This is a genomic window from Thermonema lapsum (genome assembly GCF_011761635.1).
In the GTDB taxonomy this organism is placed as follows: domain Bacteria; phylum Bacteroidota; class Bacteroidia; order Cytophagales; family Thermonemataceae; genus Thermonema; species Thermonema lapsum.
Map to the genome: position 1 here is coordinate 1 of NZ_JAASRN010000004.1, position 57,671 is coordinate 57,671.

General features: G+C 47.0%; 45 protein-coding genes and 2 rRNA genes (1 of these 47 running past the window's edge). 28 read left to right on the forward strand and 19 right to left on the reverse strand.

Annotation, left to right across the window (positions count from 1 at the left end; translation table 11 throughout):
* A 23S ribosomal RNA gene (locus FHS56_RS10430) occupies window positions 1-193 on the forward strand; the annotation flags it as partial.
* Window positions 194-265: 72 nt separating this feature from the next.
* A 5S ribosomal RNA gene (gene rrf, locus FHS56_RS10435) occupies window positions 266-377 on the forward strand.
* Window positions 378-1,044: 667 nt separating this feature from the next.
* Here rrf and FHS56_RS10445 read toward each other — a convergent pair.
* Complete coding sequence (locus tag FHS56_RS10445) at window positions 1,045-2,550, reverse strand: GH3 auxin-responsive promoter family protein (RefSeq protein ID WP_166920564.1); 1,506 nt, start codon at window positions 2,548-2,550, stop codon at window positions 1,045-1,047.
* A gap of 131 nt (window positions 2,551-2,681) precedes the next feature.
* Between FHS56_RS10445 and FHS56_RS10450 the strand changes: the two genes are divergently transcribed.
* Window positions 2,682-2,837, forward strand: a complete 156-nt coding sequence (locus FHS56_RS10450; protein ID WP_166920566.1) for a hypothetical protein — start codon at window positions 2,682-2,684, stop codon at window positions 2,835-2,837.
* Between the two features lie 46 nt (window positions 2,838-2,883).
* Here the strand turns inward: FHS56_RS10450 and FHS56_RS10455 are convergent, their stop codons facing one another.
* A complete protein-coding gene (locus FHS56_RS10455; RefSeq protein WP_166920568.1) occupies window positions 2,884-3,909 on the reverse strand; it encodes a glycosyltransferase in 1,026 nt (341 codons plus the stop codon).
* 90 nt (window positions 3,910-3,999) lie between these two features.
* Between FHS56_RS10455 and FHS56_RS10460 the strand changes: the two genes are divergently transcribed.
* Both FHS56_RS10460 and FHS56_RS10465 read left to right on the forward strand, forming a co-directional pair.
* Window positions 4,000-4,215, forward strand: a complete 216-nt coding sequence (locus FHS56_RS10460; protein WP_166920570.1) for a heavy-metal-associated domain-containing protein — start codon at window positions 4,000-4,002, stop codon at window positions 4,213-4,215.
* Between the two features lie 6 nt (window positions 4,216-4,221).
* Entirely contained in the window at window positions 4,222-6,390 is a 2,169-nt protein-coding gene (locus tag FHS56_RS10465) for a heavy metal translocating P-type ATPase (protein WP_166920571.1), read from the forward strand.
* A 170-nt stretch (window positions 6,391-6,560) separates the two neighbouring features.
* Here the strand turns inward: FHS56_RS10465 and FHS56_RS10470 are convergent, their stop codons facing one another.
* Window positions 6,561-7,373, reverse strand: coding sequence for an enoyl-ACP reductase FabI (locus tag FHS56_RS10470; protein ID WP_166920573.1), 813 nt, complete (start codon window positions 7,371-7,373; stop codon window positions 6,561-6,563).
* A gap of 141 nt (window positions 7,374-7,514) precedes the next feature.
* Here FHS56_RS10470 and FHS56_RS10475 point away from each other — a divergent pair, with 141 nt between their 5' ends.
* The 5 genes from FHS56_RS10475 to FHS56_RS10495 all read left to right on the forward strand — a co-directional run bounded on the left by FHS56_RS10475 (window position 7,515) and on the right by FHS56_RS10495 (window position 15,088).
* Window positions 7,515-7,967, forward strand: coding sequence for a peroxiredoxin (locus FHS56_RS10475; protein WP_166920575.1), 453 nt, complete (start codon window positions 7,515-7,517; stop codon window positions 7,965-7,967).
* Between the two features lie 615 nt (window positions 7,968-8,582).
* Window positions 8,583-8,912, forward strand: coding sequence for a hypothetical protein (locus FHS56_RS10480; protein WP_166920577.1), 330 nt, complete (start codon window positions 8,583-8,585; stop codon window positions 8,910-8,912).
* Between the two features lie 163 nt (window positions 8,913-9,075).
* Window positions 9,076-10,395, forward strand: coding sequence for a radical SAM/SPASM domain-containing protein (locus tag FHS56_RS10485; RefSeq protein WP_166920579.1), 1,320 nt, complete (start codon window positions 9,076-9,078; stop codon window positions 10,393-10,395).
* Window positions 10,367-12,595, forward strand: coding sequence for a peptidase domain-containing ABC transporter (locus FHS56_RS10490; protein ID WP_208409680.1), 2,229 nt, complete (start codon window positions 10,367-10,369; stop codon window positions 12,593-12,595). The genes FHS56_RS10485 and FHS56_RS10490 overlap by 29 nt, the downstream gene beginning before the upstream one ends.
* 99 nt (window positions 12,596-12,694) lie before the next feature.
* Window positions 12,695-15,088: an outer membrane beta-barrel family protein gene (locus tag FHS56_RS10495; protein ID WP_166920583.1), complete on the forward strand. Its 2,394-nt coding sequence runs from the start codon at window positions 12,695-12,697 to the stop codon at window positions 15,086-15,088.
* A 157-nt stretch (window positions 15,089-15,245) separates the two neighbouring features.
* Here FHS56_RS10495 and hemC read toward each other — a convergent pair whose 3' ends face one another.
* Window positions 15,246-16,166, reverse strand: a complete 921-nt coding sequence (gene hemC / locus FHS56_RS10500) for a hydroxymethylbilane synthase (RefSeq protein WP_166920585.1) — start codon at window positions 16,164-16,166, stop codon at window positions 15,246-15,248.
* A 66-nt stretch (window positions 16,167-16,232) separates the two neighbouring features.
* Window positions 16,233-17,216 carry a PorP/SprF family type IX secretion system membrane protein gene (locus FHS56_RS10505; protein ID WP_166920587.1) on the reverse strand — a complete coding sequence of 328 codons (984 nt, stop codon included), beginning with the start codon at window positions 17,214-17,216 and terminating at the stop codon, window positions 16,233-16,235.
* Between the two features lie 152 nt (window positions 17,217-17,368).
* Between FHS56_RS10505 and pyrH the strand changes: the two genes are divergently transcribed.
* Together pyrH and frr are read left to right on the forward strand one after the other, a co-directional pair.
* The gene (gene pyrH / locus FHS56_RS10510; RefSeq protein WP_166920589.1) at window positions 17,369-18,088 is read left to right on the forward strand and encodes a UMP kinase; all 720 of its coding nucleotides are present in this window, start codon (window positions 17,369-17,371) and stop codon (window positions 18,086-18,088) included.
* Between the two features lie 40 nt (window positions 18,089-18,128).
* Window positions 18,129-18,692 (forward strand): ribosome recycling factor, encoded by a 564-nt coding sequence (frr, locus tag FHS56_RS10515; RefSeq protein ID WP_166920591.1) that lies wholly within the window; start codon window positions 18,129-18,131, stop codon window positions 18,690-18,692.
* A gap of 75 nt (window positions 18,693-18,767) precedes the next feature.
* Here the strand turns inward: frr and FHS56_RS10520 are convergent, their stop codons facing one another.
* From FHS56_RS10520 to FHS56_RS10545, 6 genes are all read right to left on the reverse strand, one after another.
* Window positions 18,768-18,947 carry a hypothetical protein gene (locus FHS56_RS10520; protein ID WP_166920593.1) on the reverse strand — a complete coding sequence of 60 codons (180 nt, stop codon included), beginning with the start codon at window positions 18,945-18,947 and terminating at the stop codon, window positions 18,768-18,770.
* 91 nt (window positions 18,948-19,038) lie between these two features.
* A complete protein-coding gene (locus FHS56_RS10525; RefSeq protein WP_243844210.1) occupies window positions 19,039-20,283 on the reverse strand; it encodes a peroxiredoxin family protein in 1,245 nt (414 codons plus the stop codon).
* Window positions 20,274-22,307 (reverse strand): BatA domain-containing protein, encoded by a 2,034-nt coding sequence (locus FHS56_RS10530; protein ID WP_166920594.1) that lies wholly within the window; start codon window positions 22,305-22,307, stop codon window positions 20,274-20,276. Before FHS56_RS10530 ends, FHS56_RS10525 begins: the two co-directional genes overlap by 10 nt.
* Window positions 22,304-23,701: a LutB/LldF family L-lactate oxidation iron-sulfur protein gene (locus FHS56_RS10535; protein WP_166920596.1), complete on the reverse strand. Its 1,398-nt coding sequence runs from the start codon at window positions 23,699-23,701 to the stop codon at window positions 22,304-22,306. Before FHS56_RS10535 ends, FHS56_RS10530 begins: the two co-directional genes overlap by 4 nt.
* Before the next feature lie 197 nt (window positions 23,702-23,898).
* A complete protein-coding gene (kynU, locus tag FHS56_RS10540) occupies window positions 23,899-25,173 on the reverse strand; it encodes a kynureninase (protein WP_166920598.1) in 1,275 nt (424 codons plus the stop codon).
* Window positions 25,174-25,204: 31 nt separating this feature from the next.
* Window positions 25,205-26,344: a hypothetical protein gene (locus tag FHS56_RS10545; protein ID WP_166920600.1), complete on the reverse strand. Its 1,140-nt coding sequence runs from the start codon at window positions 26,342-26,344 to the stop codon at window positions 25,205-25,207.
* 139 nt (window positions 26,345-26,483) lie between these two features.
* Here FHS56_RS10545 and FHS56_RS10550 point away from each other — a divergent pair, with 139 nt between their 5' ends.
* The 5 genes from FHS56_RS10550 (at window position 26,484) to FHS56_RS10570 (ending at window position 33,899) form a co-directional block, all read left to right on the forward strand.
* On the forward strand, window positions 26,484-27,461 hold the full coding sequence (locus FHS56_RS10550) for a ribonucleoside-diphosphate reductase small subunit (protein WP_166920602.1): 978 nt from the start codon (window positions 26,484-26,486) through the stop codon (window positions 27,459-27,461).
* 139 nt (window positions 27,462-27,600) lie between these two features.
* The gene (locus tag FHS56_RS10555; RefSeq protein WP_166920604.1) at window positions 27,601-28,938 is read left to right on the forward strand and encodes a M16 family metallopeptidase; all 1,338 of its coding nucleotides are present in this window, start codon (window positions 27,601-27,603) and stop codon (window positions 28,936-28,938) included.
* Between the two features lie 8 nt (window positions 28,939-28,946).
* Window positions 28,947-30,998, forward strand: a complete 2,052-nt coding sequence (locus FHS56_RS10560) for a M16 family metallopeptidase (protein ID WP_166920606.1) — start codon at window positions 28,947-28,949, stop codon at window positions 30,996-30,998.
* 74 nt (window positions 30,999-31,072) lie between these two features.
* The gene (lnt, locus tag FHS56_RS10565; RefSeq protein WP_243844211.1) at window positions 31,073-32,731 is read left to right on the forward strand and encodes an apolipoprotein N-acyltransferase; all 1,659 of its coding nucleotides are present in this window, start codon (window positions 31,073-31,075) and stop codon (window positions 32,729-32,731) included.
* 49 nt (window positions 32,732-32,780) lie between these two features.
* A complete protein-coding gene (locus FHS56_RS10570; RefSeq protein ID WP_166920608.1) occupies window positions 32,781-33,899 on the forward strand; it encodes a vWA domain-containing protein in 1,119 nt (372 codons plus the stop codon).
* Between the two features lie 11 nt (window positions 33,900-33,910).
* Here FHS56_RS10570 and FHS56_RS10575 read toward each other — a convergent pair whose 3' ends face one another.
* Window positions 33,911-34,576: an arsenate-mycothiol transferase ArsC gene (locus FHS56_RS10575; RefSeq protein ID WP_243844212.1), complete on the reverse strand. Its 666-nt coding sequence runs from the start codon at window positions 34,574-34,576 to the stop codon at window positions 33,911-33,913.
* A gap of 92 nt (window positions 34,577-34,668) precedes the next feature.
* Complete coding sequence (locus FHS56_RS10580; RefSeq protein WP_166920610.1) at window positions 34,669-37,206, reverse strand: PAS domain-containing protein; 2,538 nt, start codon at window positions 37,204-37,206, stop codon at window positions 34,669-34,671.
* Between the two features lie 118 nt (window positions 37,207-37,324).
* Between FHS56_RS10580 and tpiA the strand changes: the two genes are divergently transcribed.
* From tpiA to FHS56_RS10595, 3 genes are read left to right on the forward strand one after another with little or no spacing between them, the layout of a single operon-like run.
* Complete coding sequence (tpiA, locus tag FHS56_RS10585) at window positions 37,325-38,095, forward strand: triose-phosphate isomerase (RefSeq protein ID WP_166920612.1); 771 nt, start codon at window positions 37,325-37,327, stop codon at window positions 38,093-38,095.
* 6 nt (window positions 38,096-38,101) lie between these two features.
* Window positions 38,102-38,935 carry a 50S ribosomal protein L11 methyltransferase gene (gene prmA / locus FHS56_RS10590; protein ID WP_166920614.1) on the forward strand — a complete coding sequence of 278 codons (834 nt, stop codon included), beginning with the start codon at window positions 38,102-38,104 and terminating at the stop codon, window positions 38,933-38,935.
* A gap of 21 nt (window positions 38,936-38,956) precedes the next feature.
* Window positions 38,957-44,296: a hypothetical protein gene (locus tag FHS56_RS10595; protein ID WP_166920616.1), complete on the forward strand. Its 5,340-nt coding sequence runs from the start codon at window positions 38,957-38,959 to the stop codon at window positions 44,294-44,296.
* A 68-nt stretch (window positions 44,297-44,364) separates the two neighbouring features.
* Here the strand turns inward: FHS56_RS10595 and FHS56_RS10600 are convergent, their stop codons facing one another.
* Window positions 44,365-45,195 carry a hypothetical protein gene (locus FHS56_RS10600; RefSeq protein WP_166920618.1) on the reverse strand — a complete coding sequence of 277 codons (831 nt, stop codon included), beginning with the start codon at window positions 45,193-45,195 and terminating at the stop codon, window positions 44,365-44,367.
* 41 nt (window positions 45,196-45,236) lie between these two features.
* On the opposite strand from FHS56_RS10600, the gene FHS56_RS10605 reads away from it, so the two are divergent.
* Both FHS56_RS10605 and FHS56_RS10610 read left to right on the forward strand, forming a co-directional pair.
* Window positions 45,237-45,764, forward strand: coding sequence for a heavy-metal-associated domain-containing protein (locus FHS56_RS10605; RefSeq protein ID WP_166920620.1), 528 nt, complete (start codon window positions 45,237-45,239; stop codon window positions 45,762-45,764).
* Window positions 45,742-46,719 carry a hypothetical protein gene (locus FHS56_RS10610; protein ID WP_166920622.1) on the forward strand — a complete coding sequence of 326 codons (978 nt, stop codon included), beginning with the start codon at window positions 45,742-45,744 and terminating at the stop codon, window positions 46,717-46,719. Before FHS56_RS10605 ends, FHS56_RS10610 begins: the two co-directional genes overlap by 23 nt.
* A gap of 12 nt (window positions 46,720-46,731) precedes the next feature.
* Here the strand turns inward: FHS56_RS10610 and FHS56_RS10615 are convergent, their stop codons facing one another.
* Window positions 46,732-47,559 (reverse strand): hypothetical protein, encoded by an 828-nt coding sequence (locus FHS56_RS10615; protein ID WP_166920624.1) that lies wholly within the window; start codon window positions 47,557-47,559, stop codon window positions 46,732-46,734.
* Window positions 47,560-47,638: 79 nt separating this feature from the next.
* On the opposite strand from FHS56_RS10615, the gene gmd reads away from it, so the two are divergent.
* The 6 genes from gmd (at window position 47,639) to FHS56_RS10645 (ending at window position 54,137) form a co-directional block, all read left to right on the forward strand.
* The gene (gene gmd, locus FHS56_RS10620) at window positions 47,639-48,751 is read left to right on the forward strand and encodes a GDP-mannose 4,6-dehydratase (RefSeq protein WP_166920626.1); all 1,113 of its coding nucleotides are present in this window, start codon (window positions 47,639-47,641) and stop codon (window positions 48,749-48,751) included.
* Between the two features lie 5 nt (window positions 48,752-48,756).
* On the forward strand, window positions 48,757-49,689 hold the full coding sequence (gene fcl / locus FHS56_RS10625; protein WP_166920628.1) for a GDP-L-fucose synthase: 933 nt from the start codon (window positions 48,757-48,759) through the stop codon (window positions 49,687-49,689).
* Between the two features lie 458 nt (window positions 49,690-50,147).
* Window positions 50,148-50,951, forward strand: a complete 804-nt coding sequence (locus tag FHS56_RS10630) for an O-antigen ligase family protein (protein WP_243844213.1) — start codon at window positions 50,148-50,150, stop codon at window positions 50,949-50,951.
* On the forward strand, window positions 50,932-51,762 hold the full coding sequence (locus tag FHS56_RS10635; RefSeq protein ID WP_166920632.1) for a glycosyltransferase: 831 nt from the start codon (window positions 50,932-50,934) through the stop codon (window positions 51,760-51,762). Before FHS56_RS10630 ends, FHS56_RS10635 begins: the two co-directional genes overlap by 20 nt.
* A gap of 13 nt (window positions 51,763-51,775) precedes the next feature.
* Window positions 51,776-52,873, forward strand: coding sequence for a glycosyltransferase (locus FHS56_RS10640; protein ID WP_166920634.1), 1,098 nt, complete (start codon window positions 51,776-51,778; stop codon window positions 52,871-52,873).
* A 4-nt stretch (window positions 52,874-52,877) separates the two neighbouring features.
* Window positions 52,878-54,137: an O-antigen ligase family protein gene (locus tag FHS56_RS10645; protein ID WP_166920636.1), complete on the forward strand. Its 1,260-nt coding sequence runs from the start codon at window positions 52,878-52,880 to the stop codon at window positions 54,135-54,137.
* 3 nt (window positions 54,138-54,140) lie between these two features.
* Here the strand turns inward: FHS56_RS10645 and FHS56_RS10650 are convergent, their stop codons facing one another.
* The 4 genes from FHS56_RS10650 to FHS56_RS10665 form a co-directional block, all read right to left on the reverse strand.
* Entirely contained in the window at window positions 54,141-55,064 is a 924-nt protein-coding gene (locus tag FHS56_RS10650; protein ID WP_166920638.1) for a glycosyltransferase family 2 protein, read from the reverse strand.
* A gap of 12 nt (window positions 55,065-55,076) precedes the next feature.
* Window positions 55,077-56,195, reverse strand: coding sequence for a UDP-galactopyranose mutase (glf, locus tag FHS56_RS10655; RefSeq protein ID WP_166920640.1), 1,119 nt, complete (start codon window positions 56,193-56,195; stop codon window positions 55,077-55,079).
* 252 nt (window positions 56,196-56,447) lie between these two features.
* Window positions 56,448-56,588, reverse strand: coding sequence for a glycosyltransferase (locus FHS56_RS10660; RefSeq protein WP_166920642.1), 141 nt, complete (start codon window positions 56,586-56,588; stop codon window positions 56,448-56,450).
* Window positions 56,589-56,591: 3 nt separating this feature from the next.
* Window positions 56,592-57,671 carry the 3' portion of an oligosaccharide flippase family protein gene (locus FHS56_RS10665; protein WP_166920644.1) on the reverse strand. It continues 219 nt past the right edge of the window, so 1,080 of the gene's 1,299 nt are visible here — the last part of the coding sequence; its start codon lies off the right edge, out of view; the stop codon is at window positions 56,592-56,594.

Consider the following 57,671-nt stretch of genomic DNA (forward strand, 5'->3'; position numbering starts at 1 on the left):
TTGTGCCGCCAGGTGCACTGCTGAGTAGCTAAGTCCGGAAGAGATAAGCGCTGAAAGCATCTAAGCGCGAAACTCGCTCCAAGATGAGACCTCCCAAGAGGGGCGTTCGAGACGAGGACGTAGATAGGTGACAGGTGTAAGCGGTGAGAGCCGTTGAGCCGAGTCATACTAATACCCCGATAGGCTTCTTTGCGTGGATGTAGTCTTCGATATAGGCAGTATGTAGTATGTAAAGGCATTTATCTAAGGAGATAAAGAAGATATTGTTGGCGGCAGGAGCGGAGGTGAACACCTCTTCCCATTCCGAACAGAGAAGTTAAGCCCTCCAGCGCCGATGGTACTGGGGTCATACCCGGGAGAGTAGGTCGCCGCCACGTAAGAATTAACCCCTTCTGTTATGGAAGGGGTTTTTTGTTTATGTGGGGGTAGGGTGAAGTAAAGCAAAAGGCAGAGGTGTTTGATTTGCTTTGCTTGGGGCATTGAGGCAAGCGCCTCAATTGCCTGAACTTTGATATGGCAAAGGGAGTGGCTTGAAGCGACAAGGAGAAAAACGCGAAACAACAAAGGGATGCCCTAAAGCAGAAAAAAGGCAATGAACTTGTAAATTCAGAAGCAGGCTGTTTTTGAGCCTGTTTTCTTGCTTTTCCTTTTGGGACACCGCTTTGTGTGCTGTTTTCTTCTATTAGAAGCCTGCTTATTTCCTTCCCTCGCATAATAACTGCCTCAATGGAGTATTCTTCTTACCAGAGAAGGAGGAAAGAGCTCACTAAGAAAAGACGCAGAGCATCAATGTGCGCTCGCCGCCCTTGAATGTAGTTGCAGTTTAGAAACTCGGGCATGAACAGCAAAGGCACGATACTTTTTTGAACAATTTGCCATCTTTACTTAAGAGCTTGACTCGAAAAAGGCATGCACCAATGCCCTGAGAAACTTTGCTGCTGCCATCTTTCTGCCCGTGCTAGTGGCAAAGTTTGCCCCAGAAGATTTGTGTCACAATGGAGGCAGAGCCTTCCGGGGCATGTGCGTATGCTTCTTGGCTTTTGCTCATAGCCTTTCGGCTTCCCATTGCAGCAAGGCATCTGCAATTTTACGGTCGTTGGAAAGGCGCGGCACTTTGTTTTGCCCGCCCAGCTTGCCGATTGACTTCATGTAGTGCACAAAGGCATCAGCTTGCAGAGGGGTAACGACCGCTGGTCGTAAGATGCTGCCTTTGATGAGGTCGTCGTAATAAATGTTGAGCTGGCGTAGGGTGTCGTCTAATTTTTTGGCGAAGGCTTGCGGGTCATGGGGCGGTGTGTCGAAGGCAATCAACCATTCGTGATAGGGCAGCCCTTCGGGGGGGGTTACTTGTGGTGCTACGGTAAATTCAATCACTTTCACTTCGGGAAATGCCTCTAAGGCTGCTTTCATGGCTTTTTCTACCTCTTCGCCAATGACATGCTCGCCAAAGGCAGAGATGTAGTGCTTGATGCGCCCGCTTACCACCACTCGGTAGGGGTTGGTGGACACAAAGCGCACGGTGTCGCCAATGGAGTAGCCCCACAAGCCTGCGTTGTTGTTGACAATGAGGGCGTAGTTTTTGCCCTCTTCCACTTCGCCTATATGCAGCCGGCGTGGATTTTCGTTGAAGTATTCTTCGGCAGGGATGAACTCGTAAAAGATACCAGCATTCAACAATAACAAAAGCCCTTGGTGTTCGATTTTGTCTTGATAGGCAAAAAAGCCTTCTGAAGCAGGAAACAGCTCGATGGAATCGATAGCTTTTCCGATGCTGTCGAACAGCTTGGCGCGGTAGGGTTCAAAATTCACGCCTCCATACACAAAAAGCGAGAAGTTGGGAAATACGTCTTTGATTTTTTTGCCCGTGCGTTCTATGATGCGGTCGAAGTACATCTGCACCCAGGGGGGGATGCCCGATATGAGCGACATGTCTTCGCGCAGGGTTTCTTCTACGATGCGGTTGAGTTTTTCCTCCCAGTCTTCGATGCAGTTGGTTTCGTAAGAGGGCATTTGGTTGGTGCGCAAATAGGCAGGCACATGGTGGTTGACAATGCCCGACAGGCGACCGGTGAGGATACCCCCTTTGCGGTCGAGTACAGGGCTGCCCGAAAGGAAGATGAGTTTGCGGTCTAAGAAATCGCTGTTGCCGGTTTCATAGATGTAGTTGAGCAGGGCGTTGCGTGCCCCGTTGATGTGGTTGGAGATGGAGTCGCTCGTGATGGGTATGTATTTCACACCGGAGGTGGTGCCTGAGGTCTTGGCGAAATAAATGGGTTTGCCGCGCCACAATACGTCTGATTCGCCTTCTATGATGCGGTTCACATAGGGGCGCAAGCCCTCATAGTCGCGCACAGGTACCTGCCGTTTGAAGTCTTCGTATGAGCGAATGGCTTCGAAGCCGTGTTCTTTGCCGAAGGCGGTATGACGGGCTTGTTGCACCAGCCGTTGCATCCATTGTAGCTGGGTTTCTACCGGGCGCTGCATCCATTGTTTTTGTTGCTGCACCATCCACCATGCTAATGGCTTGCTCAAAGTAGCACGTATTCCCATAGTGTGTATTCTGTCGCTTACTTTCTTATGCAGGGCTTCAAGTTAACAAAAAGACGAAGATAAGAAAAACGGGAAGCCGTCTGTGGCTACTGTTTTGTCGCCTTAAACTACATGAAACTGTAATTGGTTGGATGAGCACCTCCTCTTGCCTCATTCAATTGAAAGACATGAAGATTTCGCTTAGTTCGATGTTTGTAGGCAATGCCTCGTTGGTTTTATTGGCAAACAAGGTGTATGAAAGAAGCGACGTTTGTGCGCCAAAAGAGATACTCAATAAGATGACTTGATGATTACACAGCCGGCACGGCATTTTTCAAAAAATAGGGCTGACACCTACTCATAAAACCGCCTCACAAAGGCATGTCTTTTAGGAAGGCGCAGCAGCTTACGGCTTATCCATGCATGCAGGAAACCACTGCCGTAGGCAGTCAGCTGGAGGAAGGCAGCCACCACCGACAGCAAAGCTACTTGCAACGAATAGTCATAGCCTATGAGGGCATCTATGAAAATTACCAAAGCCCATAAAAACAGGGGCAGCAAAGCAAGGGGCGAAACAAAAGCAAGCAGCAGAGAGGCTACCACAAACAAGACAAAGCAGGAAGGCAGCAGGTGGATAAGTTTTAAAGTGCCGGGATGCCGCTCGCTCAAATACACGCGTGCCATGCCCGAATTATAGATTTGCTTAAAGAACTGCCACAGTTTGGTTCTGCGCTTGTGGTAAACCCATGCTTCCGGGATGAGCAGGCAGCGGTAGCCGCGTGCTTTGATGCGCAAACTGAGGTCTATGTCTTCGCCAAAGCGCATATCTTCGGCAAAGCCTTGTACTTCCTTGAATACTTCGCGGCGCACGCCCATATTGAAGCTACGGGGTAAAAACTTGTTGGGATTGAAGTTCTTTCCACCACGGATGCCCCCGGTCGTCAGGCGTGAGGTCATGGCGTAATTGATGGCTTTCTGAATGGGCGTAAAAGCAGGATGGGCGGTATCGGGACCTCCAAAACAAGCCACCTTTTGTTTTTGTAGAAAAGCAGCGATATTTTGTAAATAATGCTCTGGCACAAGGCAATCCGAGTCAAGGAAAAGCACATATTGCCCACGGGCATCTTGGGCACCCCGATTACGACTTGCCGAAGGTCCTGAATTCTGTTTGTAAACATACTGAATAGGCAACTGCTCTTTGTACAGCTGCACTACCTGTCGGCAGTCCTTTTCTGAGCCGTCTTCTACCACAATCACTTCGAACGAGCGAAAAGACTGCTGGCATAGAGATGCCAACAGCTCATCTACTTCTTCGGGACGGTTATATACTGGAATGATGATAGAGAACAAAGGTACTTTCGACGCACTATGGACAGACATGACAAGTTTTTCAAAAATAAATGAACAAAACTTTATACTTGGAACGTTTCCAAATTGGAATGCAAGCTAATCAAAAAAACAAAAAGCAAGATGAAGACTTACCGTTTCAAAACCAATATCCATTGCAGCAATTGTGTGCGCAGTGTGAGTGCTTTTTTGAATGACTCCAAGATTCAACATTGGGAGGTGGACACCCACCACCCCGACAAGATATTGACCGTCAATACGGAGGTACTTTCCGCTGACGAGGTGAAAGCGCTGGTAGAAGAAGCCGGCTTCGATGCCCAAGCTCTGCAAAACGATTAGTTCGTTATGGAAGCGATACTTCAAGACAAGCAGAAAGACAAGCGAAGCCCGGAGGGCAAAGCAGTGCATCTGAAAGTGCACGGCATGAGTTGTACCAACTGCGCTTTGGGCGTGGAACGCTTTTTGACTCGTAAGGGCATAAAAGACCCGCGTGTCAATTTTGCTTCCGGAGATGTAGCTTTCACTTTGCCTGCGGGGCTGTCTTTGGAAACGGTCGTTGAGGGCATTCGTAAGCTGGGCTACGAGGTGCAGCCTGCTGACAACGCCCCGGCAAAGAAAGTTACCATATCCCCGCTGTTGTTGCAGCTACTGGTGGCGTGGGGTTTCACCCTGCCACTCGTAACCGCCATGTTTTTGCCCTATGCGTGGCTGCATGACCCCTTCGTTCAACTAGGACTTACGCTGCCGGTTTTTGCTATTGGCGTGCGCCAGTTTGGGCGCAGCGCCTGGCACTCCGTCAAGAGTGGCGTGGCTAACATGGACGTACTTATATTGACCGGTGCCACTGCTGCTTTGATTTACAGCCTTTATGGCTTGCTGACCGGCGGTGGGCATGATTACATGTTTTTCGAAACGACAGCCAGCATCATCAGCATTGTGCTTTTGGGCAACTATATGGAGCACAAAGCAGTGAAGCAGACCACTACGGCTGTAGATGAGTTGACCCGACTGCAAAAAGCCATAGCCAAACGCTTGGCGGTGAGTGAAAAGGGTAGGGAGGTGGTAGAAGAAGTGCCTGCCGATAGCTTGACAGTGGGCGATGTGGTTTTGCTGGCGGTAGGCGATGTGGTGCCTGCCGACGGCGAAATACTCGAAGGTGCTGGTTCTGTAAATGAAGCGCTGCTCTCGGGCGAAAGCCTGCCGGTAGAAAAAAGAAGAGGCGACACCCTGGTGGCAGGTACCGAAGTGGTCGATGGGGCTTTTCGTATGCAGGTGCAGAAAGTAGCGGGGCAAACCATGCTTGCCCAGATTATAGAGCTGGTGCAGCGGGCACAAGCCCGCAAGCCCGACATACAGCGCTTAGCAGACCGTGTGAGTGCTGTGTTTGTGCCAGCCGTGATAGCCATTGCACTGATAACCTTTGCAGCGAATTATTTCTTTGTAGGTGTAGGCATGAGCGAAAGCATCACCCGTGCCATTGCGGTGTTGGTGATTTCGTGCCCTTGCGCTATGGGCTTGGCAGTGCCCACCGCCGTGACGGTAGCTTTGGGCAGGGCAGCGCGCAGCGGTATTTTGTTGCGTGGTGCCGACACTCTCGAACGTATGCAAGGCATTCGTTATGTGCTTTTCGACAAAACGGGTACCCTTACCACTGGCAATTTCAAAATAAAAGAAATCAAAACGTTTGGCATCGACGGCGCCTTTGCGCAGCGTGTGTTGTTGGCTTTGGAACAGTCGTCGTCGCATCCGATTGCGCGTGCGCTTACCGAGCATTTGCAGGCAGAAGGCGTAGAGGTATTGCCCTTGCATTCGTTGCGTGAAATCAAAGGTGTAGGCATGGAGGGCACCGATGCCGAGGGCAATCGCTATCGTTTGGGCTCGTTCCGTTTGTTGCCCGAAGCGCAGCGCGCAGCGCTCAAGCAGTCCTACGACCTTTTTTTACTTTGCAACGAAGAGTTGATAGCAGCCGTTGCTATCGAAGACGAAGTGAAGCCTCATGCTACGGAACTTGTCGACTACTTGCACCGGCGGGGCATTCGCACCGTCTTGATTAGTGGCGACAAAGCCCACAAGTGTAACCAGTTGGCACAGGCAGTAGGAATCGAAGAGGTGTATGCCGAGCAAACCCCTGAACAGAAACTGCAAATAGTAGAGACACTGGCAAGCAAAGCACAGATAGCCATGGTGGGCGATGGGGTGAATGATGCCCCAGCTTTGAGCCGTGCGCATGTGGGCATCTCGCTGAGCAATGCCACACAGGCAGCCATACGGGCGGCAGAGGTGGTACTCTTGGATGGCAATCTGCGTCATCTGCAAACCGCCTTTGAAATAGGTAGGTACACCCTGCGTGTGATGAAACAAAACCTGTTTTGGGCTTTCTTTTACAATGTGCTGGCAATCCCCATAGCAGCAGCAGGCTGGTTGAGTCCTATGGTGGCTGCTTTGGCTATGGCTTGTTCTGATGTGATAGTGGTATTCAATTCGCTGCGCCTTCGTTGGATGAAAATCGAGTAATTGCTTGTCTTTTTTGTAGGCGTCGTTGGTATTCTGCTAACTAAGCTTTTGCTTTCATTTAAGACAGCCCCAAGCGACTTGATGTTATGCGAAATGGCTTTTTGTGTGAAAAGAAAAGAGCCTTGCCACAAGGGCAAGGCTTCATAGTATGCAGAGACCGCTGTTTTTAATTACTTGCTGAGTTTTTCTACCACCTGCGGCGAGATGCCCATCGAAGAGAAGCCACCGTCATGGTAGATGTTTTGCATGGTTACCTTGCGGGTGAGGTCAGAGAACAGCACAATACACATGTCGGCGCATTCTTCGGCAGTGGCGTTGCCCAGCGGCGACATCATGTCGGCGTAGTCATAGAACACATCGAAGCCCGAAATGCCGGTGCCTGCCGTGGTGCGGGTAGGCGATTGGGAGATGGTGTTTACACGCACTTTCTTGAGGCGACCGTAGCGCTCGCCATAGCTACGGGCAATTGATTCGAGCATGGCTTTGGCTTGTGCCATGTCCGAATAGTCGGGGAAGGTGCGCTGTGCGGCAATGTAAGACAGCGCCACTACAGAAGCCCCTTCATTGAGGGCGTCCAGCTTTTCGGCTACCTGTAGCATCTTGTGGAATGACATAGCCGAGATATCGAGCGTTTTCATGAACCACTCATAATTCAGGTCGCCATATTCGCGCCCTTTACGCACGTTGGGGCTCATGCCTATGGAGTGCAGCACGAAATCGATTTTGCCGCCCAGCAGTTCCATAGAGCGCTTGTAGAGGTTTTCGAGGTCTTCCACGGAGGTGGCATCGGCAGGAATCACCTCTGTATTGCACTGCTGGGCAAGTTCTTTGATTTTGCCCATGCGCAGTGCCACGGGGGCATTGGTAAGGGTGAAGGTAGCCCCTTCTTCTTTGGCACGCACTGCTACTTTCCAAGCGATAGAGTTTTCGTCTAGTGCACCGGTAATGATGCCTCTTTTCCCTTTCAATAAATTGTAAGCCATAGTTTCTCTTTGTTTTTGGGCTTTAAATGTAAGCTTTTTAAGTGAAAATTGTACGAATGCAGGAGCTTTTGTGTTGGGCAAACCATTGTCCGGCATTCTTTGTTCAAGGATAACAAACACAACGCAAAAAACAAACAGACTATGGCATTGAAAGTAGGTATTCAAGCCCCCGATTTTACATTGCCTTCTACCGAGCGCGACCTTTTCACGCTCAGCAAAGACATGGTGGGCAAGCCTTGTATCCTCTTTTTTTATCCCAAAGACTTCTCGAAAGTCTGCACCCAAGAAGCTTGCGAGTTCCGCGACCACTTTGCCGACTTTCGTGGCTTGGACGTAGAAGTCATTGGCATTAGCCGTGATGATATAGCCACCCATCGGCGCTTCAAGGAGCAATACAATTTGCCTTTTGAACTGCTGAGCGATGCTTCGGGTGAGGTGTGTAAAAAATATGATGCTTTGGTGCCTATATTGGGCATTCCCAAACGAATTACTTATTTGTTGGATGCTTCGCATAAAATAGTGGCAGCTTATCAGGAGCTTTTTGGCGCTCGCCAGCATATAGAAAGTATGCTCAAAGAATTGAAAAAACAATAGGACTAAAAAACATCAATTCTCATGGCAGTAGGGTGCTACTATGGCACCCTTTTTTTGTCTATATTTTACTAAAAATTACTAAAAAAATATACCTTTTGATTAGCACGCAATCCTGCCGTTTTTCGTGTAATAAAAAATAGTGTTGCAACATCAATTTGGATGCAGAAATGTTTATGTATTTGCTCTTTTTAGTTTTTGTCTATGTTTTTGTTAAAAAAGTGTGCTGTAATCTTGACTTGTTTTTTTTTTTTTTTTTAGAATTGAACTGCAACTCTTCCACTGCACCCGGGAGGTGAGAAGGGTTGCTATGGCGCCATATTGTTACGTCACTAAATCGTACATTAGCTGCGTTGTAGAGTTAAAGAAAAAAGAAGAATTACTGAACCTCGAACCTCTGAAAATAGAAAAAGAGGTGATTTATGGAGGTTTTTCTGATGTCTTAGAGGCAGGCTTTGCTTATGAGAATTCGGCAACTACGAATAACCATAACTGTGGTAACTGCGGGTGCATTAAAATTTCTATTAGGATAAGACAGTAAGTTGATGTTGGGTAGGGGAGCCTACCCAACTTTGAATCTCTAAATATTTTCAAGAAAAAGCTAAAAAGTTCGATGTTATGAAATCACTACCTTTCATTCCAGAACTACTTTCAGACGAAGAAAACCACTGCTTGTATGGCGGATTCTCGGAGTGTTTGACAGGAGGCGGGCACACCGCAGCAGGTACCAACGACAAAGAGTTGTGTGGTTTGGTGATAAACTGGAATTGTGATGCGCGAAAGGATTCTGTGAAGGGTAAAAGCACACCTGTCAAGCTCGTTGAATTTTCCTTTGTACTTGGAGACGGTAACCAAGAGAAAGGACTACGGATTGTTTATGACTCAGCAGGCGTAAGAAAGAAGCTTATCGTTCCACTCGACGGAAATACAATCTCTTCGGATAAGTAACCAGGGACAAAGGGCTGTTCACCGGGGATAACAGTAAGACGCAAAATTGGCATCGACTTATGCAACGCATCTGCTTTCTGTATGTAGCATGAAAGAAAGCAGAGAGGTAGGGTTTTGTCATTCTTGAAGTTTAGCTGTTCATCGACTACAAAGACATTTTGCCATGAAACTAAGCCGATACAATAACATAGTACCGTACAAGAGTAAGTATGCCCTTTTCAATGCTTTCAGCAAGAAGGTTATTTTTATAGAGCCATTGCTCAAAGACCTGCTCGAAAGCGCTGCGCATCATGGTGTGGAAGAGCTGGCACAAGTGCACCCGCAATTCTATGATTATCTCTGCCGTCATGAGTTCATCATAGATGACAGTGTAGATGAGCTGGAACGCCTGAAAGAGAAAGTGTGGGCTATAGACAACGCCACTCATACCTTTCAGCTGATTATCAACCCTACCATGAATTGCAATTTCAAGTGCTGGTATTGCTACGAAACGCACATAAAAAATTCCCGGCTAAGCGAAGAGGGAGTGGCGCGGATGCTGCGCTTTATACAGCGCACAGTAGAGCAAAATCCCGACTTGCGCCATTTCATCATAAGCTTTTTTGGGGGAGAACCGCTGCTTTACTTCGAGCGTAATGTGAAGCCATTGATAAGTGAAGCAAAGCGTTTGTTGCAAGAAGCAGGCGTTTCTTTGAGCCTGCACTTTACTACCAATGGCTATTTGATAAATGAAGCCATGATTGATTTCTTTCTTAAAGAAGGCTTGTTGCCAAGTTTTCAGATTACCCTCGATGGCGACGAGCAAACCCACAACCGCGTGCGTTACGTGAACGAAAAGAAGGGCTCTTATCGTGAAATTGTGCACAATATTAAGCAACTTGCCATTGCCGGTTTGGGGGTCTCGGTGCGCATCAACTACACGGCTGCCAATATTGCTTCGGTGAAACAGGTGCCCTATGATTTTGCAGAGCTTCCTGCCGAAGCCAAATCTCACATAAGCTTTAGCTTTCATCGGGTGTGGCAAGACACAGAAGGCGACGTTAAGGAAGAGGTAGCAGCAGCTATGGAGGTGGTACGGGCAGCAGGATTTCCTGCTATAGAACAGTCAGCGGTGGACGCTGTCGAAGCTTCGTGCTATGCCGACAAACGGCAGAGTGCCGTCATCAACTACAACGGCGACGTGTATAAGTGCACGGCGCGCGACTTCAAACCTGAAAACCGAGTGGGCTATCTTGCTGAAACAGGGGAGATTGTATGGGAGGACGACCATCTCGAGAAGCGCATGAATATCAAGTTTCGCAACCGCCCTTGCTTAAGCTGCCGCATACAACCGCTGTGCAATGGGGGCTGCTCGCAACAGGCAATCGAACATGTGGGCGAAGATTACTGTGTGTATAACGGCGATGAACGTGAAAAAGACTACGTGGTTATTCAGCATATCGAACGTATTCTGCTTGCCCAGACACATAAAGCAGTGGGCTAAACGTGTGCCTTTTGTACCTCAACTCGAAAGTGCCGACTGTGGTCCTGCTTGCCTTGCTATGATTGCCCGTTATCATGGCATAAAGGTGCATGTGAAGCAATTGCGTGCACTGGGCAAGCTGTCGCGCCTGGGGGTATCAGTAGCACAACTGCTGCATTTGGCGCAGCAGATAGGTTTGGAAGCGAAGGCATACAAGGCATCGCCCGGGGAGTTGGAACAGCTGCCACTGCCTTGCATTCTTTTCTGGAAACAGGACCACTATGTAGTGCTGGAAAGGATAAGCCGGAAGAAGCAAGATGCTAAGAGGCGCTTTACGCTTCTGGACCCTGCCTATGGGCGTGTGCAGCTTACCGAAGAGGCTTTTTTGAACGAGTGGCTTGCTGGGCAGCCCAAAGGGATTCTCATATATTTGCAACCTGCCTCTATGGCGTCGCCTCTCGATTTGCCGCCCGTACAGAACGAGGGCATGCGCCATGTGCTTCGTGAAATCACCAGCTTTTTGGCTCGCAGAAAAGGGGCTTATGTAGGAGGTCTGTTGCTGATTATAGGAGGCATGGCAGCCAACTGGTACACGCCCAAGCTCTTCCAAGAGGTCATCGATGAAGGCATCATGCAACGGGACATCGGCATGGTACTGGCATTGTTGTTGGCGCAGATGGCGCTTTTCTTTGGCAGTTTTATAAGCGAGTCGTGGAGCACGGTGGTTTTTACCCGTTTGAACTTGGGGCTTTCGTTGCATCTGCAAGAGCATATGTTTCGTTATCTCACACGCTTGCCCCTTGCGTATTTCGATGCCCGCATCAATACTGAAACCTTGCAGCGCTTGGGCGACTTGTCGGAGGTGCGTCGGTTTGTGGCATGGCAGCTTATGAGTCTGCTGTTGCACCTAAGCAATATCTTGATATTCGGCTTTTTGCTTTATCGTCTCAGTGCGCTGGTTTTCTGGATATACGTGGGCTTCACGCTCTTGTCTGTAGGCTGGGTAATGCTTTTTCTGCGCCACCGTCGTGCACTGAATTATGCCAATGCGCTGCTCAAAAGTAAGCTGAATCATCTGTTATATGAGTTTGTGACCAAGATGCAGGAGTTGCGTATTTATCGTGCACAAGACCGGCGCCTTGATAAAATTATGCATTTGTCTGAAGAGCAAAACCGCCAAGAGTGGCGTGACCTGTGGTTGAATCTTTATCAAAATGCAGGTACAACGCTCTTCGGCAAGCTGAAAGACGTAGCAGTAGTGGCGGTTTGCGCTTATTTGATTATCCTCAAGCAGGAGTTGTCGTTGGGCGTACTCATGAGCGCCTCGTTCATCATTGGGCAACTAAGCGCACCGGTCAATGCTTGGCTTTTTAGTGTGGATGAGCTGCAGAGCTTTCGCATTGCCCAAGAACGCCTGGGGCTTGTATTTGAGCAAGCACCCGAGCAACCCCCCGGACGTAAAAAGCCTTTGCCTGAATCCATTCAAACACTAACCATCCGCGGGCTTTCTTTCTACTATCCGGGGTACGAACACCGTTTGATTCTTGACGACATTCATTTGGAAATACGTCGAGGTGAAAAAGTAGCCATTGTAGGGAGCACGGGCAGTGGAAAAACCACACTCATGCGTTTGTTGCTGGGCTATTATTTTCCTGTCAAAGGCGATATACTGCTCAATGGGCAGCCCCTGTGGCATTACGACATAGACGCATGGCGCACACGCTGTGGGGTAGTTCTGCAAGATGGTTCTATTTTGAGCGGTACAGTAGCAGAAAATGTAGCACCCGGTGTGGAACAGCCCGATATGCAGCGTATAGAAGAAGTGTGCCGCTTGGTCTGTTTACATGACGACATCATGAAGCTGCCCATGCGTTATCAAACCAAGTTGGGTGGGGTGGGCATGCAGTTGAGTGGCGGGCAGCAGCAACGTTTGCTCATTGCCCGTGCGCTTTACCACCAACCCGACATCCTTTTCTTGGATGAAGCCACCTCTGCACTGGATGCGGCTACCGAGCGCGCCATTGTAAAGAACCTTTCTGCTTATTTGCAGCATCGTACAGCTTTCATCATTGCCCACCGTTTAAGCACAGTGCGTAATGCCGACCGCATCATAGTGCTGGAAAATGGACGCATAGTAGAAACAGGTAGCCATGAGGAACTTCTATACCGGCAAGGGCTTTATTATCATCTTATCAGCAATCAGTTGGCATTAGGAAGCTGAAAAAAACAACCAGACCAGGCAACCATCTTAACCAAAAAAGCATCTTGGTAAGTAGGAAATATTCAACATCATCCACTGAACCTTAAAAAGTAAAAGAGCATGAAAAAAGCACTATTTCTTCTCTTGTTTTCGGTTTTGCCACTACAAGACCTTTTGGCACAAAGGCAGTTGAGCGGTTGTGTACAAGACGAAGGGGGAGGCTTGCCCTATGCTACGGTTCAGCTGACCGACTCGGCAGCAGTTACTTTATCGACAGCAGCAGACGAGCGTGGATGCTTTCAGCTGCAAGTGCCTGAATCGGGTGTCTATCATTTGTGGATTACCTACGTGGGGTACGAAGATTATTACCAGCAGGTAGAGATAACCCAAGACACCCATCTGGAAATTCGGATGCAACCGGGTATACAGTTGAAGGGTGTGGAAATCACTGCGAGCAAGCCTTTGATAAGTCCTACTGCCGACGGTATGACAATGAGTTGGTCAAATACCGAAGCCTTGAAAGGGCTCACAATGCAACAGGCATTGACACGCTTGCCGATGCTGCGCAAGAAGGCAGACGGCTTACCGGAGATGGTGGGCAAAGGTCGGACGGTGTATTACTTGAACGGTCGGCGTTCGTTTTTGCCGCAGGAGCAAATAAAAACTTTGTTGGAGAGCCTGCCTGCTGAGGAGATTGAGCGAGTGGAGTTGGTGTTAAACCCCGGCGCCGAGTATGATGAACAAGGCGATGTGGCTATTGTAAAGATATATTTGCGCAAGGGTAGCCTGTATTCCCGCTATTATTTGAATGCATGGACACTTCAGAGAACCTTCAATTCGCAAGGTGGCAATCTTACATGGGCAAAACAAGGGAAATGGAACTCTACCTTGACGCTTGGTGCGAGCAATAACATAACGTACCACATTTACAAGAACGACATCATGGAGCGGGATGGGAGTGCTGCTTCTTACAATGATTCACGAAATATAGGCAGAGGGGGACTTGCCACTTGGCTTAGTTGGATAGCTTCTCATACCAAGCCCTCGGGGCAGCTGTGGGAAGTGCAGATGTCGGGACATTACAGCACGAACCAAAACTCACCTTCTCGGGATTTCAACAACTTCCGTCAAGAAAGGTATGTGGGCAATACTGTGCAGACTGTAGCCATGGGCAAGCAAAACAATTCCACGATGGGTATAGACGGAGGAGGGACTTTGGGGCTGTTCTATGAGCAACCTTTGAAGAAAGGGAAGCTTACACTGAACACTGTTTTCAGCTACTACAACAAAGAAACCGAAGGCATTATGAGTTATGAGGACTATTTGAGCAATGATGAAGACCGTCGTCGGCAGTATGTGCTTCAAAGCATACGCAGCCTGTACAACAAAGTAGATTATGAAGGTGCCTTGTCAGAAAAGAGTGTGTTGATGGCAGGGGTTTATGGGGCTTATTCGGTAAACGGAAACGACACGCGTTGGTGGCAGTGGCAGCAATCGGGTTATGTGCTTGAGGAAAAGAATAGTTTTGTGTATGACTACCGGGAGCATTACATCACGCCCTATGTGGCATGGCGGAAGCAGTGGTCGGCGCGTTGGCAGTCGAAGGTGGGTTTGCGTGTAGAGAACACCTTCAATGAAGGTTTTTTAAATGGGGAGCGTAAGTTTGAAAATACTTACTTCAACCCGCTGCCGGATTTGAGCATTTTGTTTGTGCAGAACGAGAATCATACATGGCAACTGCAAAGCCGGGGCAGTATTCGGCGTCCTGCTTTCTGGGAGTTAAACCCCTATCGTTTCTACTCGGCGCCTAACTATTATGTAGAGAACAATCCCTTTTTGCAGCCTTCTTACAACATAAGCAACACCTTATCACACATCATCCGCCAAAAAATTGTTTTAGGGCTTGTGTGGAGTTACACTGGTCGGCAAAGTGCACAGATGCTCTTGGAAGATGAAGAGGGCAACAACGCCTACAAGCGCCTGAATGCCGCAGACTTCCATAGTGGAAGTATTTTTGCCAACTATACCGAGAGCTTTTGGCAGGAGCGGGGGCAATTGAATCTTTCTGCGTATGGTGGTTATTTTCAATATTTACCCTACACTGCCTACGAGAGCATCATTTCAGATGCTATCAACTTTACTTGGAGCACATCGGGCACCCTTACTTTGGTGCCTGTTCAAAAGGAGGGCAAAGTGTTAAGTGTGGATATAGGAGGCTACCTGCAAGGACCGTTTAACCAAATGAACATGCAAATAGCACCGCTCTTTTCTTTCTACGTAGATACTAACTACAATTTTGGCGATTGGACGATAAGCCTGATTACCGACGACCTTGGGAGAAACTACATATCGCGCTTGGATGTGAATATGTATTCAAGGATAAGCAAACAATGGATGTATCAAGACGCGCGTTATGTGCAGCTGCGGGTGCGCTACAGCTTTGGCAGCCGCATTGCTAAATCGCAAGAAGGGCGTTTGGATAAAGGCGATATAGGGCAGCGTGTGGGTAAGTAAGTCCACAACGCATGTTTTCAGAGAAAGCAGGTGCTCTGTTTAGGAGGGCACCTGTCTTTTTGTGTATGAATAAAAAAATCGTGGGGATTGTGAATGCAATAAAAAAGCAAGCTTTGTTTGCAGAAGCTTGCTCTGCACCAAAAAATAAAAACCCCTTTTACAACTGCGCTTTGATTTCTTTGAGTATGTCGCCGGCACCGGCTTGCAAAAGACGTTCTGCCAGTTGCCTACCAGCGGCTTCGGGGGTTTCGTGCACCATGATGCTGTCCTGAATGGCTTGCTTGCCGTCGAGGCTCATCACACCGCCCAGCAGTTTCATTTGCCCATCCTTGTAGAAAGCATGTCCAAAGACAGGCACACTGCATCCACCCTGCAGGCGGGCAAGAAAAGCCCGTTCGGCGAGCAAGCAGGCTGCTGTAAGGGGGTGGTTTACCGCCTCAACGACTGCCCGGCGCAGGGCAGGCGCCAGCTCTTTGTGGGCTTCTATTGCCAGACTACCTTGCCCTACCGCGGGGGTGAACTGTTCTATGTCGAAGCGATGCACAATGAACGGGTCATAGCCCATGCGGTGTACGCCTGCATAAGCCAACAGCAGTGCATCGCACAAGCCTTCATCCATCTTGCGGAGGCGGGTTTGCAGGTTGCCGCGCACTTCCACCACTTCCCAATGGGGATAATACCGCCGAATGAGCGCTCGGCGGCGCGTAGAAGAGGTGCCCACCCGTAAAGGTTTTTGTAGGGAGAGTGTGGTATTTCGGCTTACCAATACATCATAGGCACTTTCCCGCTCACTGAAAGCAATCAGTTCCAAGTCGTTGGGCAGAGCAGAAGGCACATCTTTGGCGCTATGCACGGCAATGTGTACTTCGCCGCTGCGCAGCATGGCTTCCAGCTCTTCTGTAAAGACCCCCTTGCTGCCTATCTTCGACAAGGAGCGGTCAAGAATCTTATCGCCTTTGGTTTCTATGGCAACCAATTCGGCTTGCAGCCCTTTTTGGCGCAGCAGCTCTGCTACGTGTTCGGCTTGCCACAATGCCAATTGGCTGCGGCGTGTGCCTATGCGTATGGTATTGCCCATGAGAAGGTTTGTTTGCTTTGCTGCCCAAAGCTACAAAAGCACCTGCAAAAAGCGAAATGACAGTCATCAGGGCAGGGTATCGTAGGGTAAGGCGGCTGTGAGACCATAGCGCTGGCTACGGGCAGCAGCCCCAAATCGAACACTAAATCCTACTTCATGCACATGTCCGGCTAATGCCTGCCTACCCAGCGGGCTGCCAAAACTGTAAATGAAACGATAACCTTCGTAATCAATGCCTGCATGCAGGAAGAGACGACTGTCATTGCTGCCGCCCAGAGGCAATGATTCCATACTGATGCCTGCTTGTAGCGGAGCGATTTGTGCCCACATGCCCGCATCAAAGCTTTGGTAGTCAAGATAACGACGGTAGCCTATCCAAGGCAAAAGGGCATCTTGCCGACGGTAGTTAGGCAGACTTATTTTTATACCGCCCTGTGCTTGCCAATATACGGGCAGGCGATAGGCTGCCCCCGTGCCTCGCAGCACGGCTTGGTTGAGGTAGCGTGCCGATACCCCCACCCAAAAAGTATGGCTATGTATGAGGGTGCCTGCGTTCAGATTCCATGCCCGTAGTTGTTCATCTGGGAAGGCTTCGGCAGAGGGCTGCCCCGTATTGCCCCAAGTAGAGAGTTGGTCGCCAAAGGTGTATTGCCCGAATCCGTGCGATTGCTGTAAGTAGCTGCCTTCAAGCGACAGCCGCCAGATGAGTTTTTCTTGCAAAGGCACGAAATGACTAAGCGACAAAGCTACTGCTTGTTGGCGGAAACGCCCGCTTCCTGCCTGTTCCAGCATTGCCCAGCTGCCCAAGGCGGTGCGAGCTTTCTGCCATGTGTGGGCATATTGCACATGCATGCTGGCAATGCCTCCTTCGAGGCGGGGGGCACGGTGGCGGTAGCTCATCTGCAACTGATGGGCATGCGTGCCAGCAGCTGTTGCCGGGTTGTGCCACAGGCTCGCCTGCCACGGATAAGAAAAGGCGCTGTATTGTGCTCGGCAGATGGCAGAAGCAGTCAACCCCCAGAAAAGCAAAAATAAAAGGCGGTAGGGCATAAGTTTGGAGTTGGCGTTTTTTCTTTCACGATATGTGCATATGCTAAGTTACACTTTTTGTAAAAGCAGCGCCGATAGCCGCCTTGCTTGTTGCTAAATCCTTGGGCTTGGTGTATATTTGCCGACAGTGTCCTATCTTAAACTGATTCTCAATGAAATATAAACGCATCCTGCTTAAGCTCAGCGGTGAAGCCCTCAGCGGCGATGACCCGCAGTATATCATCAATCCGGAGCGTTTGGAACAGTATGCCAAGGAAATCAGACGTGTGGTAGAAAGCGGTGTACAAGTGGCTATTGTCATAGGCGGAGGCAATATTTACAGAGGCAGTGAAGCGGAGCGCTCAGGTATCGACAGAGTGCAAGGCGACTATATGGGCATGTTGGCGACGGTCATCAACGGCATGGCATTGCAAAGTGCTATTGAAAAACAAGGCGTCTATACTCGTCTCATGTCGGGCATTCGTATGGAACAAGTGTGCGAGCCTTTCATTCGCCGCCGCGCTATTCGCCACCTCGAAAAAGGACGCGTAGTTATCTTTGCAGCCGGTACTGGCAACCCCTATTTCACGACCGATTCGGCTGCCAGCTTGCGCGCCATTGAAATAGAAGCCGACGTGGTACTCAAAGGAACCAAAGTCGATGGGGTGTATTCTGCCGACCCGAAAAAAGACGTTACCGCCGTTCGTTTTACTTCCATTACCTTCGAAGAAGTGTATGCTCGCGGTTTGAGCGTGATGGACCTGACTGCCTTTACGCTGTGTAAAGAAAACAACTTACCCATCATTGTGTTTGATATGAACAAACCGGGCAATCTTTATCGTTTGGTACAAGGCGAAGAAGTAGGCACCCTGATTTCCTCTGATTCGGAATAAGTGTTTTTTACTGCAAAACAAACAATAAAACAGCAATTCTATGGAAGAAGAGATTTTAATGTATCTGCAAGATGCAGAAGAACGCATGAAAAAAGCGCTGGACCATACCCAAGACATAGTCAGCAAAATCAGAGCCGGACGCGTTACCCCTGAGTTCCTTGAAGGGATTACCGTAGAGTATTATGGTGCTCAGGTACCTTTGACTCAAGTAGCCAACATCAACAGCTTAGACGGACGTACGCTGAGCATTCGTCCTTTCGAGAAGGGACTGATTAACGATATAGAAAAAGCCATTCAAGCCAGTGATTTGGGGGTGAACCCGCAGAACAACGGCGAAAGCATCATATTGGCATTTCCGCCCCTTACCGAAGAGCGTCGCAAACAGCTGGTAAAACAAGTGAAGCAAGAAATAGAAGAGGGAAAAATCAGCGTGCGCAATATACGCAAGGAAGCTAACAATAGCATCAAGAAGTTGAAAGAAGAGGGGATTCCAGAAGACTCTATCAAGCGTGGCGAAGAAGAAGTTCAAAAACTAACCGACAAATACATAGCCAAGCTGGATGAGCTCTTCGAAAAGAAAGAGCAGGAAATCATGAAAGTATAAGTAAATACCATGGTTTGCAAATAAAAGAGGGGTAGTCGAAAGGTACCCCTCTTCTATTTGCAAACAAAGAGAATACTATGCATGCCACCGTCGGCTGGGCTGCGATGAAGCAGCCACATCTAATTGTGGCAGCAGTTGCTCAAGCAGTTGTTCGAGCAACTCCTTGTTGCGACAGGCGCGTACCAGCTCAACAATGCTTTCTTGCAATTCTTCAATGCTGCGGTCGTTTTGAGCAAGTACATGATTCCTTTCCATAAGTGTACAATTTGAATTGATTTAGGGCTGTTTGTGCATTAAGACGCAATGATGCTTCAAAAGTAACCGCTTATTAGGTGTTTTTTCGAAATTACTCACCTAAAAGTTCTGAAATTGTAGAATTAAATTCTTCGCGCCAGCGCTTGTAATATTCGCCGGTGCCCGGTCCGTAAAAGCCGGTGTGTATCTTTCTTACCTTTCCTTGTTTATCGATAAATATGGTTGTAGGAAAGGACATTACGTGGTTGAGCATGGGCAATACACGTGCAGTTCCCTCTTTGTCGTTGGTGCCTGCAATCAAAAAGTCATATTCGGCAGCAAAACGCTTTTTCACGCGCTCGACCATGCGCTTGGCATACTGAAAATCGGCTTTTCGCTCGAACGCCAGAGCAATGATGGCGATGTCTTTGTTTTTATTCTTTCGATACCAATCAGCCAGAAAAGCAGTTTCATCCATACAATTGGGGCACCAAGAGCCAAACAACTGCAGGATAATCACTTTGCCGCGATAGCGAGGGTCTGAAAGCGACACCAGATTGCTGTCTAAGTCGGGCAAGGTGAAGTCTATTTTGTCGTAGCCCTCTTTGAGGTAAGTAAGTTCATAAGGGTTGCGTAACTCGGCGCTGTCGTTGCGTGTGGCAGTCCATGTTTCATGGTAGTCTTTGCCCGACCAAAAGTCGCCTTTGAGCTGATTGCCCTCTTGGGAAGTAGCCACAAACAAAAAGGCATGGTTGCCGTCAAAGGCAGACAAATAAAGCGTTTTGCCGGCTGCATTGCCTTCTAAATAGCGATAGTCGCCCGTTTCGGTGAGAAAGGTGCCGGTAACGGCATCGCCGTTTTGTTGAAAAATACCTACTGCTGGGTAGGTGCTGCCGTTCGGTTTGGTAAACGATACTTCCCACTTGCCTGAAAAGTCGAAGGCTGGTGCCAAGCTCATAGAGTCGGGGAAGAAACGGTAGTTTTGTCCGCGTATGGCTGTGAAAGCCACGCTTTGGTCTGGGGCATAGAACTTAACAAATGCCCCTTCGAGGGTGTCGCTTCCGTATCGCTTGCCCAAGAGTGCTGCATCGAAGATGTGCAGGGGCATGATGACCGAATCGCCTTGGATGCGTATGCTGTCGAGCAACAGTTTTTCTTCACCGTTGCGGATAAACGCCTTGAGTGTGCCATTCTCTTCGAATATTTCCATATTAAAAGGGATGGCACCGCCCTCAGAATGCAACACAAAACGCCAGTAGCCGATGAGCGATGGTTGCGAACGCTCTTCCTGTGAAGGGCGGCAGGCAAAAAACAAAGTGGTTACCAGCAAAATCGATAAGTATTTTCTCATTTCCATAGCCTGATGATTAAAATTTCACACAATAAAAACAAAAGGGCTGCTATGATGAAATACTTCCATAAGGGAGTAGCTATAAACTGCGCTTGGTATTGTTGTATGACAGTTTGCGGTTCGCCGCTTTCATATATATGCACGTTGGGCAGAGTGTCAGCAAGAGTGCGCAGGCTGTCTATGGAGATGGTTTCCATGGCAGACTCTTCTGCCGGCACGTTGAAAGCCAGCAGGGCGAGGGTGTCGGCATCGTAGGTGAGCGCATAAAAACCGGCTTGCATGCTCTCTGTGGGCAGGTCTATGCGCAGGCGATTGCCCAGCCGTTGGGGTGTTAAGAGCCATTCTTCTTGGTGGCGGCGCAGGTGCAGGGGTTTGTCTTGTGTGGGTTGTGCCCCTATGGGCAACAGCAAACTGCGCTCGTTGCTTCGGTAAGCATAGAGCAGCGCTTTTTGGGGTGCGGTTTGTGCCATACGGTAGAGTATGGGCACAAAGAGGGCATGTTTTACCAAATTGGTGTATTGGGGCAGCAGCGGCGAGGCAAATACATACACCTTGCCGCCTTGCAGGCGGTACATGCTCAGGAAGGCTTCTCCGTTTTGCATTTTTAGGATGTTGTCGCCGTTGCGACAAATCCATAGGGGGCGTGCCCAAGGCATGGTAGCATTGAGGGGCTTTTTGGAAAAGACTCCCTCGAACAAGGGATGGGCAAGGCTTTCGGGGCGCAGTTGCAGACTGCTGTCGGGGGGCAAAGGGGGCGCCGGGTTTAGCTTTATGCCCCACGCCTGCAGAAAATCGAGCGTAGCGCCCTGAGTGGGAATGACTGCCAAGCTGCCTCCCATTTCTGCGAAGGTACGCAGCCGCTCTGCCGCCGTTCCCTCAAGGTTGTTACTTGCCTCTACAAGCAGCAGGTCAGCATTGCGAAGTTCTTCTTCGTTGATAGTACTGAGTGCTTTGTACTGTAGGTTGATTTGCGGTTCAGCTTTATAGGCTGCTACCACGTAAGGGTTGGGTTGGGTGCTTTGGTGCAGGTAAAGGACTTGCAGTTGACGGCGGGCGTTGTAGCTGAAATAATAGTCATTGTCGAAAGTAACGGGGGCGTCTTCTATGTGCAGTCTGCCGCGTAGCCAGCCGCTATCGTCGGTGCTGAACTCCACAGAGAAAGTGCGGCTTTCGCCTGCTGCTAAGTTTACGCTTTTGCCAGCTACGGCGCGCTCTTGCACATAAAGCTGCACGGGCAGCTGCTGTATTTCCCGCTGGCTGTGGTTATGCAGCTTGAAATAGAGGATATTGGTGTTGTTACGCTGAATGAAGGGGGCGCCCAGCCATACACTGTCTATGCTTACGTTGGCAACGGGCGCTGCCTGCAAAGGCACCAAGTGGTAGTGTATGTCTTCTTGAAAGGGGTATTTAAACAAAGAGGCTGATACGTTTTGTTGAAAATCGCTGAACAGAAACAGATGGGCACTTGCATTGGGCAGGCGTTTGCGGCTTAGTTTTTCTTGCCTTTGCAGTACATCGCTGAGCAAAGGACGATAAATGCTGAATGAAAGGGACGACAAGGTTTTGCTCAGCTCTTGGGCGTCGTATATTTGTGATTCGCGGCTGTCGAAAGCGTTGCTGAGCAGTTGAAACTGCCCTTGTTGCCCTATGTTTTGGGCGAAGGCAGTGGCTTGTTCTTTGGCATGCGTAAGCAGATTCACTTCGCTGCCCAAGCTGGGGCGTTGCATGCTGAAGGAGTTGTCGATGTAGAGGCTATGCAATGGTTGCCCTTGGGTGTTGCCGGCATACTTGCTGGGCAGCACCGGGCGGGCAAAAGCCAGTACCAAAGCAGCCAAAAAGAGCATACGGCACAGCAAAATCAGCCATTCGCGCAGTTTTCGCATGCTTTTGGTTTGCGTTTCTAGTTGCTGCAAAAACTGCACATTGGTGAAATATACTTTTCGTGGGCGGTGCAGATTGAACAAATGCAAGGCAAGCGGCACGAGCAGTAAGGCAAGTGCCCACAGAAAAGAAGGGTTCAGAAAGGTCATACCTTTGTTTTTTTAGCGTTGGCAATACGTTCTTGCCATAATTGCTTGAATGAGCGTGGCGCTACTCGTATAGGGCTGTGATAGCGCCCCCAGCTGTCTTTGAATGCTTTGCGTAAGATGGTGTTTTTGATGTTGGCTCCCCACATATCTATGAGACGGCGGTTGAGCATGGCTTTTTTCCATAGCTTAAACGCCAAGCGTTCAGTGAAGGGCACCAGTTTTTTTTCGACTGCCGTTTTTCTGTTGAGCAACAGCAAGTCATGGATTTCTATTTTTACCGGGCACACACTGCTACAAGCCCCGCATAAAGAACTGGCATAGCTCAGGTGCTTGTATTCTTTCATGCCCATGAGATAAGGCGAAATGACCGAACCTATGGGACCGCTGTAGGTGCTTCCGTAGGTGTGTCCGCCTATGTTTTTATACACCGGGCAGGCATTGAGGCAGGCGCCGCAACGAATACAGTGCAATGCTTGCCGCTTGGCGGGGTCTGCTAACAGTTCGGTGCGCCCGTTGTCCAGTAAAATCACATACATCTCTTCGGGACCGTCGCTTTCTTTGCTTTGTCGGGGTCCGGTAATCACGCTGTTATATACGGTCAGATGCTGCCCGGTGCCGCTGGTTGCTAAGAGAGGCAAAAAAAGGCTGAGGTCTTCGAGGCGGGGCAGCACTTTCTCTAAACCTACAATGGCAATATGTACTTTGGGAAATGTAAGCGACAGACGGGCGTTGCCTTCGTTTTCGGTGATGGCTATTGCGCCTATGTCGGCAATGATAAAGTTGGCGCCCGTAATGCCTACATCTGCCGATACGTACTTTTCACGCAGCAGGCGCCGTGCGACATGCGTCAGTTTTTGGGCATCGTCGGTGGGCTCTATGTGCAGCTTTTCGGAAAAGAGGCGGCTGATGTCTTCTTTTGACATGTGCATAGCCGGTGTTACGATATGATAGGGCTTTTGCCCTGCCAGCTGCACGATAAACTCCCCCAAGTCGGTTTCATACACCTGCACTTGGCGAGCTTCAAGGAATTCATTGAGTCCGATTTCTTCGGTAGCCATCGATTTGGACTTGACCACCTCTTTGGCTTGTTGGCGTTCAAATATTTCGGCGATGTATTGCAGGGCTGTTCGTGCGGTATCTGCCCAAAGCACGCGAGCCCCCCGCTTGCTGATGTTTTCTTCGAATTGAAGCAGCAGCTTGTCGAGTTGGGCAATGGCTTCTTGCTTGATGTAAGCGGCGCGGCTACGTGCTAATTCGTGGTCTTTGTATTGTTGCAAGCCCTTTTGCACGGCTTGTTCATACTTGCCCATGTTGAAGCGTATGGTGCGGCGGTGCTTTTCGTCAAACACCTTGGCTTCGGCGTCTTTTTGAAAGCGGTTCAGTGTTTTGCTCATGGTCTTGGGGATGACTTTCAAACAAAGTTAAAAAATAAAACAGCTTCGAGAGGCTGGGGTTTGTTTTTTGCATTTGCTTGTTCGGGGGCTTCATGGAATGCTGTGGCAAAATGGCAAGCAGAGAGGCGAATAAGGCATCTTTAAGAAAATGAAAAAAGCCCCGCTTGGGGCTATTGCTAAGCATACTTGCTGCCTTGTTAAAACTGTTTGAGCACCTGTCCTACTCGGTACACTTCTTCGAAGGTGTTGTAAAGGGGCACGGGGGCAAGCCGTATGACATTGGGCTCGCGCCAATCGCCCACGATATGAGCGGCTTGCAGGGCATCAAATACTTCTTTTCCATTACGCTGCACGTAAATCGACACTTGGCAGCCACGTGCTTCATAGTTGCGTGGCGTGAGCACTTGGATATTGTCGCTGCAGTAGTTGTCTATGAAAAACAGCAGGTAGTCGGTCAGCAGCTTGCTTTTTTCACGCAAGCGCTCGAATCCTGCTTCTTGAAATACTTCCAAGGCAGCTTTGTGGGCAGCCATCAACAAGATGGGTTCGTTGGCTACTTGCCATCCTTCGGCTGTGGTGATGGGCTTAAATCCTTTTTTCATCAAGAAACGTTCCTCTTCGTTATGTCCCCACCAGCCACCAAAACGAGGCAAGTGGGCATGATGGTGTTTGCGATGCACAAAAGCACCGCCTACGCCTCCGGGACCAGAGTTGAGGTATTTATAGGAACACCATACGGCAAAGTCCACTTCCCAATCGTGCAGGCGTAGAGGCACGTTGCCGACGGCATGTGCCAAATCAAAGCCAACGTTGGCACCTACCTGCCGGGCGGCAGCGGCAATGCGTGCCATGTCGAACACTTGCCCGGTATAGTAATTGATGCCCCCAAAAAGTACCAATGCCAACTGGTCGCCTTCGCGGTATATGGCTGCTTCTATGTCTTCGGTGCGCAGAGAGGTTTCCCCTTCGCGCGGGGCTACCTCCACGATGGCTTCTTCGGGATGGTAGCCATGGAAGCGCACTTGTGTTTCTACAGCGTATTGGTCTGAGGGGAAAGCGCCCGCTTCCATCAATACTTTGAACCGCTTGCCTTGGGGGCGGTAAAAAGATACCATCATGAAATGAAGGTTCGAAGTGAGGTTGTTCATGACGGTGATTTCGTCGGGATGAGCCCCTACAATAGGGGCGAGCATGGGCTGCAAGGCTTTGTGGTAATCGAACCAGCGGGTAGCGCCTTCGAAATGTCCATCAACGGCAAGCGTGCGCCAGCGCTCCATCTCTTGGTCTATGGTTTGTGCTGTACGCTTGGGCTGCAACCCCAGCGAGTTGCCACACAAATAAATCACCTCTTGCCCATTGCGGCGAGGAATATGAAATTCGTTTCTAAATTGGTACAGGGGGTCTTGCTTGTCCATCTGGCGGGCAAAGTCAAGGCTATCTTCCATAGTGATTGAGGATATAGTGTGGACCATATTTTTGATGATTTTGGCTGAGAATGGGTTTTTAATTATCTCCGTCTTTGAGTTTCTCGTTCAGTTCACGCAGTACTTGGTTGTGAGCCAGCACTTCGGATTTGATTTGGTCAAGGTATTGCGAAAGCAAGAAGGAGTCTTCCAAGTTCTCGATTTGATGCACTTTTGAAGTGATTTCGTCCAGAAGCATAAGATTTTCCATCATTAGGCTGTCTTCTTCGCTGCTTTGTAGCATCGCTTGTTTCTTTATATTGCGCACCTGAATGGCTTTTAGCTTGCCTGCTACTTCTTTGAGTTTTTGTTGTTGCTCTGCTTCTTTTCGTTTTTCTGTGAGCACTTGCATGATGCTGTCGTAGTAAGCCAAGCGCGTCTGAACGATTCCCATATTTTCTTGACTGACTTTGATAAGTTCTTCGGCTACCTGAATGGTTTCTTGACTGACGCCGGGAAGCATGTGGTCGGCATAAAAGGCGATGGGGCGCTGCCCGCGACGATAGACCCATACTGCTTTTTGCGCGGCTTGTTCGTCTTGTAAATAAATGGGTTGATATATGGTGCGATAGGCATCGAAAAGAGCCTCTTCCAACTCTTGTATGATTTGCAAGTCCTGCTGTTTGTGCTCTTGTATCTTGTTCATAAGGTAATCTATCTTTTCTATCCAGTTGTTGCTGCGCCATTGCAGGGTTTGATAAAGGCGGAACAAGAAGGTGCTGAATTCCTTTTTATTGAACAAGGATGCTTTGATTTTGAAGGCGCTCCTTTCTTCTCCATAATAGAGGACGATTGCCTCTGCCTGTTGAATTACTTGGCGCGACAAGCCGGGAGAGCCGAAGGGCAAGGATTGGTTGTCTTTCACAATTTGCGCTTGCTTGACTTCTTCCCAGCTAAAAAAATACTTCTTTCCGATAGAGCCTTCTTGTACCAAGAGACCTTCTGCCATGATGCGCAGCTTGAGCGCTTTTAGTTGCATCCAGGCACGCAGGCTGAACCATATCAAGCCACTGAAACAAAGCAATGCAAAGAAAGGGGTTCGCAGACGCCAAGCACCAAATAAAGACACAGCCAAGCCCAGCCAGTCCACCCACCACCACTTGGGTCGCTTCTCACGAAGGGTGAGACTATGAAGTGCAGACGTGGCAGCGCTCTGCTTTTGAGTTTTGCGCAGTACCATAAAAAATCGAATTGTTAAAAGCCCGGATGTGTGTATCTTTGTTATGTCTTTACAGGCAATGGCGACAAATTAAACAAAATTGCCTGAAAGTAAGTATTTAGAATAAGAACATGTGTTAACCTTAAAAAGATATTCGCTTATGAGCCACACGCACAACGAACCTTTACTGCTGGAAGAAAAGAACCGTTTTGTTCTGTTCCCTATCAAGCACAACGAGATATGGGAGATGTACAAGAAGGCAGAAGCCAGCTTTTGGACTGCCGAAGAAATAGACTTGTCGCAAGACCTGCGCGATTGGGAAAATCTTAATGAGGATGAGCGTCATTTTATTTCGCATGTATTGGCGTTTTTCGCTGCCAGCGATGGCATTGTGAACGAAAACTTGGTGCTCAACTTCATGCGTGAGGTAACACTGCCCGAAGCCCGTTGCTTCTACGGCTTTCAGGTGATGATGGAAAACATACACTCCGAAACCTACTCTCTTTTGATTGACACCTATATTAAGGATAGCGCTGAACGGGAACGCCTCTTCAATGCCATTGAAACGGTGCCATGCGTCAAGAAAAAAGCCGACTGGGCATTGCGCTGGATTGAAAGCCCCCATTTTGTAGAGCGCTTGATTGCTTTTGCGGCAGTCGAAGGTATTTTCTTCTCCGGTAGTTTTTGTGCTATCTTCTGGCTCAAAGAGCGTGGCTTGATGCCCGGCTTGTCGTTTTCCAATGAACTGATTTCGCGAGACGAGGGCTTGCATTGCGACTTCGCCTGTCTGCTTTACAACCAATACATTCAGAATAAACTGAGCAAAGAGCGTGTGCTTGAAATCATAACCGATGCCGTAGCCATCGAGAAAGAGTTTATTACCGATGCGCTGCCTGTAGACCTCATAGGTATGAACTCCCGTCTGATGGCTCAGTACATAGAGTTTGTAGCTGACCGCTTGTTGGTAGCCTTGGGGCAAGAGAAGCATTACAACGCCACCAATCCCTTCCCTTTCATGGATATGATTTCGTTGCAAGGAAAAACCAACTTCTTTGAAAAACGAGTGTCTGAATATCGCAAAGCAGGGGTGGCTTCCAAGAAAGATGAGCAAAAATTCACTCTGAATGAAGATTTTTAACACTTCCAATTCATTTGCTGAAGAAGGCATAGCACCATTCATGTGCTATGCCTTCTTTGTATGAATTTTAAACAATTGTTAAATTTTGGAATTTAAAACGAAAGAAAGTAGATTTGAATTGCATAAAAACACCAATATCATGAGAAAAAACAATATGCTCCTTCTGCTGCTTCTACTGATGGGAAGCACGTGGTTCCCTTGCATGGGGCAAATGAAAATAGAATTTCAGGAATATGACTTGTCCAACGGCTTGCATGTGATTCTATATCCACGCCCTGACGTGCCTGTGGTAGCTGTAGGCATGATGTATCATGTAGGCTCGAAAAACGAAGACCCCGAACGTACAGGCTTCGCCCACTTTTTTGAGCACCTAATGTTCGAGGGTTCGAAATACATAGAACGTGGCGAGTTGGATAAGCTGCTTACCGAAGCAGGGGCTACTTACAATGCCAACACTTGGTATGACCGCACTTATTACTATGAAGTGCTGCCTGCCAATCAGCTGAACCTTGCCCTTTGGATTGAAGCTGAGCGCTTGCGTCATGCCAAAGTAGATAAGAAAGGCATAGAAACCCAGCGCGAAGTGGTGAAAGAGGAGCGCCGCTTGCGGGTGGACAACCAACCCTATGGGCGACTGATAGAGGAAACTATGAAGCGCATGTACAAAAAGCATCCTTACCGTTGGCCTGTGATAGGCTACATGGAACACTTGGAAGCTGCCAGCGAAGAAGATTTTAAAGACTTCTACAAAACCTTTTATGTGCCCAACAATGCCACACTGGCTGTTGCTGGTAACTTTGACCCCGAGACCGTAAAGCGTACTATCGATATCTATTTTGGCGATATACCCAAAGGCAAAAAAGTGCCTCGTCCGCAGGTAGAAGAGCCCCCTTTGGGTAGCGAAGTGCGCGATGTGGTTTATGACAACGTACAACTGCCCGCCGTAGTGCATGCTTTTCGCACTCCCTCCATCAAAGACCCTGATTATTATGCCGTCAACATGCTGATGCAGCTGCTTTCGCAAGGGGAGAGCTCCCGTTTGAGCCGTTATGTGAAGAACGAAAAGCGCAAGGCATTGGCAGTAGGCGCATTTCCTTTCGGTTTGGAAGACAGCCCCTCGGTATCTATCATCTTTGGCATTGCCAATGCCGGTGTAAGCCCCGAAGAGCTGGAGGCTGCCATGGAAGAAGAGTATGAAAAAATCAAAAAAGAAGGCATCTCTTTCCAAGAGTTCCAAAAGCTGCGCAACCAGCTGGAAACTGAGTTCTATACACGCAATAGTACTATGGAGGGCATCGCCGAAAGCCTTGCCAATTATCATACCTTCTTTGGGGATGCTAATCTCATCAATACCGAAATACAGCAATATCTAAAAGTAACCCCCGCAGACATCAAGCGTGTAGCCAATCAGTATTTGGTTAAAGAAAATCGTGTAAGCCTGTATTGGTTGCCTAAATCAGAAGAACAATCTAAATAAGCCGTACCATGAACAAGAAGATATTCCTCTCGCTCACATTATTGTGCCTGGCTTTTGTGGCAGCTTGGGCACAAGGTCGCAAGTACCCTACCTCGCCCCCTAAAGCTGAGGGGTTCCCTGCGCTTCAGCTCAAGCCCTATCAGTCTTTTACTACGCCCAATGGCTTGAAAGTCTTCGTTATTGAAGACAACACCTTGCCTAAGGTCACGATTTATACTGTATTTGACTATCCGCCGGTGAAACAGGGCGACAAAGCCGGCTTTTTAGATATGTTTGGTGAGCTTATCAAAGCGGGTACCGAAAACAAAGATAAAGCCAAAATAGATGAATTGATTGACTTCTACGGTGCCAGTATCAATTTTGACAGCAGATACTTTTCTGTGTTTACCCTGAAAAAATACTTGCCTATTATTTTGGAGCTTACTTCCGAAATTCTACTTAAACCCACCTTCCCTGAAGAAGAACTGGAAAAAATAAGAGAGCGCACACTCTCAAGCTTGAAGTCGGTGCAAGACTCGCCCGACCAGATTGCCAACAACCTGCGCCTTCGCTTGTCTTTTGGCGATGGGCACCCCTATGGCGAGGTGGCTACCCCACAAACTGTAAAGAACATCACCCGCGAAGACTTTGTGAAGTTTTATCAAACTTACTATCGCCCCAACGTGGCTTATATGGCATTTGTAGGCAATATTAGTCTGGAGGAAGTCAAAAGCTTGGTGGAAAAGTATTTTGGCAACTGGGAGAAAGGGGATGTACCGCTTGAGTACTTGCCGGTGCCACAACCACCTAAAGCTACGCAGGTGGCGATTGCTGAAAAGGCAGGGGCTGTGCAAAGCGTTCTGCGTCTGACTTATCCCGTAAAATATACCTTGGCAGACAAAAACTACTTGGTAGCCCGTCTGGCAAATCAGATATTGGGAGGCAATGCCAATGCGCGCCTTTTCCGCAACTTACGTGAAGACAAAGGCTATACCTACGGAGCTTACTCGCGTTTGGTAGCTGACCGCTGGGCTGGCTACTTTATTGCTTCTGTCGATGTGCGCAATGCCGTTACCGACAGTGCTATGGTGGAGATGATTAAAGAAATGGAGCGTATGCGCAACGAGGTGGTATCGGAAGAAGAGCTGCGTCGTGCTAAGAACACATTGATAGGAAGCTTTGCCCGCTCATTGGAAAGCCCCGAAACCATAGCACAGTTTGCCATCAATACGGCTATTTACAACCTGCCCGCCGACTACTACAGTACTTACATTCCCCGCTTGGAGGCTATCAAAGCACAAGAAGTGCAGTTTGTGGCAAGGCAATACCTCTTGCCTTCGAATGCCTACATTATAGGTGTCGGTGATATCGAAGTGCTGAAAAGCAAACTTGCTCGCTTTGGACCTGTCAAGCGCTACGATGTTTTTGGCAACGAATATAAGGGCATCGCTCCATCGACGCTGGAGGGAGTTACTGCCACTTCGGTTATCAATCAGTATTTGCAGGCAGTGGCTAGGAATCGCAATATCGCCGGCATACGCACCTTGCAGGAGAATAACACTTTTACCATTCAGGGCTTGAAGATAGAGACTGAAACCGTACGTACTTTGGGGGCTTTTGAAACAAAAGTGAAGACTCCTTTCGGTTTACAAGTGATTCGTTATGACGGCAAAAAGGTGCTTACCAAAACCCCGCAAGAGGAAAACATTATTGATGCTCCGGAAAACGAAACCTATAAACGCTTGAAATCAGGCGCTTATGTCATCTTGGAACGCGACTATCAGAAGTTGGGATATAAAGCTTCTTTGACCGATGCCAAGATGTTAGATGGCAAGGTAGCGTTGGAAATTACCTACGAATCGCCCGATGGCGTAAAAGAAAAACGCTATTATGACAAAGAAACCGGCTTATTGATGCAGGTTATTGCTGCCGATGGCAATACCGTAAAATATACCCAATATGCCGAAGTGGACGGAATGATGTTGCCTACTAAGGCAGAATTGAGCATCATGGGGCAAACAGCCGAGACAAGCATAACCTACCGAATCAACCCGGATGTTAAAATTGAACCTATCCCCTAAGAAACGAATGCAATAAAGGGTATAAAAGCCGCTACATCGCAGCGGCTTTTTTATTTTTAAGGCAAAGAAAAAGCATGAACTCAACTGCAACTGATAAGTCATCAATGAAACAGAGCGTAGTTACTAAGATGCCCTTGCTGCATGCATATGCTTATGCGGCTTTGTCAGCTCTTTTGCTCTCTATGGCATGGTATGTACCTTACCTGCATCTAAGCATCTTTTTGGCTTTTGTTCCTCTTTTACTTCTTCTTCGGGCTTATAGAATGAAGCTGCTTACAGCCAAACACCTGTTGGCAGCTTCTTACGTTGCCTTTTTGCTGTGGAATGTAGCTACTACTTGGTGGATATGGAATGCCAGTGCCGGCGGGGCAGTGGGGGCATGGCTGGCAAATGCCTTGCTTATGTGTTTGCCTATGGCAGTAGCAGCGAGCGTGGCGCGTAAGGCGGAGCCCCTGTACGTACATCTTGTTTGGGTGCTTGCTTATTTGTCTTTTGAGTATTTTCATCTCAACTGGGAGTTGAGCTGGCCCTGGTTGCAGTTGGGCAACGCTTTTGCTTTGGCGCCTGCTTGGGTGCAATGGTATGAGTTTACCGGAGTATTAGGGGGCTCTCTCTGGGTGCTGTTGACCAACCTCTTAACTCTGCACATATTCACGAGTCGTCTGCCTCACAATCGCCGAGTATATGCTTTCTATAGCTTCTTGCTCATAGCCCTTCCAATAGGTATTTCTTATTGGCTGGGTGCTCGTTACAAAGAAAAAGGCACAGCCATAGAGATAGTGGTGATGCAGCCCAACATCGACCCTTACCAAGAGAAATTCCCAGACAGCCCGCATTTCATTCCCTTTGTCGAGCAAATTCGCCGTTTTATGGACTTATCGCAGCAGCAAATCACGCCGAACACGCGGCTGATTCTATGGCCCGAAACCGCTATTGACGACGCTTTGTGGGAGGAAAATATCCATCAATATGCTGTGATTCGTCAATTGAAAAATTTCATGGGGCGTTATGCGCAAGTGGGGCTTATTACGGGGCTTACTACCGCCCGCTTCTACAAAAATGAGCTTCCGCCTGTTACTGCACGTTATCAAGAGGGGCTGGGGTATTACGACGTGTTCAATACTGCTATGTTTTTGAAACAAGACACGTTGGCTTTTTATCATAAGTCCAAGTTGGTGCCGATGGTAGAGGCAATGCCTTATCCGGCTGTTTTTCGTTGGTTGTCCGGCTTGGTCATAGACTTGGGGGGCACTTCTGGAGGGTATGGAAAACAGGCAGAGCGGACTATCTTTGTAGATGGCGATGCTCGTTATGCGCCAATCATATGCTTTGAGTCTGTCTTTGGCGAATATGTGGGCGAGTATGTGAACAAAGGGGCTAATCTGTTGTGTATCATTACCAACGACGGCTGGTGGGGCGACACGCCAGGATATAAACAGCACATGCGTTATGCTTGCTTGCGTGCCATAGAGCACCGGCGTGCGATAGCCCGTTGCGCCAACACCGGCATATCTGCCTTCATTAGCGCTAAAGGGGAGGTACTGCAGGCGACGCCCTATTGGGTGCCTACGGCAATTCGAGGCAGCTTGAGATTGAACAACGAACGCACTTTTTACAGCCGCTATGGCGACTATTTGGGGCGTTTGGCTGCCTTTGTTTTGATTGCTTTGTGGTTGTCGCTTTGGGTGAGGCATTGGCGTTTTTCAAGCCTCACAAAAAAGAAGCAGTCATAGAGCCAAACCAAAAACAGCTGCTGTCTGTTTCTAAAATAAAACACTGAACATGAGCCATTTTCTATTCTCTCGCTACTTGAATAAACAGAATAAAAAATCGCCCAAAGCCACCTTCGAGCAGCTGTTGAAGATTTTTCTGGAATTGATAAACATCACCGGGGGCAATGTGGCTGAAGCCTTGGCTTGGTTGAACAACCTCGACAGCAAGTACGGACTTACCGATGATAGCTACGGCATGGGCGACTTCATCGAAGACCTCAAGAAGAAAGGCTATATCAAAGAAGAACAGGTGGGCGGAAAATGGATTATCACGCCTAAGAGCGAGCGTACCATCCGCCAGCAAGCGCTCGAAGAGATATTCGGCAAGTTGAAACGAGGCAAAAGCGGAAATCATAGAACGACTTATGACGGAAGCAATTCAGGAGAGGCGTTGCCGGAGTTGCGTCCCTATGAGTTTGGTGATGACTTGCAGCAACTGGCATTGACCGAGTCGCTGCGCAATGCCTATATACATCATGGCATTGATGACTTCCTACTCACACAAGACGACTTAGAAGTGCGCGAGCAGGAGCAGTATGTGCAAACCTCCACCGTGCTGATGATAGACGTGTCCCATTCCATGATTTTATATGGTGAAGACCGCATCACGCCTGCCAAAAAAGTGGCAATGGCACTGGCAGAGTTAATTATGCGAAAGTATCCCAAAGACACTTTGGATATTATTGCTTTTGGCAACGACGCATGGCAGATTTCCATCAAAGAATTGCCTTACTTGCAAGTAGGTCCTTTCCATACGAATACGGTGGCAGGTTTGGAGTTGGCTATGGACCTGCTCCGACGCCGAAAAACACCCAACAAGCAGATTTTTATGATTACCGATGGCAAACCTACTTGCATCAAAGAGGGCATCCGCTACTACAAAAATAGCTTTGGATTGGACAGAAAAATATTGAACAAAACGCTCAATTTGGCGAAGCAATGTCGCCGGCTGGGAATTCCCATCACCACTTTTATGATTGCTACCGACCCTTATTTGCAAGAATTCGTGCGTAAGTTCACGCAGGTGAATGGGGGCAGGGCTTATTACAGCTCGCTGCAGGGTTTGGGCGACTACCTGTTTGAAGATTATCAGCGCAACCGCCGTCGCTACATGCGGGGTGGTAGCTGACAAAGCTTGAATCACTGCCCTGAAAGCAAGGAGACCACATAAAGCATCTCACGGGCTATTTGAGCGCAGCGTTCATCATAGGTGCTGGCTTCTTGTGGGCTTCCATCTGCCTTTTTGGGGTCTTCGTAGGGAATAGCTACGCGTGCAGTAGCACCTCGTACAGCCGGGCATGCCTCATCGGCTTGTGAGCAGGTCATGACAGCTATGAAGCCATGTTGAGGGTTTTCGGCTGTGTCATATACTTTCGAATAAGCTATGATAGGCTGAGCATCGTCAGAAAAGCGAATTTGATATTTTGGGTTGTCCCCCTCTTGAAGTGTAGTTATTTGGAAGCCTGCGCGCTGTAGGGCAGCGATGGTGCGCGGATTGCAGGCAGTAGCTTCGGTGCCACCGGAATAGCAACGGATATAGTCAAGTCCTGCTCGGTAGGCAGCTACACTCATCCATACTTGTGCAAAGTGGCTACGTCGCGAGTTATGGGTACAAATAAAGATGATGGGTACTTCACCTTGTTTATCGTGCAGCTTTTGAATCTGCTCTGCAAAAGCACGCAGTTGTGCTTTGCGCTCGCTGTCGATTTGCGACCATTCATTGCGTCGTTGCAGAAGGTACTGTTCAATAGATGGATACAACATAGTTATGAATACGTGAAGTGCAGCAACAATAAAAAAGTGCATGGTCTTTTTTTAGGCGCTAGTATAAACAATGCCGGCAGAACGGGATGCAATGCCGGCATTATCTTTTTGTGAAGTTTGTATGTATCAACATTTTATGAAGAGCTTTGTAATTCTGCCAATTGCTTTTCGAGTTCTTCTATGCGTGCTTTGAGTTGAGTGCGCTGTTCAAAAAGCTGTTGTATAATGCGCTGATTCTCTGCTTCTGCCATTTTGGCTTCGGTAATATCTTTTGAAAAGACAGAAGCGCCTATTACTTCGCCTTTTTCATTGAAGATGGGGTTGAAAGAGTATTCTCTGTAGATGGTGCGTTTATCGGTTTCACGTTTGATGATTTTCTGAAAGCGCTCGCCTCGGAAGGCTCGTTCTAACCATAAACGCCACTCTTCACGCCGCTCGGCAGGGATGAACATAAGGAAATCATCGCCTTCTTTTACAGGCACTCCTTGGCGTCTGCGGTTAAACTCCTCATTGAAAACCAATATTTTAAAATCCCTATCTACTGCTACGATGGAGTCTTCGGTGTTGTTAATAAGCGAGTTGAGATTTGCTTCTTTAGTACGCAGCTCCAGTTCGGCTTTTCGCTGCTGGGTGATGTCGGTGATGAATACGGAGATGCCGTACACACGCTGCCGCTCATTGTATATGGGATTGAGATGGATTTCGTAATGATACACTTCCCCACGCATGCTTTGCTCCGTAAATAGCATGACGCGTTCGCCTTGCAAAGTCCTTTTTACTTCGCGTTGGGTTTCTTGCCAGCTAAGCCCGGGTAGAGGTTCTTCAAGGATGCGCCCTTCGTCTAAGTAAACGCCAAAGGATTCATAAAGACGCTTCATCACATTGTTGATAAACGTAATGCGATAGTGCATGTCCAAAGCCATAATGGCGTCAGAGGTGTTGTTAAGTAAGGCTTTGAGGTTGCCTTCTTTGGCGGCAATTTCACGCCGTGCCCGTTCTACTTCCTCTTGGGTAGCTTGCAGCTCTTCCAAGTTTTGGCGCATCTCTTCGTCGCGCTCTCGCATGAGCTCGTTGGCTTCGCGCAGTTCCTGCAGTAGTTTTTGGGTGCGTTGTGCGGCTTTCAGGTTGGCAAAGGTGGTGGCTATACTTTCGCTCAATTCTTCCACAAAGTCACGGTAGGCTTGTGGTATTTCATGAAAGGAGGCTATCTCTATGACACCTTCTACTTTATCGCCTCCTTTTAGGGGGGCTATGAACAGGTATTGGGGACTGGCACCTCCCAAGCCGGAACGGATTTCGAGGTATTTGGGGGGGATGTTTGTAATATAAATTGATTTACCTTCTTTCCACACACGCCCTAATAGTCCTTCGCCTATTTTTATTTCTTTGGTTAGATACTTCTGCTTGTTGTAGGCATAGCAGCCGATAAGTACCAATTTGTCTTCTTTTCCGACCTCTTCGCCGGTGGCAATAAACAAGCCCCCTTGATTTGCTTGCAGGCGTTGCACCAAGTTTTTGATGAGGCTATTGCCTAATTTTTCCAAATCACCGGTTTCGCGCAAGATGCTCGAGAACAAAGCAAGCCCTTCGTTGCGCCAAGCGCGCAAGGCTTCTTGCTCCGATATAGATTGCAAGCCCTCTTGCATCTTATGCAGCGCCGCACCCAGTTCACTTTTTTGAGGAAAGAGTTCCTCGTACTGGTCGTAATTACCTTGTGCTACCTGCAGGGCATACTCTTTAAGTTGCTTGAGCCGCTTGGCTAAGGTGTTCAATTCGGTTGCAATAGGGTTTAGCTCTTGACTGCGGGTGTAGGTTGCTTGGGGTATGTCGCCACTGCTCAGCTGCTTGCTTTGTACCTGAATGCGCACCAAATCTCTGTTGATAAGACGTATGACGTTGGTCATTACCAACAAAATCAAAAACAAGGTAGCTACGATTGCCACACCTTCTATCCAATTGAATTGTGTGCTTTCGCGCAGCAGCTCTTCGTCTAACTGACGGATGGTGCGGTTATTGGCTCTAATGAGTTTTTCCAAAGAAACGTCGATGCTGTTTTGTGCTTCGCGCAATGAGCCATTGACCAAGAAGGCAAGTTTGAAGTTGAAGATGGTAGTAGCCCGCATCGACTGTAGGCGGATGTCTTCGTCGCTTTGTCCGCTTTGTAGTGCGCTGATGGCTTGGCTATTGTATAGGTACTGGCGGTTGCTTTCCTTGTTGAGGCTTATGGCGTCTTCTACCAGCTGGTTGAAGTGCTCCATTTGGTTGCTGAGTGTCTCGAGGATGGCATCCAATTCTGGTGAATTCTGCTGTTTTATCAGTTGCCGTAGCTGCTCAAAAGAGGCTTGCACCTGTGTGTCCTTGTATTGGCGCAGTGTCTGGTTTTCTTGGTTGGAGATGCTTAGAGTAGGTGGATACACCAAAGCGTGTAATTGGCTCATTAAACCGTTCACTCCTTGACCCAACTGCAATGTATAGTAGTTGGTAGGGTGATAAAGGCGGTTGAGTGTGTGGCTTTTGTCAATAATGACACGAAGGCGCACACTCAACAGCGTACTGAACAGCAATAGTACCAATACGGCAGTGATGCCACCCAAGAGGATGCGTCCACGAATGGAGTTGACTCTAAACAGCTGACCCAGCCCTTTCAATATATCGCTTAGTATTTTTTCCATGCGCAAGGGGTGCTTTATTGTATTTACCCAAAAATAAGCATTTTTGTAAATTGAATGCCACCCAAGTAGCTGCTTGTGAAAGCAGCAATCATTTTTTTGAAATTAAAATACACAAATCATGAGAAAAAAAATAGTAGCTGGAAACTGGAAGATGAACACTACGCTTGCAGAAGGGCAAGCCTTGGCATCTGAGATAATTCACATGGTGGAAGACGAAACCGACCGAAGCGTACAGGTGGTGCTAATTCCGCCTTTTACTCATCTGTATCCCATCAATAAACTCATCGGTTCTTTACGAAAAAAGCATATTTATTTGGGTGCCCAAGACTGTTCGGCACATGAAAAAGGGGCTTATACCGGAGAAGTATCGGCGGCTATGTTGCAATCGGTAGGGGTCGATTATGTGATTGTTGGGCACAGCGAGCGCCGCGAATATCATGCAGAAAACCATGCGCTGTTGGCTCAAAAAGCACGCCGGGTGCTGGAGCACGGCATGCAGCTTATCTTTTGTTGTGGAGAGCCCTTGAGTGTGCGGGAGGCAGGCAACTACCTGGAATACGTAGAAGCGCAACTGCGTGAGAGTTTATTCGAACTGGAAGCAGACCTTTGGGAACACATAGTGATTGCTTATGAGCCAGTATGGGCAATAGGTACGGGTAAGACTGCCACACCAGAGCAGGCACAGGAGGTGCATGCCTACATACGAAGCCTGATTGCAGAGCGCTACGACAAAGCACTTGCACACGAAGTGAGCATATTGTACGGAGGCAGTTGCAAGCCTGAAAATGCCGCAGAGCTCTTTGCCCAAGCTGACATCGACGGTGGATTGATTGGAGGGGCTTCGCTCAAATCGCGTAGTTTTGTAGATATCATCAAAGCATGCCAGTAAGCAGATATGGAGTACATAGAAGTAAACTTGAAAGCGCCTGTTGAGTGCTATGACCGCTTAGTGGCAGCGCTTTCTTTTATTGATTATGAGGGCTTTGTAGAAGAAGAGCAGCAACTGAAAGCCTATATCCCTGTGAGTAGCTGGTCGCCCGAGCGCTTGCAGGAGGTACTCCAGCAGTTCGAAGGAATAGAATATACCATTGCCAAACTGCCCGATGTCAATTGGAATGAAGTATGGGAACGCAGCTATGAGCCTGTATGGATAGAAGGAGCTTGTTTTATCCGTGCCAGCTTTCACGAGTCAGCGCCACAGGCAGCCTATGAAATTGTGATTACCCCCAAAATGGCGTTTGGCACAGGGCATCATCCCACCACAGGGCTGATGCTTGCTTGGCAGATGGAGCTGTCGCAACAAGGCAAAAAAGTGTTGGATGCAGGTTGTGGCACCGCCATCCTTTCTATTATGGCAGAGAAAAGAGGGGCTCGGCATGTAGATGCTTATGATATTGACGACTGGGCAGTGGACAATGCCATTGAAAATGTGTATCTTAACCGTTGCAAGAAAATTTTCGTACAAAAAGGCACCATCAGGAGCGTTCAACTGGATGCTTCACCTTATGACCTTATTTTGGCAAACATCAATCGCAATGTGCTGTTGGATGAAATGCCTGATTATGCCCGTCATCTGGTTACAGAAGGGGATTTGTTGTTGAGTGGCTTTTTGGTACAAGATGTACCGTTGATTCGGTCGGCAGCCGAAGCAAATGGCTTGGAGTTTGTGGCGTTAAAGCAGAAGGATGGGTGGGTAAGTGTCCATTTTACCAAAAAACAAGAAGCCTGAAATTTTTAAAAACCATATAGCATGAGTCGTCTTTTTTGGAAGGTAGCTTGTTGCTGCATTTTATTTTTGATGTTTGGCACGGGGGGATGGGCACAGCGGCTTTCTACGCAGAGCGAGGAATTTATTGCCCAGGTAGAGAAACACATGCTTGCAAGCGGCAATAGCGAGGCAGTAGCCGTTGCCCGTCGTTTGGCAGAGCAGTGGAGGGCAGGTGCCTACTCTGCCGATGAACAGGCAGAAATTATTGCTGTGTCGCAACTTATCTTGGAAAAGCGCCTGCGCCCGGCTGTGGAATGGAAACAGTGGTTAAAGGTGCTTGTGATTGCCAAGGAGCAACCATGGGCAAGCAGCCGTCTGAAAAATCTGCTGCAAACCACCAGGCGGGCATTCCAAGAATACAACTCCCAAAAGATGAGTCTTTACTTGGAGCGAGTGCACAGGTTGGTGGCAGACTCGCTGCTCTACGCTTCCAACTTCAACCGACTTTATGCCTTTGCGCCTGCCTATGACTTTGTGTGGGTCGATAAAGAAGCACCCGCAGCCTACCCTTGGATAGGCAAACTAACCCCGCCGGTTGAATCTAAGCTGCCGAAAGATGACTTCTTATGGAATGAAGACAACGGGCAATCCGATAAGACAGCAGCCGAAGAAACAACAGTCAAGGGCGCCGAACCCTCAGGAGCTTTGATTGTTTTTCCCAAAGTAAATATCATCTATACAACCCCTTATGACTCGGTGGCTTTTACAAACGTACAAGGGGTTTTTTCCTTTGAAAAAGATGCCTTGATAGCCAACGGAGGAACTTTTGACTGGAACAACCTCTCGGCAAGAACACTGGCAGACTCGGTGCGTGCGGCGCAGCGCCTACCGGTGCGCTTAGAATTGAGCTATTGGGTACACCCTGTAAAAGAGGTGCGTTTTCGTGCCGAAAACACCACGCTTTATTATGACGAAATGCTGCCGATGCCTCTGAAAGGGCGCTTTGAGTTTGTCAGCCAGCGGCGCAATAAGGAAGAAGATGCCCGCTATCCGTTGTTTACTTCCTACGATGAAAACATTCGTTTGGAAGGCTTGGGTAAATACCTTATTTACGAAGGAGGAGTAGGGCTGCGCAATAAACGTTTGTTTGGCTTTGCAAGGAACCAAAACACTGCTCGTTTGCAGGTAGTGCATGAGGGCAGGAAATACATGGAAGTGCATGCACGTGAGTTTCTTCTGATAAAGAACAATTTATCGGCACTGTCGGCTTCGTTTACTTTTTACATGACTGCCGGCGATTCGCTTTTTCATTTGAATGTGGCAATGAACTACAGCATTGAAAAAGGCAAAGATGGCGAGCAGCATGTCATTAAATTTATCAGAGAGAAAGCCAACGTTGACATGCCTTTTATAGACAACTACCACAAAATGTATATCTCTGCCGACCTTGCCACTTACAACATAGATGCCAATAAAATGGACTTTTATGTGGTGGGTGCCAAAGACCGCATCCCCGCGACTTTTGAGTCGTACAGCTATTTCGATGAAGAGCGCTTTGTGGGCTTGCAAGGGGTACAACCTTTCCACCCGGTGCGTGTCTTGCAAGCTGCCCTAGATCGCTACGGTCATTACAACGAATTGGGTGAAGGTGAAATCTATCTGGACGCTTTGCTGGATATTACTCGTAAAGACTACAAGACCGTTTTGGGTATGGTGCGTCAGATGGAGCGTCTGGGCTTTGTGGTCTATAATGAAGTGACAGGGATAATAAAGATCCTGAACCGTACCACTCACAACTATGCTTCGGAGCAATACAAACAGGTGATGAAGCGCATCCATCACTTGGTGCATAAGGATACCACCGCTGGTAAGCCTGTGCGTTCACTAGAAGAATACGCTCAAGAGTTACCGGAAGGCACACGGAAATATGTGTATCACGACTTTGATGATATGCTCATTACCTCGCTGTCGCCGCGTGATGCGCGTCGTGATTCGATAGTTTATGATACCATACGCTTCAAGTTTCCCAAAGAAAAAATGTATTTGGCAAAACTTGAGGGGCTCAATGTGTATTTCACCAAATGGCGCTTACAAAGCCGCCCCGATTCCTTGGCGGGCATTCCCGATACGGCTATTGTGATGGAAGATACCATGAACATACCGAATTTCAAGCGGGACTATGTGTACAAGCTTTTCTACGAATTGCGCCGCTATGATTACAACGAAGCAAATTTCTATTTAGACGAAGTCGAGGGCTTTTATGTGCTGAGCAAGCGTTTCCCCGGTCCGCCTATGCCCAATGCTACCATCGATGCCGAAGGGGGCGGGCTTACCATCCGTGGTATCGAACGCTTTGACCTGAGTAAAAAACTGAATGTGGCGGTAATCCCAAAATACAAAGAGATTAAAATCTTTGGTAACCGGGTGATTATGCTCGAGGAAGGGGAAGTGACCGTCGGCAACTTCCGTTTTATTGGTAAAAATTTTGTGCTGCCTTATGAAGAGTTTCGCCTGACGATGGGAGAAATAGATACGATGCTCTTCTCGGTGCCCGATGCGGAAAACCCTAAGGTCAAAATATGGCTGGGTGAGGAAATCCGTTGGGGGGCTGGTGAGTTGCAAATCAACTACGCCAACAACAAATCGGGTTTGAAATTTGGACCCATACCCGGCGTGCCGGATGAGACCTATGAAGGTTACCCCAAGTTGAGCATCCAAGAAGGGGGGACTATCTATTTTGACCAGCTGTATCGTCAAAGGGGGGGCTATCATCGCCAAAAGGTGTATTTTAAAATACCAGCTATTTTTCTCGACAGCTTGACATCCAAACTACCTCAGTTTAAAGGTACCTTCTATTCCAATTTCTTTAAACCATTAGAAGAAGAGTTGCAACCTATATTTGACCCCGACTACGACGGTTGGGATTCTAAGTACTCTTTGGGGTTTGTGCATTATCCCAAAAAGGAATACAAGCTGTACCATACAGAAGGCACACTAAAGACTGACTCGCTGGTGATGTACAAAACCAAGCTGGTAGCTTTGGGCAATAACGAAATCAAGCATTTGACAACTACTGTACGCTCGTCCCGCTTTATTATTACTTCTGACTCGCTTGTCGCCCATGAGGCTACTTTTGATACGCGCCGGGAAGTGTTTAAAGGAACGGACTACCCACGTGCTTATGGCGACAAGCTTAAGCTGCGTTGGATAACCAACATCACGGGTATAGAAGATACGGTAGCAGTAGACAGCATGCTATTGTTTACACGCCCCAATGCACCGGTGACTATATTTGAAGAAACCAACCCCGCCGCTTTCAAAGATGGTTATATTGCCATCACGCCCAATGCCTTCTGGGCTGATGGTATTTTGGCACGTAAAGATTTTTGGGTTTTCTCACGAAAGATGCGTATTGAATCCAAACATCTGTGGGCAAAAGAGTCGGAATTCCGGATAAGCTCGTATCAAACAGACCCCTTTGTCATTGACGACATCTTCTTTTACACCCACCCCGCCATTTTGCAAGGCAATGGAGTAAATGTAGATTTCGACCTGAGAGGGGGCGTTTGTAAAATAACACCTGTGCCCGAAATCCTGCAGTTCAATCCAGAATTCCCGTTCATTACTTTCCCTTATGCTCAATTCCGTACTTCGATAGCCGAGGTAGTCTGGGACCTTAATCAGCAGGAGATACGAATGCAAGGCGACAGCAACTCTGTCTTTTATTCTACCAAGTACGCAAGCATAGACATAGCTGAGGCAAAAAAAGACCTGCACTTTAAGGCAAGTGGTGGAACTTACAACATACGCAATATAGAAGAACCGCGTTTGGATTTGACCGGTGTGCCTTATATCATCACAGCAGATGCCAAGGTGATTCCCGACAAAGGAGAAATTACCATTTTGAGGGGGGCTGATATACAAGAACTGCAGAATGCTCAAGTAATAGTGGATACTCTGCGGCAGTACCACCATCTCATTAACGGTAAAATTAAAATACAGCATCGCCTTTCCTTTGAAGGGCGCGCAGATTACCGCTATGTAAACATAGCCGGTGATACTTTTGTGCTGCACTTCAACGATTTTGAGCTGGTGCGCAATATCATAGGCGACACCACCAAGCGACGTTCTAAATGGCAAGAGGTGGTATATACGCGCTCTACCGGCGAAGTAAAGGAAATAGAGCGCTTCTTCATGGCGCCGCACATCCAATTTAAAGGTAGCGTGACCATGATTGCTCCCAAACGGGGCTTGCAATTTGATGGCTTTATCAAGTTGGATTTGCAAAGCCGCAAGGACCTTGACGCATGGATTCCCTTTAAAAGCGACTCGGGCGAAGTGGTCGTTCAGCTGCCCGAAAAGCTGAGTGTGGGGGCTGATGTGCTCACTTCTGGCTTGTTTTACGACCCCGTGGATGGGGTGTTGTATGTGACCTTCCTGGAAAACAAGCGCAAATTCACCGATGAAGAGCTTTTCCTTGCTTCCGGTGAACTAGTGTATACAGCTGCTTTGAACGAATTCAAAATAGCACCACCTAAGAAAGTAGCCGGTGAGCAATTGAAAGGCAACCGTCTGGTTTTTGATGACGAGACTGCCAAGATTCTCTTGGACGGAAAAATACGCCTATTGGGTGAAAGCTTTACACCTTATGTGAAGCAAGCGGCAACAGCGGAAGTAGATTTGAAAGGCAACAGCTATAAGTTCAATGCTTTCTTCTTATTAGATGTTCCTGCGCCGCGTTCGGCTTTCTCTGCCATGGGTAGTTTGATGGTACTCAACAAGCCGGAAAATGTACGGGTTGCAGAACCCGATCCCGTGGAGCTGAAATGGAAGCTGGCTGAAATCGTTGGCGACAAAGCAACGAAAACCTATGTCGATGCACAGCTGAAGGCAAGCGAGGAGCAAATGACTATCCCCTTGCTCACGGTGGACAAACTACTGTCCTCAGCGGCTTTGGTGCTGTCACGGGTCGATTTGCGCTGGTCGCCCAAAGAACGGGCTTTCTACAGTGTGGGTCCTATAGGGGTGTCGAATACTTACACCCAAGATATCAATGCAGCTTATACCGGTTATATGGAAATACAAAAGACCGAAGCCGGTGAAGTATGGCATCTTTACCTGCAAGTCAACGACGAGATATGGTTCTACTTCACTATGCAAAATCATATCTTGCGGGCAGTCTCTTCTGTGGATGAGTTCAACAATCAGTTTGCCAGAGGAAAACGTCCCAAACGGGAAGGTGAGTATGGTTTTGAATTGCTTGAGCCGGGAAGCGCTCGCTTGTTTGTAGAGGACTTCAAAGCGAAATATTTAGGTGGTTCCAAACCCCAACCGCAGGAAAAAACACCACAAGAGGAGAAAGAAGACCGAGAAGGGTTTTAAGAAATAGGCAAAGCCGCCTTAGGTTGTTCTATACAAGGCGGCTTTTTTTGGTACCTCATTTTTTGTATTCAGGTGTCGCCAGAATGACTTTCCTCCTCACCTTTCTGTGTAGATTCAGAAATGGGTTGCTTTTGCTTTAACAGCTGTTGGTAGAAAAGGTCGAAGCGGCGATCTAACAAATTGTAACGCTCATAAACCATTTCGCGTAGTGCGGCTATTTCTGATTTACTGCGTACATGAATCACATAGGCGGTGCCGGCAGCTGCTAAAGCAACAAATGCCGAAAGAATGGAGATAATCCATAAACCGTGGTATCCATTTGCAGCTGTCTTTTGAGAGGATATAGGTGCAATGTTTACTGCTTCTTGTTCAGGTGCTGATATTTCGCTGGGCTCATTCACATCATTTTCTTTGGGATGTACGAAGGGAGCTTGCTTCTCTGTCGCCAATTGTTGCCGTATGGCATTGGAGCGTATGATGTCAAACTCACGGTTCAATTGGCGGAGGGCGTCATTCCATATTTGGAGCTTTTTACTATCGTTGCCATGTGCTATCTGCCCGATGCCTTCCAGTTCGGCAATCAGGTCTTTTTGTAGCTTTTCAAGGCGACTTTCAAGGTCAGTCAGCTGCTCATAAGAGCGCCGGGCGTAGGTGTTATACAAACGGGTTGAACTCTTAAAACGAGAAGGGAGGCTGTTCCCTAGCGCTTGGAGGCTACGGCAATCCAGCGTCTTTACATAACTTGCTTGCCCTTGATACTTGTAGTTGAAGCGAATGGCTTCACATAGCATTTGAAGTTTCGCCTGCTCAAAAGCCAATGATTCATTGCCTTGTGTATATGCAAAAGATGCATAAATTAGCATAAAACAGAAAAGGAGGTAAAAGCGTTGCCGCATCATAGGAGTGAGAGTTTCTTATTCAAAGCAAAGCAAAGGATTCTATGCTAAAAAATCAAATTTGCTTACTGCTCTTGGGACTGCTGCATATAGGCGGGTATGCTCAACAAATTAAAAGGGTGGAGCTGGGGATTGACGGGCTTACCTGCTCGCAGTGTATGCGCAGTGTGGAGATTGCCTTGCGCAAGCAGCCGGGCGTTGAGGCTGTACGGGTTGATTTGCAAGCAACCACAGCTTACGTGGAAACCAATGAGAGGCTTCAGTTGCCTTTATTGAAGCACGCAGTCGAACAAGCCGGCTTTTCGGTGCGCTCAGTCGCGCTCTTTTTTGCATCGCCGCTGTCTATTACCTCTTGTATGAAACAAGGAGGAGGCTGTTTGGTGTGGCTTCAAGAAGAAGAAAACACAGCGGCTTGTCAGAAGGTATATGTGGCAGGAAGGACGATTCTGTCAAAACGGGCGTATAAGCAGTGGGCACGCCGTCATCTGCTGCCGGCGCAAGCTTGTGCAGACTGCTTGAGCAATGTCTGGTATGTAAGCAAAGCGCCTTATGATGAAACTGCTGTTAAGTAAATATTTGTACAGGATAGTGCTTGTTTGTCTGCTGCCATTTGTTGCACAAGCGCAAGAGCTGTATATACTCAATGAGCCGGCAAGCAATATACCTAAGGGGGCATTGGGTGTGCGCTTGATTCATATGCATTATCCGAACGAGCAACCGAACAGCACAGACCGCTTCCGTCTGATGCATGCGCTGCGTTTGGCATATGGCATCTCGGGGCGTTGGATGTTGTGGGTGCAGCCTGCTTTCTCTAACCACCACAGCCTTGAGCTGCCACCCGACTTAGTCAACCATTACCACATAGGTACGCAAACGGTTTTTTATTCGTCGAACCCACAGCAGGTTGTACCTTATCCTTATCGTTATGCGGGCACACACTTCTATACCAAGTATCTTTTTTTGAAGCATGACGAGCGCAACGACCACTTCCGGGCAGCTATTTATGCGGAATACTCTACAGCCAACAATCCTCATGAAGAAGCAGAAGCCAATTTATATGACGACACTGGAGGGTGGGGAGCTGGTTTGGTAATTACCAAGCTGTATCATCGATGGGCTTTGTCTTACACTACGGGGGTAATTGTGCCCCATCCCTATGAAGGTACAAGCGGCGGCTTGCCTACCCGTATGGAGTACGGTGTGGCTTGGAAATACAATCTGTCGTTGGGATACTTACTTGCCCCAAGGGTATATAGAGATTATCATCAGAACAACACCAATTTATATGTGGAGTTGATGGGCAAACAATATCCTGCTGCGCGTATCATTCAGGATGGAGAGCGTATTCCTGCAAGTAGTGAGCTGCACATCGGGCAGTATTACTGGGAGGTTTATGCCGGCATACAAAAAATTGTGAATTCCAATACTCGCATAGAAATAACTATAGGAGCACCCTTGTACCGGCGCTCCTATATTCACAACTATCCCGTAGTGCAAATTCAACTACAACACTACTTTTTTCCTTAGAATTTAGATGTTCTAAACGGCAGTTTGTTCTGCCCGTTTTTTCATTTCAGCAAAGAAAATGTAAAACACAGCTAAAAACAAACCTGCAAAAAATCCAATAAGAGTATTTTGCTGGGGCGAAGCCTTTGCTGGTTTACTTACAGGGCGCACCGGCTCTATGATGCGTATGGCTTCAGGATATTGGAGCTCTTTTTTAACAGCGAGTTGCTCTTTTTTTAAAGATACAATCTCTGTGTAGATACCATTAGTAAGTACTTGCCTGTTTTCACTTGTGTTGTTGATAGTACTTACCAAAGTGGTGTGTATGCTGTCGAGGCGGCGGATTTGGTCTTGGATTGCTTCGTATAGCTCCTCTTGTCGTTGCAGAAAAAGAGCATTCTCTTTTTTTACATAAGGAATCTCCGAAATATACTTTACAAGAGCATTTTGGATGGTTTCATAGTCTTCTGGGTTAGATGTTTCAAACTCTACAATCACCGTTGACGTTGAGTCTATTTGATTGTTTTTGTCTTCCATGCGGCGTGCCGTGATGCTCTTCAGACTGCGGGCTTGTTCTTCACTAATTTCAAGTACTTGAGCCAACTTCTTGGAATCGTTGGCTTCTTTTAGGGTTTCCAAGTCTTTAATGAGTTGTAGTGTCTCAGCTGAGGAAAGCACACGCACAAAGATGATAAAGCTGTTTTGGTAAACCGGCTTGATGAGAACAAGCGAGAGGAGCAGTGCTAGTAATGCACCAGCAACAGGGAGTAAAATCAAAGGGCGATAGTAGCCCTTTGCCAGGCGATACGCCCCGGCAGCTACGTCTATCAGATCAAAGTCTTTTTGGGGAATCTGTGACATGGGTTTGCTTTGGTTTCTGTAAGCCACAAAATTAAAGTAATGTTTTTAATTTTGCATGAAGACTGATAAGTGAGATTTTATGACCAAGCGCGCATTAATCACCGGTGTTACGGGGCAAGACGGCGCCTATCTGGCTCGTTTTTTATTGTCGAAAGGCTATGAAGTACATGGTATCAAGCGACGTGCCTCCTTATTTAATACCGACCGCATAGATGATATTTACCAAGACCCTCACGAGAAAGAGATTCACTTCTTTCTACATTATGGCGACTTGACGGACTCTTTGAATGTGACGCGCATTATCCAAGAAGTGCAGCCCGACGAGATTTATAATTTAGGGGCGATGTCGCATGTGCAAGTGAGTTTTGAAATGCCTGAATATACCGCCAATGTAGATGCTTTGGGCACTTTGCGTGTGCTGGAGGCAGTTCGCTTGCTGGGGCTTACTCAGAAAACCCGCATTTATCAGGCATCTACTTCTGAGCTTTACGGAAAAGTGCAAGAGATACCCCAGAAAGAAACGACGCCTTTTTATCCAAGGTCGCCTTATGGAGTAGCCAAGCTTTACGCCTATTGGATTACGGTCAATTATCGAGAGGCTTATGGCATGTATGCCTGCAATGGCATCTTGTTCAACCATGAGAGCCCTTTGCGAGGTGAGACCTTCGTAACACGTAAAATAACCCGGGCTGCTGCTCGCATAGCCTTAGGGCTGCAAGATACGCTTTATCTGGGTAATCTGAATGCACGCCGCGATTGGGGGCATGCCAAAGATTATGTGGAAGCCATGTGGCTGATGCTTCAGCAAGAAAAGCCGGAAGACTTTGTGATAGCTACCGGAGTAACCACGACCGTGCGTGAGTTTGCCCGTAAGGCTTTTGAAGAATTGGGCATAGAACTACACTTTGAAGGGGAGGGCGTAGAAGAACAAGCTATAGTAGCGGCTTGTCATGGTGACTTTAAGCTGCCTGAGGGAAAAGTCGTTATCAAGGTAGACCCTCGCTACTTTCGCCCCACAGAGGTTGATGTGCTGATAGGCGATGCTTCCAAAGCTCGTGAGCGTCTTGGGTGGCAGCCTGCTTATGATTTGGATGCGCTGGTCAAAGAAATGGTGCGGGAAGACCTCCAGCTTTTTGAGCGCGACAGATATCTTAAAGAGGGGGGGCACAAGATTCAAAACTACCACGAATAAAGCATATGGATAAACAAGCCAAAATATATGTAGCAGGGCATCTTGGCATGGTGGGCAGTGCCATAGTGCGCCGTTTACAAGCAGAAGGCTACACCAATCTTGTGCTGCGAAGCTCAAAAGAACTCGATTTGCGTGAACAGGCAGCCGTGCGTCGTTTCTTTGAGCAAGAAAGACCAGAATATGTGTTTTTGGCAGCTGCCAAAGTAGGAGGTATTTTAGCCAACAATACCTACCGGGCTGAGTTTATTTACGACAACCTGATGATTCAGTCTAATGTAATTCATGAAGCATATAGAACAGGAGTGCAGAAACTTCTTTTTTTAGGCTCTTCTTGCATTTATCCCAAGTTTGCACCGCAGCCCATCAAGGAAGAATATCTTTTAACCGGTGCTCTTGAGCCAACCAACGAACCTTATGCCGTGGCAAAGATAGCTGGCATTAAACTTTGCCAAGCTTACCGCGACCAGTATGGGTGCAATTTCATTGCTGCCATGCCCACTAACCTCTATGGACCGGGCGATAACTTCGATTTGCAGACTTCACATGTTATGCCGGCATTGATTCGCAAATTTCTGGAGGCAAAAGCAAAAGGCAGTCCTTCGGTTTCGGTATGGGGTACTGGAAGCCCGCGGCGTGAGTTCCTTTATGTAGATGACCTTGCCGAAGCATGTCTCTTTTTAATGCGGCATTACAATGAAAAAGAAATTATCAACATTGGCACGGGAGAGGATGTATCCATAAAAGAGCTTGCCGCGATGATTAAAGATTTGACCAGCTATGAAGGACTGGTGGAATGGGATACATCAAAACCCGATGGCACCCCCCGCAAGCTTCTGGATGTAAGCCGTATCCATGCTTTGGGATGGAAACACAAAACAAGCTTGAAGGATGGTATTAAAAAAACAATGGAGTATTACTTGAAAGAACAAGTTGCATAATTAAAAGCACCTGTACCATGCCGTTTCATTTTTCTCCTCTCTCTTCAACGGAAGGGGCTCATGCAAGTAGCCGACTGAAAAAAAATACAGCAGCTTACTTACTTTTTTTCTTGCTTCTATTCATGAATTTACAAACCTTGTCTGTCTCGGGGTGGGTTTTTGACAAACCTGAGGATGAAATCACAGTGAAGCTCTATCAGCTGCTTTTACTTTTATTGGCTCCTGTAGTTTTTTACTCATTCAATACAAATACATTGCAAAAGCATACACCCCGATATGTATGGCAATGGGTATTGTGGGTTATTTTTAGTTCGCTTATCGGCTATTCACTTTATGGCTTCAATACGCTCATTGTAAATTACCTGCTGGCATTTATAGCAATGTTTATGGGCATTCTGTTTGCCCTCTCATTGCCTACTTCTTTTATCATAAAAACTATACGCTACGTACTGCTCTTGATGATATTGGCTGTTTATGTGAAAATGCTGGTTTTTCTTGATGAAATTATTTACTTCTTTCGTAATCCATGGCTGGGGCATCCTTACTTTCCCATGTTTTATGGTGGTGGTCCCAATTTGGAAGCTACGTGGTTTGCTTTTTTCTCTGCTTTCTTTATTTCTAGTAGAAGAAAATGGCTTTTTTACTTCGTTTGGCTTGCTTGCATGGGGGTTGGTTTAATTTATGCTTCTCGTGTAGCGATTGTGATGAACCTGATAAGCTTCTTTTTCTTTTATACTTCTCCTTATGCACGCCGATGGGAACGCCAATTTTTTTTAATATTTGGAGCAGCGGTGTTTGGTTATTTGATAACTTTTATTGACTGGCAGCTAATTAGTGAAAAGCTGGTTGCTGTGCAGCGCTTGCTGTCTGTTGGTGGTTCCGAAGATAAAGGGATGCAGGGACGCTTTCATTTGTGGAGTGGATACGCCCAAGCGCTGCGTGCAGGATGGTGGAGTGGAACAGGTGCAGGAAATACAGTTCCAGTCATGGAGCTGTTAACCAAAAAAAGCTTTGGCGAAGACAATGTGCATAACATCTACATGCAGTGCTTTAGTGATTTCGGAGTAATTGGGGGACTACTATTCCTTATATTAGCGTTTAATATTTTGAAAGACTTTATCAAGGATAGAGCAAACCTTTTTCTTCTTTCTCTTGTGCTCTATCTCATAGCTGGTCTTGTACAGTTTAGAGGTGGAGAGCCTTATTTTTATTTGATATTAGGACTTTACATAGGTAAAAAATATGAGCAACCAGAAAACTAATGCCATCAAGACCACAGTACTCATTCCTCACTACAATAATCTTGATGGATTACACAAGTCATTAGCCAGCATCGCAGCAAAACCGAGAGTGAGAGTGCTTATAGTGGATGATGGGAGCAAAGCAGAACAACGACCCGATGAAGCCAAACTTCAAAATTGCTTTGCACACTTGCAGGTGATTGTGCTACTCAACGAGAAGAATCGAGGGATTGAGCATGTGTTAAATCAGGGCTTGGAGTATATTCTTGAGCATTTTCCTGATAGTCCTTATATCGCTCGCTTAGATGCTGGTGATACTTGTCACCCAGAGCGTTTTGCTATTCAAGAGCGCTATATGGACGAGCACCCGGAAGTAGCACTCTTGGGGTCGTGGGTGGATATTGTAACGACAGAGGGAAAAAAAATATACACCTATAAAGCTCCTATAGCCCATGAGGAGATTAAGAGGAGCATGTTTTTAAAAATAGCTTTTATGCACCCCTCTGTGTTGATGAGGGCTTCTGCGGTGCGTTCTATTGGTGGTTACCCATATGATTACCCGGCAGCAGAGGACTATGCTTACTTTTTTAAATTTGTTCATGCATTTAAAACTGCTGTTATTCCCCAAAGCCTTACATTTTATGAATTGAATAACAAAGGTATTTCTATGACCAAACGCAAGAGACAGCTAAGGTCTCGCATAAAAGTGCTTTGGGCAAACCGTGCGCTCGGCAACCCCTACTTCTGGTTAGGAATGCTGCGAGTCTGTATGCTATTTATATTACCTTACTCCTGGGTTCTTTTTTTAAAGAAAAAGCTGAACATTCAATAATGTCCACGATATTATGAAAGCCATCATTCATGTAGCCGAAGCATTTGGAGGGGGAATTATCGAATTTATTCTTCAGATAGTAAAGCATCAGCCGGAATATAAGCATGTTATCATTTATGGGAAGCGAGTAGAAGATGTGGAAGCTATAAAAAGGCAGTTTCCAGAAAATACGGAGTTTATAGAGTGGACCGCAGCGCAGCGGGAGGTAAACCTCGTAGCCGATTGGAGAGCGTTTTGGGCGCTCAGGTCCATCGTAAACAACCTACGCAAGCAGCATCAGATTCAGGCAGTGCATCTGCACTCCTCTAAAGCCGGCTTTTTGGGGCGTTTTGCTTTGAAGGGAACTGTGCCGACCCAAAAGCTTATCTATACTCCTAATGGGCTTGCATTCGCACGCCGGGACGTGAGCAACTTAAAACGTTTTTTCTTTTGGTTTTTGGAGTACATAGCGGCTTTATATTCGGGTAGGGTTATTGCTTGTGGAGCTTCAGAAGCAGCTTACATGAAAAAAAAAGGCATACGGGCAGATTTCATCAACAATGGCACAGCTTTTTGCCCGGAAGACTATCCAGTAGCGAAAAAATTAAAGAACAAACCAGAAGAAAAAGTGGTACTTACGGTAGGAAGAGCTTCCATTCAGAAAAATCCCGCCTTGTTCAATGCTATTGCACGCTGCTTTGAAGCAGAAAAGCATATTCGTTTTATTTGGGTGGGTGATGGCGAGCTTGCCGATGAGCTTACAGCCTCCAATATAGAACTGACCGGCTGGCTGACCAAAGAGGAAGTTATTAGCTATTTAAAGCAAGCGGATGTTTACCTATCTACCTCCTTGTGGGAGGGCTTGCCCTTTGCTGTGTTAGAAGCTATGATGTGTAGCAAGCCGCTTGTGTTGCATCGGTGTATAGGTAACGAAGACTTGGTAAGGGAGAATGTCAACGGTTTCTTGTTTGATACAGCAGAAGAGGCAGTAAAAAAGTTGCGTGTGTTATTGAACGCTCCAAGTCAAGTACTGCATGATATGGGAAAGGCTTCGCGCAGTTTGTGTGAAGAAAACTTTAATGCCCAGAAAATGGCAGAAGTTTATCACAGAGCTTATGAAAACACTTTTTAGCGATATGAAAACACTTTTTAACGAAAAAGTTTTCTTTTTCCTTTTGGCGTTGGTAGTTATTTCTTTGCCTTGGCATGAGCACTTCAATGGAGTTTGTACTATCCTGCTGATGGCTTGGACCCTGGGCTATCATCTTTATCATCGCCCAGCTTGGAAAGATTGGAGGGAACGCTCTTGGTTACTGCTACATTGGGCATGGTATGCTTTATTCGCCATAGGCTTGTTGTGGAGCTCAAACTATGATGAAGGTATGTTTCATCTGGAAGTCCACATGTTGTTGGTACTGGTGCCATGGATGTGGGCAGTAAGTCCTTCACTGCACAAAAAACAATATCACCTGCTGATGTGGTGCTTTGTGGTTTCTACCTTCTTTACTTTGCCCTATACTCTTGGGGGAGTTTTGCCCTTTTATATGAAGTTTCATGAAATCAATATGTGGATAATTACTCAATCGACCCCTTTTCATCATGGCTTTATGGGAATGTACTGGCTTACAGCCACTTTCATGATATGGTATCTTGTATATCAAAGAAGGGAAACAGCAGCTTATGCGCTGGCAGCAGGCTTTACCGTAGTAGCATTTGCTACATTACTACTCTTGAATGCCAAGGCTGCTGTTGTGGCGATGCTGCTGCTGCCTGTAGGTGCAGGGATAATCAAGTTATTGGCAGTAAAGGGCAAGAGGTACTTGCTTTATTTGAGTGCAGGAGTGCCTTCTTTTCTTGTCGTAGGTTTTTTGTTTGCTATGAGTCAATGGGATAGTAGTTCATATCAGTTTGGTGTGGACAAAAACATAAGCCTGCGCTCTGTCTGGGACTTTGCTGGCTTTTTAACATACAGCTTTTATCATCGTTTGGGGCAGTGGCATTGCGGGGTAGAAGTATGGACACAAAATTGGAAAACCTTTCTTTGTGGAGTGGGAACCGGCGATGCCACCCAAGCATTGAATAGCTGCTATAAGGCAAATGGCTGGGAGTGGTTAGAAGGCTTCAGTACACACAATGAATTTCTGGAAGAGGCAGTGCGCCATGGTTTGTTAGGGTTATTACTGCTACTGACGGTATTTCTATACCCTATCATACAGAGCATCCGGCGAGGCAATTATTGGTATGCTCTGCAGTCGATTGCTTTTTTTGTAGCCCTTATGATAGATTGCTATTTAAGCAATCAGAAGGGCATTGTGTGGTATATGTGGATAGGTAGTTTGTGGTATATGTTGCCCCGAGAGACTTGGAATCAAAAAGGCATTCTTCAAAATACTTGAACTTTATAGGTGCTCGTAATTCACTTTGCCCAACTGCCCTTTATGCCCTTGGTAGATGGCTTGTAGCATATTTTTTACATGCTTCCAACGAGATTCCCTAAATAGGTACTTCCCATATAGAAACAACTTAAAAATGGTTTTAGGCAGATAGAAGCAATAGTATTTCAGCGAAGAAAGATAGCGCTTATTGATAAATGTAACGTTTCTAAACTCGTAATATAGCTTCCAAGGAGCGGCTTTTACAAGGTTAACATGTGGCATGAATGGAAGCAAACGTATGGGCATATACTCTGTTGGCGGATGATATACTTTGCTTTGAGGAATGTAAAAGATTCTGCTTTGTGCTTTTTTTCTTGCACGCCAACAGTATTCTGTATCGTCGCCCCAGATAAATAACTCGCTTATTGGCAATCCAACTTTTTTTATCAGTTCAGTAGAAAGAAGCATAGCTAAGAAAGGGGCACCGGCTACTTCTATTGGTTCCTCCCCTAATTCATCTGTTTTTTGCAAACGGCGCCCGCCTATGGTCTTGGTAATCCAGCAGAGTTGTGTTGGATTCTGAGTACTAATCGCTACACTGCAATAAATGTTATTTGCTTCTGATGCGTAGTGAATCAGTGCTTCTAAGGCATTTGATTGGGGAATGCAGTCGTCGTCCATTGCCCAAACCCAGTCGGTGTTTTGTTTAAGCGCTTCGCTGAATCCTCTGTAAAAACCACCGGCTCCTCCTAAATTCTCCTGATGGACTACACACAAATCCTGCTGATTGTCTAACCACTCAGATGTCCCGTCATTGCTTCCGTTGTCAACTACAAGAATGCGTTCTACCGGGTATGTTTGATTGCGTAATGATTCTATGCATTGTTGCAACAAATTCAGACGGTTGTAAGTAACCACTACTGCCGTTACTTTTTGATTGTTTTTCATGGAAATAAGAGATTATGAACAAGTAGATTTTTGAAACTCAATTTCTTTTTTTGCTTTTGCCAAAGCAGAACCAATCACCTGATGCATATCGTAGTATTTGTACTCGGCAAGGCGACCTCCAAAAATGTACTTATCTTTTAACTCTTCGCTAAGTGTCGCATACTGTTTATAAATTTTGTTGTTTCGTTCGTTGTTGATTGGATAATAAGGTTCTTTCCCTCTACTCCATGCCTCTGGATATTCTTTGGTAATAATCGTATGCTCTTGCTGCCCAAAAGTAAAATGCTTATGCTCGCAAATACGAGTATAAGGGATTTCATACTCGGTGTAGTTGATAATTGCATTGCCTTGGTAATCGCCTTTGTGCATTTCGTGTTCGAAGCGGAGCGTGCGATATTCCAACTCACCAAAACGGTAACCAAAGAACTCATCTATTTTTCCGGTAAATACCACTTTGCGGGCTGTACCGTCGAAATACTCTTTGTTGGCGAAGTAGTCTGTGTTAAGGCGTACTTCTATACCTGCCTGCAGGCGCTCCATCATTTTTGTATATCCTTCGACCGGAATGCCTTGGTAGCAATCGTTGAAATAATTGTCGTCAAAAGTCAAGCGAATGGGCAGACGCCGGATGATGAAAGTAGGTAGCTCTTTGGGGTCACACATCCATTGCTTCATGGTATATCCTTTGATGAAGATTTCATAGATTTCCTGCCCTACCTGAGACAATACCCATTCTTCTAAATTCTTAGGATTTTTAATAGGAACTTTTACTTCTTCCAACTTTTTTTGTGCCTCCGCTGGGGTTTTTACTCCATACAGCTGGTATAAGGTAAACAAGTTAATTGGGAAAGAGTAAATTTTTCCCTTATAATATACCTTGGGACGGTTCACATAATGATTGAACTTAGTAAAACGGTTAACATATGCCCATATTCTGTCGTCGCTTGTATGAAAAATATGGGGACCATACATGTGAACGTCGATACCTTCTCTTTTTTCGGTATATACGTTTCCACCCGTATGCGGACGCTTGTCTATGATTAAACATTTGAAACCAGCATCGGTCAGTTCTCTTGCAAATACGCTTCCAAATAATCCGGCACCTACAATCAAATAGTCATATATATGCATATGCTTCTGCTTTTTTATATAGTTTCTTACTTAAACTCAACTTTCCCTAATCTATTGCTAAGCCCATGAACAATGGCTTTAAGATAAACAAACAAATCTTTGGGAGCTTTGTCCAGAATAATTGCTTTATACATAGCCAAAAATACATAATCGGCATCCCGTTCATAAGCGGCTTTGGCTGCGGTATATTCGCCGCCAGAACTCCCACTAATTTTCTTGAGTAATTACAATGAGGTCATCTTGTAGGTGCAATCATTCAAGAGTATGGTCTGTACTGCCGTTATTGATGATAATAATGGCATCGGGCTTTCGCGTTTGCTTGCGCAAGTGCTCGATGCATTTTTTTAGTGATTCTATTCGATTATGAGTAACTACCGTAGCAAATACCTTCATGCACTATGTTGTTTTTTGTTCTAATAAATGTTTGAGTTTTCGATAGTATGCATAAAATGCTCCTCCAATGATGAATTCTGTGAGAGGGACAGCTATGGAAATACCATAAAGCAAAAGCAATGAATTTCGTTGCCACAGCACTACGCAAGTACCTTGCCAAAGTAGTGCAAAAATACTACCATAAAGAATGGCATAACTATATAGCTTGGCATGCCCATATGCCATGAGGGGGAGGCTGAACCAAGCGTGTGTTGCAACTAATATCGGGACAGCTGATAGTATTCGAAGCACAAAAACAAGAATATTTATGCTACCTTTTTCAATATCTACCAAGTGCACAATAAAAGGTGCTAGCCCAAACAATAACCCACAGCCTAATAAACAGGCTATCCATAGAGGGGTATATACCTTCTTCAGGTAAGCATTTAGCTCCTGTATAGATAATTGGGTAGCTTTCCGACATATTCGGGGATAAAGAACATTTACAAAAGCTAAAAGAGTATACTTTGCAATTGTAACAATCTTGAGAGATAGACTAAATAAGCCTACAAATAAGTTATTAGTGAAAAATTTAAGCACTACAACTGGTAAATGCGTATAGATTGTAGGCATAAGCGAGCTGGTGAAAAAGTATCCTCCCTCTTTTAAAAGTAGCTTTATTTCTTTTATGCTGAGTAATTTAAAAACAGGCGTGCCAAAAGAACGAAGTGCATAAATAAAGCCCACGCCCCCCATAAACAAATAAGCAATGGAATAAGCCACAACAGCATAGGTCAAGTCGTCGCGCTCATTTACTAAATACAGAATCGTTCCCATTAAAAGTAGTTTGCTCAAAGCATTTAGAATACTGATAAACTTAAACTTTTCTATACCTTGAAAATACCACATAGGAAAAAGAGAATATCCTAAAATAGCCAGCAAGAGAAAGCCAATGGTACCAACGGAGTATTCTTGCGAAAAAATCAGTCCAAATCCTAAAAAGAAGAAAAGAGCGAGTATGCCGACCAATGTTAATTTTATAAAAACCACATTGGCAAATATTTTTGCCCTTTCGGCGGGTGATGACGCTTGTGCAACTCTTTT

Bases quoted from the DNA above. Each gene is read 5' to 3' on its own strand.
- gmd (WP_166920626.1), top strand. From the start codon at position 47,639: ATGACCAAGCGCGCATTAATCACCGGTGTTACGGGGCAAGACGGCGCC.
- FHS56_RS10650 (WP_166920638.1), bottom strand. From the start codon at position 55,064: ATGAAAAACAATCAAAAAGTAACGGCAGTAGTGGTTACTTACAACCGT.
- prmA (WP_166920614.1), top strand. From the start codon at position 38,102: ATGGAGTACATAGAAGTAAACTTGAAAGCGCCTGTTGAGTGCTATGAC.
- FHS56_RS10605 (WP_166920620.1), top strand. From the start codon at position 45,237: ATGCTAAAAAATCAAATTTGCTTACTGCTCTTGGGACTGCTGCATATA.
- FHS56_RS10555 (WP_166920604.1), top strand. From the start codon at position 27,601: ATGAGAAAAAACAATATGCTCCTTCTGCTGCTTCTACTGATGGGAAGC.
- lnt (WP_243844211.1), top strand. From the start codon at position 31,073: ATGAACTCAACTGCAACTGATAAGTCATCAATGAAACAGAGCGTAGTT.
- FHS56_RS10640 (WP_166920634.1), top strand. From the start codon at position 51,776: ATGAAAGCCATCATTCATGTAGCCGAAGCATTTGGAGGGGGAATTATC.
- FHS56_RS10660 (WP_166920642.1), bottom strand. From the start codon at position 56,588: ATGAAGGTATTTGCTACGGTAGTTACTCATAATCGAATAGAATCACTA.
- FHS56_RS10525 (WP_243844210.1), bottom strand. From the start codon at position 20,283: ATGGAAATGAGAAAATACTTATCGATTTTGCTGGTAACCACTTTGTTT.
- FHS56_RS10485 (WP_166920579.1), top strand. From the start codon at position 9,076: ATGAAACTAAGCCGATACAATAACATAGTACCGTACAAGAGTAAGTAT.
- hemC (WP_166920585.1), bottom strand. From the start codon at position 16,166: ATGGGCAATACCATACGCATAGGCACACGCCGCAGCCAATTGGCATTG.
- FHS56_RS10570 (WP_166920608.1), top strand. From the start codon at position 32,781: ATGAGCCATTTTCTATTCTCTCGCTACTTGAATAAACAGAATAAAAAA.
- FHS56_RS10495 (WP_166920583.1), top strand. From the start codon at position 12,695: ATGAAAAAAGCACTATTTCTTCTCTTGTTTTCGGTTTTGCCACTACAA.
- FHS56_RS10535 (WP_166920596.1), bottom strand. From the start codon at position 23,701: ATGAGCAAAACACTGAACCGCTTTCAAAAAGACGCCGAAGCCAAGGTG.
- FHS56_RS10455 (WP_166920568.1), bottom strand. From the start codon at position 3,909: ATGTCTGTCCATAGTGCGTCGAAAGTACCTTTGTTCTCTATCATCATT.
- glf (WP_166920640.1), bottom strand. From the start codon at position 56,195: ATGCATATATATGACTATTTGATTGTAGGTGCCGGATTATTTGGAAGC.
- FHS56_RS10610 (WP_166920622.1), top strand. From the start codon at position 45,742: ATGATGAAACTGCTGTTAAGTAAATATTTGTACAGGATAGTGCTTGTT.
- FHS56_RS10550 (WP_166920602.1), top strand. From the start codon at position 26,484: ATGAGCCACACGCACAACGAACCTTTACTGCTGGAAGAAAAGAACCGT.
- FHS56_RS10575 (WP_243844212.1), bottom strand. From the start codon at position 34,576: ATGCACTTTTTTATTGTTGCTGCACTTCACGTATTCATAACTATGTTG.
- FHS56_RS10545 (WP_166920600.1), bottom strand. From the start codon at position 26,344: ATGGTACTGCGCAAAACTCAAAAGCAGAGCGCTGCCACGTCTGCACTT.
- tpiA (WP_166920612.1), top strand. From the start codon at position 37,325: ATGAGAAAAAAAATAGTAGCTGGAAACTGGAAGATGAACACTACGCTT.
- FHS56_RS10615 (WP_166920624.1), bottom strand. From the start codon at position 47,559: ATGTCACAGATTCCCCAAAAAGACTTTGATCTGATAGACGTAGCTGCC.
- FHS56_RS10475 (WP_166920575.1), top strand. From the start codon at position 7,515: ATGGCATTGAAAGTAGGTATTCAAGCCCCCGATTTTACATTGCCTTCT.
- FHS56_RS10635 (WP_166920632.1), top strand. From the start codon at position 50,932: ATGAGCAACCAGAAAACTAATGCCATCAAGACCACAGTACTCATTCCT.
- pyrH (WP_166920589.1), top strand. From the start codon at position 17,369: ATGAAATATAAACGCATCCTGCTTAAGCTCAGCGGTGAAGCCCTCAGC.
- FHS56_RS10470 (WP_166920573.1), bottom strand. From the start codon at position 7,373: ATGGCTTACAATTTATTGAAAGGGAAAAGAGGCATCATTACCGGTGCA.
- fcl (WP_166920628.1), top strand. From the start codon at position 48,757: ATGGATAAACAAGCCAAAATATATGTAGCAGGGCATCTTGGCATGGTG.
- FHS56_RS10560 (WP_166920606.1), top strand. From the start codon at position 28,947: ATGAACAAGAAGATATTCCTCTCGCTCACATTATTGTGCCTGGCTTTT.
- FHS56_RS10630 (WP_243844213.1), top strand. From the start codon at position 50,148: ATGATATTGGCTGTTTATGTGAAAATGCTGGTTTTTCTTGATGAAATT.
- FHS56_RS10505 (WP_166920587.1), bottom strand. From the start codon at position 17,216: ATGCCCTACCGCCTTTTATTTTTGCTTTTCTGGGGGTTGACTGCTTCT.
- FHS56_RS10465 (WP_166920571.1), top strand. From the start codon at position 4,222: ATGGAAGCGATACTTCAAGACAAGCAGAAAGACAAGCGAAGCCCGGAG.
- FHS56_RS10600 (WP_166920618.1), bottom strand. From the start codon at position 45,195: ATGATGCGGCAACGCTTTTACCTCCTTTTCTGTTTTATGCTAATTTAT.
- FHS56_RS10580 (WP_166920610.1), bottom strand. From the start codon at position 37,206: ATGGAAAAAATACTAAGCGATATATTGAAAGGGCTGGGTCAGCTGTTT.
- kynU (WP_166920598.1), bottom strand. From the start codon at position 25,173: ATGGTCCACACTATATCCTCAATCACTATGGAAGATAGCCTTGACTTT.
- FHS56_RS10460 (WP_166920570.1), top strand. From the start codon at position 4,000: ATGAAGACTTACCGTTTCAAAACCAATATCCATTGCAGCAATTGTGTG.
- FHS56_RS10450 (WP_166920566.1), top strand. From the start codon at position 2,682: ATGAGCACCTCCTCTTGCCTCATTCAATTGAAAGACATGAAGATTTCG.
- FHS56_RS10480 (WP_166920577.1), top strand. From the start codon at position 8,583: ATGAAATCACTACCTTTCATTCCAGAACTACTTTCAGACGAAGAAAAC.
- FHS56_RS10520 (WP_166920593.1), bottom strand. From the start codon at position 18,947: ATGGAAAGGAATCATGTACTTGCTCAAAACGACCGCAGCATTGAAGAA.
- frr (WP_166920591.1), top strand. From the start codon at position 18,129: ATGGAAGAAGAGATTTTAATGTATCTGCAAGATGCAGAAGAACGCATG.
- FHS56_RS10530 (WP_166920594.1), bottom strand. From the start codon at position 22,307: ATGACCTTTCTGAACCCTTCTTTTCTGTGGGCACTTGCCTTACTGCTC.
- FHS56_RS10645 (WP_166920636.1), top strand. From the start codon at position 52,878: ATGAAAACACTTTTTAACGAAAAAGTTTTCTTTTTCCTTTTGGCGTTG.
- FHS56_RS10445 (WP_166920564.1), bottom strand. From the start codon at position 2,550: ATGGGAATACGTGCTACTTTGAGCAAGCCATTAGCATGGTGGATGGTG.
- FHS56_RS10595 (WP_166920616.1), top strand. From the start codon at position 38,957: ATGAGTCGTCTTTTTTGGAAGGTAGCTTGTTGCTGCATTTTATTTTTG.